At 57.2% G+C, this 57671-nt stretch carries 44 protein-coding genes (1 of these 44 running past the window's edge); 13 read left to right on the forward strand and 31 right to left on the reverse strand.

Annotation, left to right across the window (positions count from 1 at the left end; translation table 11 throughout):
• Positions 1-565: 565 nt before the first annotated feature.
• Together O9K64_RS14190 and mobB are read left to right on the forward strand one after the other, a co-directional pair.
• Entirely contained in the window at positions 566-805 is a 240-nt protein-coding gene (locus O9K64_RS14190) for a hypothetical protein (protein ID WP_275098739.1), read from the forward strand.
• A gap of 269 nt (positions 806-1074) precedes the next feature.
• Entirely contained in the window at positions 1075-1620 is a 546-nt protein-coding gene (gene mobB, locus O9K64_RS14195) for a molybdopterin-guanine dinucleotide biosynthesis protein B (protein ID WP_275098740.1), read from the forward strand.
• Positions 1621-1890: 270 nt separating this feature from the next.
• Here mobB and oxc read toward each other — a convergent pair whose 3' ends face one another.
• Positions 1891-3600: an oxalyl-CoA decarboxylase gene (gene oxc, locus O9K64_RS14200; protein ID WP_275098741.1), complete on the reverse strand. Its 1710-nt coding sequence runs from the start codon at positions 3598-3600 to the stop codon at positions 1891-1893.
• Between the two features lie 320 nt (positions 3601-3920).
• Between oxc and O9K64_RS23800 the strand changes: the two genes are divergently transcribed.
• On the forward strand, positions 3921-4154 hold the full coding sequence (locus O9K64_RS23800) for a DUF1722 domain-containing protein (RefSeq protein ID WP_420493173.1): 234 nt from the start codon (positions 3921-3923) through the stop codon (positions 4152-4154).
• Between the two features lie 94 nt (positions 4155-4248).
• Here O9K64_RS23800 and O9K64_RS14205 read toward each other — a convergent pair whose 3' ends face one another.
• The 17 genes from O9K64_RS14205 to O9K64_RS14285 all read right to left on the reverse strand — a co-directional run bounded on the left by O9K64_RS14205 (position 4249) and on the right by O9K64_RS14285 (position 27879).
• Positions 4249-5898: a methyl-accepting chemotaxis protein gene (locus O9K64_RS14205; protein WP_275098742.1), complete on the reverse strand. Its 1650-nt coding sequence runs from the start codon at positions 5896-5898 to the stop codon at positions 4249-4251.
• 165 nt (positions 5899-6063) lie between these two features.
• Positions 6064-6474 (reverse strand): GlcG/HbpS family heme-binding protein, encoded by a 411-nt coding sequence (locus O9K64_RS14210; protein ID WP_275098743.1) that lies wholly within the window; start codon positions 6472-6474, stop codon positions 6064-6066.
• Between the two features lie 440 nt (positions 6475-6914).
• A complete protein-coding gene (locus O9K64_RS14215) occupies positions 6915-7268 on the reverse strand; it encodes a 4a-hydroxytetrahydrobiopterin dehydratase (protein WP_275098744.1) in 354 nt (117 codons plus the stop codon).
• Positions 7269-7326: 58 nt separating this feature from the next.
• Entirely contained in the window at positions 7327-10188 is a 2862-nt protein-coding gene (gene ppc, locus O9K64_RS14220; RefSeq protein ID WP_275098807.1) for a phosphoenolpyruvate carboxylase, read from the reverse strand.
• A 263-nt stretch (positions 10189-10451) separates the two neighbouring features.
• On the reverse strand, positions 10452-11459 hold the full coding sequence (locus tag O9K64_RS14225; RefSeq protein WP_275098745.1) for a 2-dehydropantoate 2-reductase: 1008 nt from the start codon (positions 11457-11459) through the stop codon (positions 10452-10454).
• A 627-nt stretch (positions 11460-12086) separates the two neighbouring features.
• A complete protein-coding gene (locus tag O9K64_RS14230; protein WP_275098746.1) occupies positions 12087-12956 on the reverse strand; it encodes a universal stress protein in 870 nt (289 codons plus the stop codon).
• Between the two features lie 106 nt (positions 12957-13062).
• Positions 13063-14301, reverse strand: coding sequence for a formyl-CoA transferase (gene frc, locus O9K64_RS14235; protein WP_275098747.1), 1239 nt, complete (start codon positions 14299-14301; stop codon positions 13063-13065).
• A gap of 69 nt (positions 14302-14370) precedes the next feature.
• Entirely contained in the window at positions 14371-15066 is a 696-nt protein-coding gene (locus O9K64_RS14240) for a GntR family transcriptional regulator (RefSeq protein WP_275098748.1), read from the reverse strand.
• 98 nt (positions 15067-15164) lie between these two features.
• Positions 15165-16712 (reverse strand): tripartite tricarboxylate transporter permease, encoded by a 1548-nt coding sequence (locus tag O9K64_RS14245; RefSeq protein WP_275098749.1) that lies wholly within the window; start codon positions 16710-16712, stop codon positions 15165-15167.
• A 99-nt stretch (positions 16713-16811) separates the two neighbouring features.
• Positions 16812-17309 (reverse strand): tripartite tricarboxylate transporter TctB family protein, encoded by a 498-nt coding sequence (locus O9K64_RS14250; RefSeq protein ID WP_275098750.1) that lies wholly within the window; start codon positions 17307-17309, stop codon positions 16812-16814.
• Between the two features lie 221 nt (positions 17310-17530).
• Positions 17531-18520 carry a Bug family tripartite tricarboxylate transporter substrate binding protein gene (locus O9K64_RS14255; RefSeq protein ID WP_275098751.1) on the reverse strand — a complete coding sequence of 330 codons (990 nt, stop codon included), beginning with the start codon at positions 18518-18520 and terminating at the stop codon, positions 17531-17533.
• Positions 18521-19084: 564 nt separating this feature from the next.
• Entirely contained in the window at positions 19085-20068 is a 984-nt protein-coding gene (locus tag O9K64_RS14260) for an NAD(P)H-quinone oxidoreductase (RefSeq protein ID WP_275098752.1), read from the reverse strand.
• Positions 20069-20176: 108 nt separating this feature from the next.
• The gene (fdhF, locus tag O9K64_RS14265) at positions 20177-22927 is read right to left on the reverse strand and encodes a formate dehydrogenase subunit alpha (protein ID WP_275098753.1); all 2751 of its coding nucleotides are present in this window, start codon (positions 22925-22927) and stop codon (positions 20177-20179) included.
• A complete protein-coding gene (locus O9K64_RS14270) occupies positions 22924-24627 on the reverse strand; it encodes an NADH-ubiquinone oxidoreductase-F iron-sulfur binding region domain-containing protein (protein WP_275098754.1) in 1704 nt (567 codons plus the stop codon). Before O9K64_RS14270 ends, fdhF begins: the two co-directional genes overlap by 4 nt.
• Before the next feature lie 77 nt (positions 24628-24704).
• On the reverse strand, positions 24705-25586 hold the full coding sequence (gene sucD, locus O9K64_RS14275) for a succinate--CoA ligase subunit alpha (protein ID WP_275098755.1): 882 nt from the start codon (positions 25584-25586) through the stop codon (positions 24705-24707).
• Positions 25586-26755: an ADP-forming succinate--CoA ligase subunit beta gene (sucC, locus tag O9K64_RS14280; RefSeq protein ID WP_275098756.1), complete on the reverse strand. Its 1170-nt coding sequence runs from the start codon at positions 26753-26755 to the stop codon at positions 25586-25588. Before sucC ends, sucD begins: the two co-directional genes overlap by 1 nt.
• Positions 26756-27036: 281 nt before the next feature.
• The gene (locus O9K64_RS14285) at positions 27037-27879 is read right to left on the reverse strand and encodes an IclR family transcriptional regulator domain-containing protein (protein ID WP_275098757.1); all 843 of its coding nucleotides are present in this window, start codon (positions 27877-27879) and stop codon (positions 27037-27039) included.
• Positions 27880-28257: 378 nt separating this feature from the next.
• Between O9K64_RS14285 and O9K64_RS14290 the strand changes: the two genes are divergently transcribed.
• Together O9K64_RS14290 and O9K64_RS14295 are read left to right on the forward strand one after the other, a co-directional pair.
• Positions 28258-29523, forward strand: coding sequence for a glycerate kinase type-2 family protein (locus O9K64_RS14290; RefSeq protein ID WP_275098758.1), 1266 nt, complete (start codon positions 28258-28260; stop codon positions 29521-29523).
• Between the two features lie 48 nt (positions 29524-29571).
• Positions 29572-31374 carry a hypothetical protein gene (locus O9K64_RS14295; protein ID WP_275098759.1) on the forward strand — a complete coding sequence of 601 codons (1803 nt, stop codon included), beginning with the start codon at positions 29572-29574 and terminating at the stop codon, positions 31372-31374.
• Positions 31375-31474: 100 nt separating this feature from the next.
• On the opposite strand, the gene O9K64_RS14300 is transcribed toward O9K64_RS14295, so the two are convergent.
• From O9K64_RS14300 to O9K64_RS14315, 4 genes are all read right to left on the reverse strand, one after another.
• Complete coding sequence (locus tag O9K64_RS14300) at positions 31475-32455, reverse strand: dimethyl sulfoxide reductase anchor subunit family protein (protein ID WP_275098760.1); 981 nt, start codon at positions 32453-32455, stop codon at positions 31475-31477.
• Positions 32456-32603: 148 nt separating this feature from the next.
• Positions 32604-33329, reverse strand: a complete 726-nt coding sequence (locus tag O9K64_RS14305) for a 4Fe-4S dicluster domain-containing protein (protein WP_275098761.1) — start codon at positions 33327-33329, stop codon at positions 32604-32606.
• On the reverse strand, positions 33326-36253 hold the full coding sequence (soeA, locus tag O9K64_RS14310; protein ID WP_275098762.1) for a sulfite dehydrogenase subunit SoeA: 2928 nt from the start codon (positions 36251-36253) through the stop codon (positions 33326-33328). Before soeA ends, O9K64_RS14305 begins: the two co-directional genes overlap by 4 nt.
• A 651-nt stretch (positions 36254-36904) precedes the next feature.
• Complete coding sequence (locus O9K64_RS14315) at positions 36905-37348, reverse strand: inorganic diphosphatase (protein WP_335342299.1); 444 nt, start codon at positions 37346-37348, stop codon at positions 36905-36907.
• Positions 37349-37588: 240 nt separating this feature from the next.
• Here O9K64_RS14315 and O9K64_RS14320 point away from each other — a divergent pair, with 240 nt between their 5' ends.
• The 4 genes from O9K64_RS14320 (at position 37589) to O9K64_RS14335 (ending at position 41112) form a co-directional block, all read left to right on the forward strand.
• The gene (locus O9K64_RS14320) at positions 37589-39355 is read left to right on the forward strand and encodes a bifunctional diguanylate cyclase/phosphodiesterase (RefSeq protein WP_275098763.1); all 1767 of its coding nucleotides are present in this window, start codon (positions 37589-37591) and stop codon (positions 39353-39355) included.
• A 427-nt stretch (positions 39356-39782) separates the two neighbouring features.
• Positions 39783-40094 carry a hypothetical protein gene (locus O9K64_RS14325; RefSeq protein WP_275098764.1) on the forward strand — a complete coding sequence of 104 codons (312 nt, stop codon included), beginning with the start codon at positions 39783-39785 and terminating at the stop codon, positions 40092-40094.
• Positions 40095-40303: 209 nt separating this feature from the next.
• Positions 40304-40750, forward strand: a complete 447-nt coding sequence (locus O9K64_RS14330; protein ID WP_275098765.1) for a hypothetical protein — start codon at positions 40304-40306, stop codon at positions 40748-40750.
• A gap of 167 nt (positions 40751-40917) precedes the next feature.
• The gene (locus tag O9K64_RS14335; RefSeq protein ID WP_275098766.1) at positions 40918-41112 is read left to right on the forward strand and encodes a hypothetical protein; all 195 of its coding nucleotides are present in this window, start codon (positions 40918-40920) and stop codon (positions 41110-41112) included.
• A gap of 129 nt (positions 41113-41241) precedes the next feature.
• Here the strand turns inward: O9K64_RS14335 and aprA are convergent, their stop codons facing one another.
• The 5 genes from aprA to O9K64_RS14360 form a co-directional block, all read right to left on the reverse strand.
• Positions 41242-43086: an adenylyl-sulfate reductase subunit alpha gene (aprA, locus tag O9K64_RS14340; RefSeq protein WP_275098767.1), complete on the reverse strand. Its 1845-nt coding sequence runs from the start codon at positions 43084-43086 to the stop codon at positions 41242-41244.
• A gap of 4 nt (positions 43087-43090) precedes the next feature.
• Positions 43091-43546, reverse strand: coding sequence for an adenylyl-sulfate reductase subunit beta (gene aprB, locus O9K64_RS14345; protein ID WP_275098768.1), 456 nt, complete (start codon positions 43544-43546; stop codon positions 43091-43093).
• Positions 43547-43550: 4 nt separating this feature from the next.
• Positions 43551-44309, reverse strand: a complete 759-nt coding sequence (locus O9K64_RS14350) for an adenylyl-sulfate reductase (RefSeq protein WP_275098769.1) — start codon at positions 44307-44309, stop codon at positions 43551-43553.
• 364 nt (positions 44310-44673) lie between these two features.
• Complete coding sequence (gene dbpA / locus O9K64_RS14355; protein WP_275098770.1) at positions 44674-46062, reverse strand: ATP-dependent RNA helicase DbpA; 1389 nt, start codon at positions 46060-46062, stop codon at positions 44674-44676.
• 369 nt (positions 46063-46431) lie between these two features.
• On the reverse strand, positions 46432-48327 hold the full coding sequence (locus tag O9K64_RS14360) for an ATP-binding cassette domain-containing protein (protein ID WP_275098771.1): 1896 nt from the start codon (positions 48325-48327) through the stop codon (positions 46432-46434).
• A gap of 460 nt (positions 48328-48787) precedes the next feature.
• Here O9K64_RS14360 and O9K64_RS14365 point away from each other — a divergent pair, with 460 nt between their 5' ends.
• From O9K64_RS14365 to O9K64_RS14380, 4 genes are all read left to right on the forward strand, one after another.
• Positions 48788-50137 (forward strand): TrpB-like pyridoxal phosphate-dependent enzyme, encoded by a 1350-nt coding sequence (locus tag O9K64_RS14365; protein ID WP_275098772.1) that lies wholly within the window; start codon positions 48788-48790, stop codon positions 50135-50137.
• Positions 50138-50405: 268 nt separating this feature from the next.
• Positions 50406-51110 (forward strand): Crp/Fnr family transcriptional regulator, encoded by a 705-nt coding sequence (locus tag O9K64_RS14370; protein ID WP_275098773.1) that lies wholly within the window; start codon positions 50406-50408, stop codon positions 51108-51110.
• Positions 51111-51222: 112 nt separating this feature from the next.
• On the forward strand, positions 51223-51657 hold the full coding sequence (locus O9K64_RS14375; protein ID WP_275098774.1) for a DUF6858 family protein: 435 nt from the start codon (positions 51223-51225) through the stop codon (positions 51655-51657).
• A gap of 391 nt (positions 51658-52048) precedes the next feature.
• The gene (locus tag O9K64_RS14380; protein WP_275098775.1) at positions 52049-53395 is read left to right on the forward strand and encodes a patatin-like phospholipase family protein; all 1347 of its coding nucleotides are present in this window, start codon (positions 52049-52051) and stop codon (positions 53393-53395) included.
• 161 nt (positions 53396-53556) lie between these two features.
• On the opposite strand, the gene ispG is transcribed toward O9K64_RS14380, so the two are convergent.
• The 4 genes from ispG to O9K64_RS14400 all read right to left on the reverse strand — a co-directional run.
• Positions 53557-54777, reverse strand: coding sequence for a flavodoxin-dependent (E)-4-hydroxy-3-methylbut-2-enyl-diphosphate synthase (gene ispG, locus O9K64_RS14385; protein ID WP_275098776.1), 1221 nt, complete (start codon positions 54775-54777; stop codon positions 53557-53559).
• A 4-nt stretch (positions 54778-54781) separates the two neighbouring features.
• Positions 54782-55042 carry a PilZ domain-containing protein gene (locus O9K64_RS14390; protein ID WP_260294889.1) on the reverse strand — a complete coding sequence of 87 codons (261 nt, stop codon included), beginning with the start codon at positions 55040-55042 and terminating at the stop codon, positions 54782-54784.
• A 13-nt stretch (positions 55043-55055) separates the two neighbouring features.
• On the reverse strand, positions 55056-56276 hold the full coding sequence (locus O9K64_RS14395; protein ID WP_275098777.1) for an argininosuccinate synthase: 1221 nt from the start codon (positions 56274-56276) through the stop codon (positions 55056-55058).
• 101 nt (positions 56277-56377) lie between these two features.
• On the reverse strand, positions 56378-57671 hold the 3' portion of the coding sequence (locus O9K64_RS14400; protein WP_275098778.1) for an ATP-binding protein. The gene runs 344 nt beyond the window's last position; only the last 1294 of its 1638 coding nucleotides appear in the window; its start codon lies off the right edge, out of view; its stop codon occupies positions 56378-56380.

Below are 57671 nucleotides of genomic sequence, written 5' to 3' on the forward strand. Positions count from 1 at the left end.
CAGCTCCGCGAAACCCGATGCCTGGTGGCTCGATTTTGCCGAAAACATTGCTTAGGAGGGGGCGGAGGATATCGTGACCTACGCAATGTATTTGGTCACTGCACGGATCTGGGGGTTGGCAATCCGACTGGTGGCTACCGGCCCAATCCGTTGGTTGGCAGGCCACGGGGTTGATCGCAGCAGAGACTTGATCGGAACACTCACTGCGGCGTTCAATGAGGCCGGTCCCTCGTTAATCGCCCTACCGATCGACTATCGGGAAAATGGTGAATTAACCCGTCTGCCTACCCCATCCTTATAAAAACATTTAATCAGGCAACTCAATAACTTGTGCGGCGCACAATTGTATTAGTACCGGCTTTTTTTACATCAAAATGGACTCGTAGAAACGTTACTTTCGCACACATCCACTTGATATTTATCGTTTTTATTAATCCGCTCCGATATATTAATTATACAGTATTTGGTACTTTACATACCTAATAATACATATTATACTCCGCAACATATGGTTTTTCCGCACTGCAACATTTTTTAACTACCCATACTTTATGAGGGCTTTACCATGAACTTGAACGACTCAATCACAAAATCTGAAACCTCGGACAGCAGCTGCATAATCCTTGGTGTTTTCCAGGCCTTGGTCGGTGTCCTGCTGGTGATCGCATCCATTTACGGGTTTTCTGTTCTGCAGAGCTATGTTGTCTTGATTCCTGCCTTGATGGGCTCAGCCCTGCTGGTTAACGGTGTGCGTGCATTTGCCTTCAAATGCGTCGTTTACAAAATGCTCACCAGCGAACGGTAAGAAGCGTGCTCAAACCGCGGTCCACGCACCCCGCGTGGACCGCGACTGCCTGATCCAGCCCCGGGCAATCCGTCACTCGCCACTCTGACCCCACCAACCAGCACCTCCTGAAGAAATCGCGCTGGCCAGCAAACATCAGCCCGCTGCCAGCCATTCCCTGCCGCCCTTGAAAGCGCCGGATTATGGCGACCGTCTATTTGTATGTGGTATTATGTATACACCAATCGTCGATCCAACAAGCGGGCAGCGCGGCACCCTTGGAGACAGGTATGAATGATTTCCCACTCCCGATCATAGGCTTTTGCGCCTACAGCGGGATAGGCAAAACCACACTGCTCACCAAGCTTATCTCTCTTTTAACAACAGAGGGGATAAGAGTCGGTGTCGTCAAGCACGCCCATCATGACTTTGATACTGATCATCCGGGCAAAGACAGCTTCGAACTGCGCCACGCCGGGGGCAGCCAGATGCTGGTTGCGTCACGCCGGCGTACCGCTCTGATTGTGGAGCATAAGAATCCACTGCGGGAACCCAGGTTGGCGGATGTGCTAACAAACCTCAGACTGGAGGATCTGGACCTGGTACTGGTCGAGGGATTCAAACAGGAGGCGATCCCAAAGATTGAACTACACAGAAGCGGCATGAACCGGCCACTTATTTTCCCCAGCGATACGAACGTCGTCGCCATCGCCTGCGATTACGAGATCGACCCGGGCAATCATCCAGTGGCAACCCTGGACATCAACAACATCCAGCAAATCTGCCTTTTTATTCGACAATACATGCCGAACAAGCGGGTTGCCGCCATTCGTTGAACGACCAAGCCTGCATTAGCGGTTGATTGAGGCAAAAATACCCCTTGAACAGGTGCTCAAGGGGTATTTCATATAGGCTGCAGCCAACTATTAACTCTGCAATCACACAGATCATCCTGATCGATTTCGCTTTTGCAATAATACACAAACAGGGAATTGGCTTTTATTTCAAAAGCGCATGCCGGCCGACTGCCGGCGGCGGCACGTCCCTGTACCGCTACTAACCAACGATAATACTTGCCAGGTCGCTAGTGCCTGGCTGCCGGCTTGTTACTTCTTGCCAATCTGACTGACCACGTTCAGGTTGCCGATACGGCCAGATTCAACACCAGCGGCCGGATCGATAACGGCGTCAATGAGGGTCGGCTTGCCAGACTTGATCGAGGCCTCGAGTGCCGCAGCCAACTCTTCAGGCGTGGTAACACGTACGCCTTTACCCCCGAAAGATTCCATCATCTTATCGTAACGAGTAGCCGGGTTGAACAGCATGCAGGAAACCTGGTGTGCCGGGCTGTTCTCATCCCCCCGGTAGATACCGCCGTTATTCATGATGATAACGGTTACTGGCAGGTCATAACGGGTAATAGTCTCAAGCTCCATACCAGCGAAACCGAATGCGCTGTCGCCTTCAACTGCCACGACCGGCTTATCGGTAACAGAAGCCGCGGCAACGCAGGCCCCCATACCCATACCCATAATACCCCAGGTACCGGAATCCAAACGACGACGCGGCAGGTACTGATCGACAATCATGCGGCAGTTATCGAGTGCATTGGCACCTTCATTAACCAAGGTGATGTCAGGGTAGTTCTTCAGCACGTCACGAATGGCACCGAGGGAATTCGCGTAGTTCATTGCCGGGGTAGCCGTATTGATCCTGGCATTCAGCTTGGATTTGCTGGCGGCCACCTTTTCAGCAAGCGCGCCAGTCCAATCAGTGCTGGTAGCCATGCCTTTCAGACCCGCGCGTAACGCTGACACGCAAGATTCGATATCACCTACCAGGGGTGCATCGATCTTGACGTTGCTGTCCATTTCGTTAGCTTGGATGTCGATTTGAACGAATTTCTTAGCCCCACCCCAGGTTTTACCCTTACCATGAGAGAGCAACCAGTTCAGACGGGCGCCCACCAACACGACAACGTCAGACTCCTTGAGGGCAAGGGAACGAGCGGCAGCCGCACACTGTGGATGGGTATCGGGCACCAGGCCCTTGGCCATTGACATCGGGGTGAAGGGAATGCCGGTCTCTTCGATCAGCGCCTTGATCTGCTCATCGCACTGCGCGTAGGCAGCCCCCTTGCCAAGCAGAATCAGTGGTTTTTTAGCACCTTTGATCAGCTCAACAGCACGCGCGACCGCATCCGGAGCCGGCAATTGTGCCGGGGACATATCAACCGGTGCAAACAAGGAGTTCCCACCTTCTACGGCATCCACTGTTTGGCCCAACAGCCTGGCAGGAATATCAAGGTATACTCCACCTGGACGACCGGAAAGGGCCGCGCGCATTGCGCGTGCCACACCAACACCAATGTCTTCAACACGATTAATGCGGTAGGAAGCCTTGGCGTATGGACGGGCCATATTCAGCTGATCCATCTCTTCGTAATCGCCTTGTTGCAGGTCGACGATTTCGCGTTCGCTGGAACCACTGATAAGAATCATCGGGAAGCAGTTGGTGGTGGCATTCGCCAGTGCGTTCAGCCCGTTCAAAAACCCCGGAGCGGATACCGTCAGGCAGACACCAGGTTTTTTCGTCAAATATCCGGCGAATGACGCGGCATAACCTGCGTTCACCTCGTTTCGAAAACTGTAGAAACGGTTACCGCGTGCTTGCCACAGGCGACCAAGCTCGGTAACAGGGATACCAAGAAGCCCGTATATGGTGTCGATACCGTTCATCTCTAAGGCTTCCATAATAAGGTGGAAACCGTCTGTCAGTTCAGTGCTTTCAGGTAGTATTGCTGTTTCGTTACTCATTAGGAATTACGCCTTCATTCTTTAGTTAATAATGAACGTCTCTTTCAACGCCCCCTCGGCTCAAGCCATGAACCACTGGTCATTCCCAAGGCCATTAATTCCTAAGGCCATCTAGCGTGGTTTCTGGAATATTGTATACCAGATACTTACTGTTGGCCAGTATCACACCCAAAAAGTCATCACAAAAAACGCGCTTGTAACCGGCCGGCCCGCGCACTGATTGAGGCCTGGAAACCCGCTCTGCCATTACCTGACCAATAAGACCAGCAGTTGGGCCGCTTCAAAGCCGGACATCACCGATCGTCCAGCCGGAAAAACGCATCGGCCGTAACGACAAGCGGAAGCTCAGCGACAGCATCGGGGCCTATCAGCGGAGCGAGACACCCCTGGTGGTACTGATAGCGCTCCTGCGCCACTACTTCAGGCTGCATCACAATCCGCACATGGAGAAGCCGGTCTACCTAAGGCCGCATCCGCAGAAGCTGGGCTGCGCAATGCCCTGTAGCGACGATCACATCGACACGGCGCATGATGAGTGGCGGAGCAGTGCTTGACTGCCGAACTTGAGCATATGTGGCACTTTGCAGTCGTGATAGGCGGGGCAAGGCCCCACCACAAACCGCTTACTGATCTAAAATAGCATTCGGGCTAGACCCGAAACTTCCCGACCAGGCTCTGCTGCTGGGCGGCTAGCTGACTGAGCTCCTCGCTGGCCATGGCGGTCTGCTGTGCCCCGTCGGCGGTCTGCGTGGCCATCTCGCTGATGCTGACCACACTGCGGCTGACCTCCTCGGTCACGGCCCGCTGCTCTTCGGCGGCACTGGCGATTTGGGCCGTGGTATCGGAGATGCGCGACACCTCCTCCACGATGGCGTCTAGAATCCGGCTGGTTGCCTCCGCCTCCTCCACCGTCGAGCGGGCCTCTTCGCGGCCGGTCTCCACCGATCGCGCGGCGAGCGCGGCGGCGTCCTGCAGACGCTCGATCATCTCGCGGATCTCCTTGGTCGATTTCTGCGTGCGGCTGGCCAGCGTGCGCACCTCGTCCGCCACCACCGCGAAGCCGCGGCCATGCTCGCCGGCGCGGGCCGCTTCGATGGCGGCATTCAGTGCCAGCAGGTTGGTCTGCTCCGCCACCCCCTGGATGACGTCCACGATCTGGCCAATCTCCTGGCTGTCGACTACCAGCCGGTGTATCGCCTCGGCTGCGCTCTCGACCTCCTGCGCCAGTTGGCCGATGTGCCTGGTGGTCGCCATCACCTGTGTACGCCCTTTGCTCACCTGTTCGTCCGATTCACGGGCGGCGCTGGCGGTATGGGTAGCGTTTTGCGCCACCTCGACGGCGGTGGCGGACATCTGGTTCAGTGCGGTGGCCACCTGAGCGGTTTCCGATCTCTGGGTCTGCACGCTCTGGCTGGTCTGGGTTGTGATCACCGACAGCTCCTCCGCGGCCGCCGCCAGCCGGACAGTGACATCCGAAACCTGTCGAATGATCTCCTGCAGCTTGTCGATGAAGCGGTTGAAGAGCCCGCTCAGCTGGCCGAACTCATCCCGGCCGTGCACCTCCAGGCGACGTGTCAGATCGCCCTCCCCTTCGGCAAACTCCGACAGGCTGGCCATGACCAGCCGCAGTGGCCGGGAGATCTGCATGGGGAACCACACGCCGAATACCAAACACAGCGCCAGACCCAGCCCGGACGAGACCAGCAGGGTGGCTCTCGCCTCGCCCCCCATCTCCTCGGCGGAGATGACGGCCGCACGGGAGGCCGCCTCGGCGAGTTCGGTCAGCTGGTCGATGCGGCTGCGTGCCTGCTGGAATTTGTCGCCGAGTTCGGTATAGCGCTTGATGGCCAGGATGCGGGTAGCTTCGCTCGCATCCGCGGCGCGCTCATCGAGCACCGCCTGGGTCGCCTTGTCCCACTCGCCAATCAGCTGTTCGAACTGAACCTTCAGCTCACGCATCTGCGCGGTCATGGGCATGGACTGGGAAAACTTGCCGATCCGCTCGAGCGCCTGGGAGACATTCTCGTCGCGATCCTTGAGGATCCGCGCATAGTTGTCCGAACCGGGCTCGATGGCCAGAGTTTCCCACTGGGCGGTGACGGCCTGATAGAGATCACGGTCAGCCTGCAACAAATAGTCCAGGGCGGGCATGTAGGACTCGCCCAGCAGCACGGTCTGATTGCCCAAATGACGGATGCCGATCCAGCCGGCGACCGCCACACCCAACAGTATCAGTGAGATAGCGAGAATGACGGCGCGAAGTTTCGTTTTGATGGAGATGTCGTGTAGGGAATTCATTTATCTGATCACTCAATAGACGATAAAAATCCGTATTCCATATACCTTTTCAAGCGGATATTGGTCTACTACATTCAGGGCCGAGCGGGGTTGATCATTGCACTACCGAAACAACAGTAATCTGCCCATGCGGGCGATACATACTGCCAGCATGGGCCAAGAAGACTAAACCGTACCAATTTCCAGGGCGGCGATCCCGGCGCGTGCCACTCTGGCATCTTCGCCCGCCTTGACTCCCGAGACACCCACCGCCCCCACTACCTGGCCATCAATGATAATTGGCACACCCCCCTCCAGCGGAACCACCGGCATGGCCAGTGCCGCATAGCGACCGTTATTCACCATATCCTCAAAGACCTTACTTGCTTTACCGGTCAACACGCAGGTGCGGGCCTTTTCCGGAGCCACCTGCGCGCTCATTAGTGGAGCATCATCCATGCGCTGCAGCCACAGGGCGTAGCCGCCTGCATCACACACAGCAATACTCACGGCCCACCCATGGGAAATCGCTTCAGCTTCAGCGGCCGCTGCAATTTTTTTCGCGTCCGCCAACATCAGTGCTTTGGTATCTCTCATTTTGTCTATCCTCGTAATTTTAGATAAGTCGGCGGTCCAGGAGACCTCTGGTCCATTCAGAGGCTCTCGATGTCATGGACATACCTCCCACCATCAACCACACTGATTGGCCGGTGACGGGGAAACAAAAAATCGCTATCGGATTTTCGTGTTCTACTACTGCCCAGGATGGCAGTAATCGTCGCTTCTCCAGGTGTGGCGTAATTCGTTCAGATCGGTTACAGCAGCTTGCAGCTGAATGACGTTGAAATATCTGCCTTGATAAGCCCCCCAGACAAACAGGCTAATCATCAATCTGGCACTGTTTAAAAAAGCGAATCCTTCCCCTCCTGGGAGACAGCCCGGTGTATCGGGATTGAATCATCGCGCCTTGAATGCCGGCACCTGCATACCGCAGACAGGAATTAATCGGCTGTTATATCTCTCACACCCGCCCTGGATCAGGTAGACGGCTCCCATAAAGTATCGACATGGGAAGCACAGATAAAATCGTTAACCGACAAACCGTTAAGGGAATGCGTTGTATAACGGATCATGCAGCGGTTATAACTCACCTCGAAATAGGGATGATGATCCTCCTTGTGTACCAGTTCAGCGACCTGATCAACAAACTTCATGGTCTCGTAAAAATCCCGGAACCTGAAGTTACGTGACAGGCTGCGGTTATCTACACTGATCGCCCAATCCGGATGTAGCTGCTCACACAACGACTCCGCATCTTCATGGGTCAGCGGGGACTCATCACCCTCAAACACGGTACAGCCCGCGGTTTTCAAATCGATTGCTTTGACCATTTCTCCTCCTTCTTTATGGTAAATAATTCACTGCAGGGGCACTGAGCGAAAACAGAAACTACCCGGTATTTCGCCGTCCTACAGCCAGGGCATTGATCGAGCGCAGCAACGGATCCAGCCAGCGGCTCCAGCGCGTATCCTCTGTGGATCTGCCAGCCTCCAGATCAAGCCGATAACGGCGTAACAGATTAACCTGAATATAGTTGATTGGCATAAGGTACGCTTCCCGTCTTTCCATCGACCCGGCAAGCACCGGAAACTCCTGAAGACAGGATTGTATCTGGGCAATAGCGAGCACCTGCTCTTCTGTCGTGTCGCGTTCAAGCTTGATCTGGCGATGAATCTGCGACGCCCTTTCGGCATCCTTACACAGCGCCGCATATTGTGCGGCGATTGTCAGATTGGATTTGGCCAGCACCGTCTGACAACCGGTAAGCAGTACCCGAAAATAGGGCCACTCCCGGTACATGCGCTGCAACAGAACAAGCTCGGCAGGATGGCGCTTGCGCCAATCCGACAACGCGCTACCGACACCGTACCAGGCAGGAAGGTTGTAACGTGATTGCGCCCAACCGAACACCCAAGGGATGGCGCGTACCGAGGCCTTTGAACGATCGGCCTGCTTTCGGTGCGAAGGACGCGAACCGATATTCAGCATGCCGATTTCATTTACCGGGGTTACTTCATAAAAGAAATCGATAAAACCCGGACTTTGTTCAGTAAGAACCCGAAAAGCACTGTCACCAAGTGTGCTGATCTCCTCCATGGCTTCGACGAATTCGGTCGGCTCCTGCTGCTCGACCCTGGGCAAACACAGGGATCGCTGACTGGCTTTCATTAAGCCGGTAATACCCATGGTGGTCTCATACACCGCAGTTTCAACATTGCCGTACTTGAACGAAAGCACTTCGCCCTGTTCAGTGAATCGAATCTGACCCTGAACCGTCGCCGGTGGTTGCGCAAGAATGGCATTATGGGTAGGGCCGCCACCACGACTGACGGTACCGCCACGCCCATGAAAAAAGCGCATCTTTATGCCAGCAGATTCCGCTAACTGAACCAGCTTTTTTTGCGCTTGGTACAGTCGCCATGAGGAGCTGATGATTCCGCCGTCTTTACAGGAGTCCGAGTAACCCAGCATCACCTCCTGTACATCACCTGACTCCTGCAAAAGCTCCCGGTAAATAGCACTGGCAAACAACTGTTCCATCACCCGGGTCGAACAATCCAGATCAGTTATGGTTTCAAACAGGGGAGAAACGCTCAGCGAACAGTACCAGCCACCATCGCCTTTACATCCGACAAGGCCGGCTAAAGAAGCCAGGAAGAGCACCTCCAGCACATCGCTGGCAGATTGCGTCATTGAAATGACATAGTTACCAAAAGCGCCTGAGCTGATCTCCTGGCGCATTTCGCCAATAAGATAGAAAACCTCCACCACCGTCCGGGTTGAATCTTCCAGGCTCTGTTCGCGTAATGGAAAAGGACCTTCATTGGCCAGTAGCCGGTACAGGATGTCTTGCCGCTGCGCTTCATCCAGTGCCGGGTAATCCTCGGCAATACTAGACTTGGACAGAATATCCGCCACTGCCGACTCGTGCTTGTACGACTCCTGGCGCAGATCAATTGATGCCAGATAAAAGCCAAAGGTCTCCACCAGGCGAATCAGATCTTTCAGGTTATCATTGGCAATACTGACATCACCATGTGAGCACAGGGATTCCCGGATAATTTTCAGGTCAGCAAGAAACTCCGCCTCGTTGACATAGGCATCGCCAACAGTACCTCCCAGGTAACCGGCCAGCCGCTCTTCAACATTTTTAAGATTGCACTCAAGACGGTAGCGCATGACTGCCAGCTTGCGCCGGTAAGGTTCATAGGCAAACTCGTTGGGCTCTCGTCGAAAGGCTCGCCGTATAATCAGCCGATCGCGTTCCATGCTGTCCCAATACTCATCAGAAGGCTGTATCAGGGCACTGGAGTGAATAAGGACATATCCCAGACGTTTGATATGCCGCAGATACTCGCGCAGCACCTCGCGATGCTGCATGCGTAATGCCTGGCGGGTGATGTCCGGTGTAACATTCGGATTACCGTCCCTGTCACCGCCAATCCAGCTTCCATAGCGGATAAAGCTTGGGACCGTTACCCGGTGCAACCCGTCCTGATCATCGTAGACCCGCTTTACCGCGCGCTCAAGATTGCGATAAATATCCGGTACTGCGGTAAAGATCGACTCTCTGAAGTAATAGAGTCCGTTTTTTACCTCGGCGATCACTGTGGGACGGTCGAGGCGCACCTCATCGGCCTTCCACAGGATCTGTACCCGGGAACGCAGACGATCAATAATCTCTTTACGTTGATAATCACCAAGAAGTGGGTCATCCAGTCGGGAGCTGTCGATGAATACACCACGTAGCGCCTGAAGTACCGTACGGCGTTTGGCCTCGGTAGGATGCGCAGTAAACACCGGAACAAAGCGCAGATCATTCAGCAGTACCTGAAGCTCGTTTACACCCGTCCCGTTATCGTGCCACTCGCGTAGCGTATCATCAAAAGAGCCATTCCACAGCGGTTTGCCCGCGCTCACCTGGACACGGCGCTCCAGGTGGTTGAACCCCTCCTCAACGAGATTAATCAGACTGAAGTAGAGATTGAAGGCACGGATTACATGGGTCAGGATTTCGCTGTCGAGGTTATCGATAATTTCCATCAGGTGGCGGCGCTTTTCAGCATCATCATCTTGGTGGATTTCAACAAATCCTTTACGCAGCCTTTCAACCGCCAGGTAGACACGGCTATCTTCCTGCTCTTGCAAGACCTCGCCAACCAGTGCGCCCAACACTCTGACCCGCGAGCGCAGGTCATTGCCGCCTGTATCATCCACCAGTCCCCTGGGCGAATCGTCTGCACATGTCATATACATCATCATCGACCAACTGTTCATAGATTTTACAGGGTGAGCCGGTTGCAGCGACGGGGTTATACTTGTCGTGTCGATAGATTATCGGCAGATCATGCTCACCCTATGCTGGATGGTACAGATTCATAGGTGCGATGGAACAAGCTTTCGTACAGCTCACAATTATTCCGTGCCCGATCCCAAGTCCGGCCCTGCGCAAAACAGCTCGCGCCCGTTTACCAACAGATACATCGACAACCTTACCATCAAGAGATGGACGTCTAGGCGAGCTTTTCTCCGCGGATTCGAATCTGTTCGTCTTGAATGGTTTTGTTCAACAGGCTGGCACAGGCATACAGGGCCTTTAGCGTCGGCGTTGGAGTTTCGGTCATTTCACCCAATTCAACCACCACACCCAGCATGCCATCGATCTCCATCGGACGCCCCGCCTCAACGTCCTGCAGCATTGAGGTCTTATGCTTGCCAACTTTTTCGGCACCTTCAATGCGCTTTTGCAGTGGGACGCGGAAACCGGCACCCAGCTTCTCACCAATAGTCTGTGCCTCACCCATCATGTTCGCAGCCAACTCACGGGTCAGGGGATATTGGCAGATATCCTCCAGTGTGGCGTGGGTCATCGAGCTGATAGGGTTGAAGGTGAGATTACCCCACAGCTTGAGCCATATTTCGGAGCGAATATCTGGCAGTACGGGCGATTTAAACCCCGCATCAACCAATGCGTTGGCGATTGTTGTAACCCGCTCAGTTTCGGTTCCGTCGATTTCGCCAACCGGGAACCGCACACCTTCGATGTGTCGTATGACACCCGGCTCAGCGATCTCTGCAGCGGGATAAGCGATGCAACCTACGATTCTGTCAGGATCTATAGACTTGGCAATGGCGCCATCCGGATCGACCGTATTCACAATTTGCCCTTCGTATTTTCCGCCTAGTTTCTGAAAATACCACCAGGGGATACCATTTTGTAACGTCACCAAGGTAGTATCGGGTCCCAACATGGCGGAAAGATCATCGGCAATGGGAGCGATCTGATGGGCCTTGAGTGCAAGAAAAACAACATCCTGCTCCGGTATTTCCGCCAGATTATCAGTAGCATGAACACCCTTGGCCAGGTATCTTTCTCCCTCCATGATCAGCCTAAGACCACTCTCCCGAATCGCTTTCAGATGTGGGCCACGCGCGATAAATGATACGTCATGACCCGCCTGGGCCAATCGAACGCCGATCATTCCACCAATGGCACCTGCGCCAACAATACATATCTTCATTTTGAATCCTTAGTGCTGTTATTTTTGTAAACTTTCAGGCTGCTTGTACCTTGAGAGATTCCCGGTGTCATCACCCCATACCTGGCTGGGCACTTGGTGACCATCCGCTCTCACTCGACCTGAAAATCTAACCAATAAAATCGAGACTCCAGGGGAAGTTATTGTATACGGTATATTGTATACAATTATTATGATGCCATTGTTGCGAGCGAACAATTTAGAAAACTGATGGTATTCATAAGATTTCCTTATTAGTGACCCGGGTTTTGGACCACTTGCACGATATCTCCTATCCTCATATACCGCTTTCAACCCAGGCTATTTAACCTGCCGCGTTCTACTGGCCTAGGCTACGATGGTCACGCCAGGGGCGCTGGAGGACAAACAGTGTCTACTGTAATCTGGCGTGCAAACATCCGTTTTTTTCAGCCGCCGCTTAAATGCTCGAAAAAGGATTTTCGTCGCAGCATGGCCACATCGATCGCTGGAAATCCAAACGGTAAAGCCTGGGAAGGGCCCCGACCCAGGCAATAATATACGCCCCACTACGGGGGCGTATAATCCTGTATATCTGCACCACAAAGAGCATCAAGTGGCAGCTGTGGCTGAGCGCACATCGGTACTTGACTAGTGCACCATGAAAGTTGGGATTGTCGACTCGCTGAGTAGATGACGCGTGACCCCGCCAAAGAGAAGTTGACGTGCCCGTGAATGACTGAAGCCACCAATTATAAGAATATTGGCGCTGGCCTCCTTGCAGACATTGAGCAGTGAATCAGCGACGTTTTTTCCCTTACCATCAAGCAGGCTAACCTGGGCATTGATGCCATGCCATGCCAGATAATCCAGAACATCACGGGAACGTACCTCACGTTTTTTGGATACCGCCAGAGTGACCGAATCCATCTGCGGTAACCACGGCATCGCCAGTGACAATGCACGCGCCGACTCCTGACTCTCATTCCACCCGATAACCACGTGCTTGGCCGGTGTCTTCGGACAGTTAGGTGGAATGATCAGCAACGGACGTCCCGTACCCAGCATGATGGCTTCAAGCGTCTCACCTGCCGGCGAACGTCTGAGTGTAGCCTTGTGCTGTGCAGGGCGTGCGACAATAATCACATCGCTCAGGCGTCCCCGGCGAACCAGCACATCGGCCACCTCACCAGCTTCCTCTATCCACTCCGCCGAGGCACCACCATCTAGCCGTGGTTCGCTGGAGAGCACCACGCCATGGCTTTGGCAGAACGCTTCAAATTTTTCCTTGGCCGCATCCGCATGTTCCCGAGCATCTTTTTTGGCCTGTCCAGAAACGGTTGCACGCAGACTGGCCGGCATTCGATCTGACATGTGTGAAATGGCTTCAAGTGAGGAGTGCACCACATGTACCGCTTCAATATGAGCACCAAAGCGAATTGCTACCAGCAGCGCAAAATCCAGGGTCTCGATGCTTTCCGGACTTCCGTCAACCGGCACTAAAACAGTTCTAATGGCCATTTGTATACTCCTCAACGGTGCAGCTGCCTGCACCAGGCTAATTGATTATAAATAACTTTCTGTTACTGGACCTGATGCCAGTCCTGGTTATTTTGTCGACGCGGGATTAAATAGCCCCATGCTCCCGGGCATCTCTTATCTCATCTCCCGACAGCCCGACGACTTCACGGAGCACTTCATCCGTATGCTCACCAAGCAGCGGCGAGCGAGTTACTTCAACCGGTGAATCAGAGAGTTTGATCGGATTGCCAATCGTTTTGTACTTACCGCGTGTCGGATGATCAAGCTCGACTATCGTCCCCGTCTCACGCAGGGCCGGCTCATCAGCCAGTTCTTTCATCGTGAGGATTGGGCCACAGGGAACATTCTCCGGGGTCAGAATATTCATCACTTCAAACTTGGTTTTGGTCATGGTCCACTCTTCCACCATGGCAAAGCACTCATCAAGCCTGGGCAGACGCGCCTGCGGCGTAGCCCAATCCGGATGATCGATCAACTCCGCACGTCCGATGGCTCTCATCAATGGAGCCCAGCCTGGGGGCTGGATAATCACATAGATATAATCATTTGGACCACCGGGAGCACAACGTACGGCCCAACCGGGCTGGCCGCCTCCGGAGGCATTGCCGCCTCGTGGCACCTCCTCACCGAACTTGCCGTTGGGATATTGCGGGTACTCTTTAAGCGGGCCGTGGTCGAGACGCTGTTGGTCACGCAGTTTGACACGACATAAATTCAATACGGCGTCCTGCATGGCACAACTGACTCGCTGCCCACGACCCGAATGCTCCCTTTGGTAAAGGGCAGTCACAATACCCAGTGCCAAATGCAAACCGGTTCCTGAATCGCCGATCTGTGCACCAGTCACCATTGGTGGTCCATTTTCAAAACCTGTGGTTGAGGCTGATCCCCCAGTGCACTGGGCGACGTTCTCGTACACCTTGAGATCCTGATAAGGGCCCGGCCCGAAACCTTTGACTCCCGCATAGATAATACGCGGATTGATTTCGTGAATTCGTTCCCAGGTGAAACCCATGCGGTCGAGCGCTCCCGGGGCGAAGTTTTCCACCATCACATCACACTCCTTTATAAGACGGGTCAATATCTCCTTACCCGTTTCATTTTTCGTGTTCAGCGTCAGGCTCCTCTTATTGTGGTTAAGCATCGTAAAATAGAGGCTGTCCACATCGGGAATGTCACGCAACTGACCTCGAGTAGCATCGCCAACACCAGGCCGTTCTACCTTAATTACATCCGCACCAAACCATGCAAGTAATTGAGTACAGGTGGGTCCAGACTGGACATGCGTCATATCAAGAACGCGAACCCCTTCCAATGCTTTCATACGAATCTCCCAAACTTTACTACCACTATAAAACTATTCATTGATGCTCAAACACAGACCGCCCGAGGCCTATACAGCACCGTTAATAACATTCATTTCAATCTCTTCGGCCAACTTCAGCGTATGCTCGCGGATTAACTTTTCAGCCAAATCTGCATCGCGCGTCTCCAATGCCTCAATAATCGACATATGATCGACTATTGACCGCTCCGCGCGCTCTTTCTCCTTGATCGCCTTGGACCTTATTGACCGCATGTGCATGAATAAGCCTTCGGCGGTCTGACTTAACAGATCGCAACCCGCCAAACCCATTACGCTATGATGAAAGTGAATATTTGTCTCAGAGTACTCGTCTATATTGGCCTTCATTGCATCGGTCCCTTCCTTGAAGGTCACAAACATTTTACGCAGCTGCGCAATCTGCTCATCGCTTGCCCTTGTCGTTGCAATCCTGGCCGCCATGCTTTCCAACGCCGCCCATACACAGATAATTTCCAATATCTGTTTCTTGGTCTTTCGGACGACGAATGCGCCACGCCGGGGAATGATTTCAACAAGCCCATCCTGCTCAAGTCGGGTGATTGCCTCGCGCACCGGCGTCCGACTCACCCCCAACTCTTCTGCCAATCGACGCTCTTCCAGTCTGAGCGAACTCTCATCGCTGTAGACATCCATTAAGGTGATGGCTTCTTTTAAGGCCTCGTAAACCTTATCCTTCAAGACGACATTGGTGCTCACTGGTCGCAGTTTTACGGGATGTGCCATTTCGCTGTTACTCCGACTACCCTACTGTCCTTCGGCTGGGTTATGGCCTGGACGACAGTGTTCCAGGCTCACAACCCTATTTACTTCCAATACCCAGATCAACTACCGGCACTATTGTCACCCAGCTTGCCCGCGTTACCCTGATTTACACCCTTGATTCGGGCTTTGATCGCCTGGAACACAGGCAGCAGGAACAGTAAGGCTGCGATCAGCATGGTGACACCGGCAATCGGGCGCTCGAAGAACACCATCGGTGAGCCGTGCGATATCATCAGGGACTGGCGCAGGGAAGACTCGGCCAGCGGCCCAAGGACAATTGCCAGAACCATCGGGGCCATCGGGTAGTCCAGCTTGCGCATCAGGTAACCAACCACACCGAATAAGAGCATCAGCCATACATCATGCATATCCTGTGTTGGCGCGTACCCACCCACCACACAAAGCACGAAGATAACCGGCGCCAGGACAGTAAAGCGGAGTTTCAGCACCCAGATAAAGAGAGGCAGGAAGGCGACGTTCAGAATAACCGCGAACAGGTTGGCCACATAAAGACTGGCGATCAAGCCCCAGACAAAGTCGGACTGCTCAACAAACAGACGCGGTCCCGGCTCCAGCCCCCAGATCACCATACCACCGAGCAAGATAGCGGTAGTGGGCGAACCCGGGATACCCAGCGTGAGCATCGGCAGCATTGAACCGGTACTTGCCGCATTGTTCGCCGCCTCCGGCGCAGCAACACCATCAATATTGCCCTTACCGTAACTGCCCGGGTTCTTTGACAGTGTCTTGGCCATACCGTAGGCCATGATTGATCCCGGTGTTGCACCGGCCGCAGGTAACAGGCCAACAAAGTAACCGATGAAGGAGCCCATAAACATGGTCTTGATGCTCTTCTTCAATTCACCTAGGGTTGCAATAATACGTTGGACATTAACGGTGGCGGATGCAACAGCCACGGTGCCTTTGCTGGTCTCGATGGTCCACAGGATCTCTCCGATACCGTAGATTCCGATCGCAAGAACCAGGAAGTTAATACCGTGGAAGAAGCCGGAAATATCGCCAAAGATCAGCCGCGGTTCACCACTCATCACATCCAGGCCGACCGCACTGAGCACCAGACCAATAAAGATGGAGAAGAAGGTCTTCGGAATATCATCGCCACCCAAACCGATGAACGTTCCAAACGCCAGCATCATCAGGGCAAACTCCTCCGGCGAACCAAACGCCAGAGCGACCTTGGCAAGCGGAGGGGCGAATAGGGTAAACAGAACAATAGAGATGGTACCACCGGCGAAGGAGGCGACAGCCGCCGCCACCAAGGCCTTATCGGCATTACCCTGGACAGCCATGGGTCGACCATCAAAGGTCGTGGCTACCGCAGTGGAGGCACCGGGGATACCCAACATGATGGAACTTACGGCACCGCCATACATGGCCCCGTAATAGATCGCTGCGAGAAAGATAATGGCTGACGTTGGCGGAACAATAAATGTTACAGGAAGAAGGATGGCCACACCATTGACCGAGCCAAGACCCGGCATCGCCCCGATGAATAGACCTACAGCACACCCGACGATGACCAGGAAGAGATTCATCGGTTCAAATGCGACGGAGAAACCGCCTAATAGAAGCTGGAGAATTTCCATGCTACATACCTCATCAAAACACTCTAAGCAAGTTTTTGCTTAAATGGTTATCAAATCGCTGACTTACGAATAATCGTATTCCAGACCCCGGACCGCGATTTACAGAAACAGCTCAAACAGCGGATAAAACAAGGGTTCCAGATAACCCTTCGGCAGCGTGATGTGCAATAGAATCTCGAAAAAGAAGAAAGTGACAACGGGTGTGATCAGTGCCAGGGAAATACTCTCTGTCCAACTATGGCGCCCAAGGGTGCGCATGTACCAGATAAAAAATAACGGTACCGCACCATATACACCAACCAAGTGGATCGCACCGATCATAAGTGTCAGAGAACCGACTACCATACCAATCAGGACGGCCGTCTGATGATCCATGTAAGGCTCCTCCGACTGTGATGGCGGGCTTGTCCTTCTAACCCATCTCACGAGAATCCAGACACAACAAATCAACATGCCTGTGGACAGCCAGAATGGAAACATTCCTCCGCCAGGTCCGATGCCTTTTTGCCAGCCAATAGGTAGTTCCGCGCTCTTCCACATCAGATAGGCGGAAAAAACCCCCAACACCAAGGCCATGATAAACTCCGCTTTGCGCATGACGTTTTTACCTCTCTACACTATCTCATGTAGTCTTCGTGTGAATAAAAAATAGGGTTTGAAACTTGCACAGCAGCACCTAGAAACCACCAGCCTTCAGGCAGGCCCGGACAGCAAACGAAGCATGACGCCTCAGATCCTTGTTCGTCCATAACGCACTGGTTAATAAGTGGTGGTGCACCATGAATGCGCAACTGATGCACGCACCACTTTAGGCGATTTTATTGCTTGATTTCGCCAATCTTGCTCAACAACACTTTGTGATTGTTGTTTTCACGGGTCCAATAATCCTGAAGGTTCGTGCCGGTCATGAACTCACCCTGCAGGCTCTTATCCTTCATGTACTTCTGCCACTCTTCGCTGTTGTACACCTTAGTGAACACTTCACGATAGAAATCCGCGGCTTCATCACTCATACCTGGAGCACCCACAACACTACGCTGCATGTAATACTCGAAAGGCTGGCCCAGCTCGGTCAAGGTAGGGGCCTCTTTGAACAGGGGCAGACGCGCACCGGTGAATGCGGCGATTGGCTTGCTATCGCCAGCCAGGTAGAAGCCCATCTGCTCGGAAGGATTATTCACTGTAGAATCGGCATGCCCGCCGACCAACTCTTTGGCAACACGACCACCGCCTTTGTACGGAACGTACCTGATATTCAGATCATAGGTACGATTCAGATAAGACGTCAGAAGCTCATCCTCGCCACCCCTACCGGTACCAGCCATAATCCAGTCATTGCCTTTGGCCTTCGCTGCCTTTACAAAATCATCGAGCGTGTTTATACCGCTATTCTTGCCAACCCAAAGCAGGAAGGTATCTTCTGCCATGCGCGCAATCGGCGTGAAGTCGAGCGGCTGCACCTTCAGGGCGGGCTGACGCAGAGGCGTGGTATAGAAGCTATTGAGCGTAACCATAACAATATGGTCATCGCCCTTCTTGCTCTTCAGATGCATCAGCGCTTCCGCACCTGAACCACCGGCCTTGTTTACAGGAATGAAGGGTTTTGGCGAGAACTTATGTTTCTGGATAACGGTCTGCATCAGGCGCGCCATCTTATCGGCACCGCCACCGGGACCGGCCATGATGACAAATTCTACGGGTTTTTTCGGGGTCCAGCCTTCTGCAACGACGGATTGTGAGACGCCGGCTAGCGCAGCAAGCGATAGAGTTAGCGCCGGCAGGAATGCCATTTTACGTGATATTTTCATGAGATTTCCTCCTTCGAGCCATTCAGCCAGCATTTATATTTTGCCTTGTACCGATAGCTGTGGATGTCACGTCCAGGCACGAAGACCACCAGCGCCTGAAAGTATTTGGTATACCGTATACTGGATACCTGATCTTAGAATAATCCGCCTCCCGGCAAAAGTAAACATCGAAATCGATGTTTTTTGGAAGTCTTTTCCACAAAACATTTTAGGTTGTTTTGACAGGGTCGCGCTGGAAGCAGCCAAACCGACCTCGAACCGGCTCAGACAGGCACCACGTATAAGGCGTACCGTCTGTCGCACCCGACTAAATGCAGTGCGATTTTAGGCTCCTGGGAGAAGCGAGCACTGGCATTCACTGCAAAGCCGGCCATTTAATCGCCCCATGCAGCGGAGCCGTTACTGGTATTGTTATTGACCTTCAAACCACCTTAGATCGTTTATGAAAAATCTCTTCACAAAGAATCAGAAAAGCACACTTTTTGGAGCATTGGATCACTTAAGGCAGTTAGTGTGCTTGTTACGCGATGTGGCTGTTACCCCGAAAAACCCACCTCGAAAGCGTTAAGCAACCGCCAAAACCAGTTTACCAAAGTGCGAACTGGCCTCCATCGCCCGGTGGGCCTGTGCCGCTTCCGATAGCGGGTAAACTTCATGAACCAGGGGGACAATGGAACGATCGGCAAGAAAGGGAATCACCGCCTTGGAGAAGGCAGCGACAATCTCACTCTTCTCCTCGACCGGACGCGAGCGCAACACCGACCCGATCAGCTGCTGACGCTTGACCATCAACAGGGCCAGATTGATCTCGGCCTTGATGCCACCCGTCACACCGATACTGACCAGACGACCACAAAGCGCCAGTGATTTCATATTGGATGCCAAATAGGGAGCGCCGATATGATCCAGGATCACATCAACGCCGCGCTTATGGGTAAAGGCCTTCACCTCTTCTGCGAAATCCTGCTCCCGGTAATTGATCACCAGATCTGCACCCAGCGCCTTTACGCGCTCTATCTTTTGCGGTGAAGCGGTTACCAGCGTACGCGCTTGTGGAACCAGATTCGCGCACAAATGCAGCGCTGCAGTATTTACACCGCCGCCACCACCGTGGATCAGCGCGCTGCCGCCATTCACCAAACCACCAATCATGAACAGGTTAAGATAGGCGGTAATGTAGGTTTCACAGACACAGGCTGCTTCTTCAAAACGCATCGACTCTGGCACCGGCATGACATGCCCGGTGTAGGCCAAGGCATATTCGGCATAGCCCCCCCCGGCTACCAGGGACATGACGCGATCACCGACCCGCCACGGGCTTTCGCTGTCGGCAATTTCTTCGATGGTGCCGGCGACTTCCAATCCGAGAATCGGGGATTCACCCGGCGGGGCAGGATACTTGCCCTCGCGCTGAACCAGATCGGGGCGATTGACTGAAGTGGCAGCCACCTTGATCAGGACCTGTCCGGATTGTGGTGTTGGCCGCTCCACTTCAGCAAACGATAAAACTTCCGGCCCACCAAACTCATCAATCAATATCGCCTTCATCAACACCTGCCTCCATTTAGCTGTTCAGCATTGGTCCACCAGTCGATAGCTGATCCAATCGCAACCTCACGTAAGGTCTCAGCAGATAGTTGCGATACCCGCCAGCCCCTACCACTCCACCTCTACACGTGCGGCGCAATACTTGAATTCCGGAATTTTGGCAAAGGGATCCAGGGCCGCATTGGTCAATACATTGGCGGGTGCCTCGGCATAACAGAAGGGGATGAAGATCAGTCCTTCTGTGACCGTGTGATCAGAGCGAGCCGTCAGTTCAATGGCCCCGCGCCGGGTAGAGATCTTCACTTTTGACCCAGGCTCGATGTTCAGTCGGCGCATATCTTGTGGTGACAGGCAGGCAACGGCTTCCGGCTCGATAGCATCCAGTACAGCGGCCCGGCGGGTCATAGACCCGGTATGCCAATGCTCGAGCTGACGCCCGGTGGTCAACACAAACGGATACGCCTCGTCTGGCGTCTCATCCGGTGGGATAATCTCAGCGGACACCAGCTTGCCGCGACCACTGCCTGTTGGGAAAACGTCTCGAAAGACAATATCATTACCCGGGACATCCGGACCATCGCACGGGTAAGTGACGGACTCTTCGCTATTCACACGATCCCAGGTGATGTTATTCAGCGAAGGCATTACTGAGGCCATCTCGGTAAACACCTCTCTCGGGTGTGAGTAGTTCCAGTCACAACCGATACGCTTGGCCAGTTCTTGAACAATCCACCAATCCTGTCGCGCATCGCCGGGAGGGGCAAGCGCCTGTCGTCCCATCTGCACCTGGCGATTGGTATTGGTTACCGTGCCATCTTTTTCCGGCCACGCCGAGGCGGGTAGAATGACATCCGCATGGAATGCGGTTTCCGTCAGGAAGATATCCTGTACCACCAGATGCTCCAGTTTGGCCAGTGCCGCGCGCGCGTGATCTGCATCGGGATCCGACATGGCCGGGTTTTCACCCATGATGTACATACCCTTGATCTCGTCGTTATGGATGGCACCCATGATCTCCACCACCGTCAGCCCGGGCTTGGATTTCAGCGGCACGCCCCAGGCCTCCTCAAACTGCGTCCGAATGGATGCCACATCGACCGGTTGGTAATCGGGAAATACCATGGGGATCAACCCGGCATCAGATGCCCCCTGCACATTGTTCTGTCCACGCAATGGGTGCAGACCGGTACCTGGGCGACCAATCTGGCCGGTAATCAACGCAAGGGCAATCAGGCAGCGTACATTGTCCGTGCCGTGCACATGCTGGGAGATTCCCATACCCCAGAAGATGATCGATGAACCGGCCGTGGCATAGGTGCGAGCGACCGTGCGCAAGGTATCGGCATCGATGCCACAGATCGGCGCCATCGCCTCGGGTGTGAACGCCTCTACATGACGCCGCAGGCCATCAAACCCTTCGGTACGCTCCGCTACAAACGCTTCGTCATAGAGCTTTTCGCTGATGATGACGTTGAGCATGGCGTTGAACATCGCCACGTCGGTACCCGGATTGAATTGCAGCGAATACCTGGCATGACGGGCCAGCGGGGTTTTGCGCGGGTCGATCAGGATCAGGGTCTTGTTCTTGGCCGCCTGCTTGAAATAGGTTGCCGCAACCGGATGGTTGGCGGTCGGGTTACTGCCGATAAGCATCACCACATCGGCATCCTTAACCGCGCCAAATGGTGCACTAACGGCACCCGAGCCAACGGCCTCCAGCAGGGCCACCACCGATGAGGCGTGACATAGCCGGGTACAGTGATCGACATTATTGGTATCAAATCCGCTCCGCACCAACTTCTGGAACAGGTAGGCCTCTTCATTGGAACATTTGGCCGAGCCAAACCCCGCCAATGCATCGCCCCCATCACGGTCACGGATTGTCCTCAATCCGCTGGCCGCAAAATCAAGTGCCTCTTCCCAATCCACTTCACGGAAGTACTCCAGAGGATTCCCGGCATCCAGGTCCAGCTGGCCACCCTTGGGGGCGCTCTCCTTGCGAATCAGTGGCCTGGTAAGTCGGTGGGGATGATGGATATAGTCGAAACCAAAGCGCCCCTTGACACACAGGCGATTCTCATTGGATGGGCCATTGCGTCCCTGTACAGCGACGATTTCATTGTCACGGACCTGATAGGTCAATTGACAACCGACCCCGCAGTAGGGACATACGCTGTCAACTTCAGTCAGTTTACCGGTTTTGCCGATACCCCGCTCATCGACCAGCGCAGACTCCATAAGCGCGCCGGTAGGACAGGCCTGGACACACTCGCCGCAGGCAACACAGGTGCTGTCACCCATCGGGTCATCCTGGTCAAAAACCACCTTTGACGCAAACCCGCGATAGGCCATACCGATAACATCATTGACCTGCACTTCGCGACAAGCACGCACGCACAGATTGCAGTTGATACAGGCATCCAAAGCCACATGCATGGCCGAATGGCTGGTATCTGCAACCGGCTGCGTGGTGCGACACGGGAAACGGCTGTCAGTGACGCCGAGCTGATCTGCCCAGTGCCAGAACCTGGAGTCCGGATCATGAGCCAAGGCACGTTTCGGCTGATCGGCCAGTAACAGCTCGATCACACCCCGCTGCGCATTGCGCGCCCGTTCATTATCGGTGTGAACCACCATGCCTTCAGTGGGCTTGCGCTGACAGGAGGCCGCCAGCACTCGCTCACCCTCTACCTCTACTGTACAGGCGCGACAATTACCGTCTGCACGATAGCCGGGATCAGGCTTGTAGCAAAGATGGGGAACCGTAGTACCGCAACGATTGGCCACCTGCCAGATGGTTTCATCGGCCTGCGCTTCGACCTCGCGGCCATCCAGGGTAAAGCGGATAGTTTCGCTCATGAAAAATCCTCACGGAAGTATTTGAGCAACGAATTCACCGGATTGCCGGCCGCCTGACCCAAGCCGCAGATAGAGGCATCCCCCATGAGCCGACTCAGTTCGGTGAGCAATTCCGTGTCCAGCTCGGGTTTTTGCATCAGCTTGACGGCCTTCTCCGTGCCGACACGGCATGGTGTGCACTGGCCACAGCTTTCGTCCTCGAAAAACTCCATCAGGTTAAGCGCGACATCACGCATGTTATCGTGATCTGAAAAGACCACCACCGCCGCCGACCCGATGAAACAGCCGTACTCTTCCAGGGTACCGAAATCCAACGGGACATCGCCCATGCTGGCGGGAAGAATACCACCCGAGGCACCGCCTGGCAGATAGGCCTTGAACCCATGGCCGTCGAGCATGCCACCACAGTACTCATCAATCAGCTCGCGGATGGTGATACCCGCCGGCGCCAACTTGACACCCGGCTCCTTGACCCGCCCCGAGACAGAGTAGCTGCGCCATCCCTTGCGGCCGTGACGTCCTGCGCTGGAGAACCACTCAGCGCCCTTCTCCAGAATATCGCGCACCCAATAGAGGGTCTCAACGTTATGCTCCAGAGTCGGACGCCCAAACAGTCCCACCTCGGCCACGTACGGCGGACGATTGCGGGGCAGACCCCGTTTACCCTCGATGGACTCGATCATGGCCGACTCTTCGCCACAGATATAGGCGCCGGCACCACGCCGGATCTCGATTTCACGACCATCAAGCAATCCGGCGGCCTTGGCCTTGTCCAGCTCCTGCTGCAGAATCTTACGTATCGCGGGATACTCATCACGTACGTAGATATAGACCTTTTTGGCCTCAACCACCCAGGCAGCAATCAGCATGCCTTCAATAAAACGGTGGGGATAGCGCTCCAGGTAATAGCGATCCTTAAAGGTTCCAGGCTCACCCTCGTCGCAATTGACCGCCATCAACCGGGGACCGGGGTAGCTGTTGACGATGCGCCATTTGCGGCCGGCAGGGAATCCGGCACCGCCCATACCCCTCAGTTCCGAGTTGTCCAGGGCATCGATGACGCTCTCTGCATTACGGCTACCATCCAGACACTCCTGCAGTTTTGCGTATCCTCCCGCTTTGACATAGGCCTCGTAACCTTCATACTCCGGCAGATCGGGATGGGTATTACCGCGCCGGATGGCGTCCAGCACGATCTGAATCGTGGCGTTACCCACATGGCTATGCCCCACCTCGGCCACTGGCGCGGAGTCGCACCGTCCCATACAGGGCGCGCGAATTACCCGCACACCATGACCCGCCTCACGCTCCAGCACCGTCTGCAGCTCGCCGCTTCCGGCCATCTTGCAGGAGATACTGTCACACACTCGAACGGTAATCGCCGGTGGCGCCTCCTGGCCCGCCTTGACTACATCAAAGTGTGCATAGAAAGTCGCAACCTCGAATACTTCGGTCTGCGCAATGCCCATCTCATAGGCCAGAGCAGACAGATTAGCCTCGGAAAGACAACCGGCATGATCCTGAATCAGATGCAAGTGCTCGATAAGTAGATCGCGTTGCCGGGAACGGTCGCCAAGCAACTGGCGCACCTCCGCCAAGGCGGCCGGATCAACTTGCCGTCCTTTGCGGGTGCCTGAAGTCTTTTTCCGTCCCGCCCCGGGGTGATCGTGTTTTGCTACAACCTGCGTGGAGTGCGCCATTGTTTACGCCTCTGGCTGAAATGATGATTCAGGCTGGTGATGATCCGTGTACCCATTCAATACCAGCCCCCAATTCGTCAAATTGTTCCCTGCAACGCCTGCTTCAGCGTGGTGCCCAGACTTGCCGGTGAATCCGCAATGTGAATACCTGCACTCCGCATCGCTGCAATTTTGTCTTCTGCACCGCCCTTGCCGCCTGCAATGATGGCGCCTGCATGCCCCATCCGCCGGCCGGGTGGGGCGGTCAATCCGGCAATAAAACCGGCAACCGATTTTTTCACCTTGGATTGCTTGAGGAAGTCGGCCGCCTCTTCTTCAGCGGTCCCACCGATCTCGCCGATCATGATAATCGACTCGGTGGCCGGATCAGCCAAAAACAGATCCAGGCAGTCAATAAAGTTGGTTCCATTGAGCGGGTCACCGCCGATGCCAATACAGGTGGTCTGTCCCAAGCCTGCAGCGGTGGTCTGGGCAACTGCTTCGTAGGTCAATGTGCCCGAGCGCGAGACAATGCCCACGCTGCCCGGCTTGTGAATGTGCCCCGGCATAATGCCAATTTTGCATTCTCCCGGGGTGATTATTCCCGGGCAATTTGGTCCGATCAGTCGAGATGGGGAGTCCCGCAACACCCGCTTGACAGCAACCATATCAACCACCGGAATACCCTCGGTGATGCAGACAATCAGCTCTACCTCCGCATCGATCGCTTCGAGAATGGCATCGGCTGCAAATGCTGGCGGAACATAGATTACAGATGCGGTTGCACCGGTCTGCTCAACGGCATCAGCAACCGTATCAAAGACCGGCAGATCGAGGTGGCGACTTCCTCCTTTACCCGGCGTAACCCCGCCCACCATCTGGGTACCATAAGCAATCGCCTGTTCGCTGTGAAAGGTTGCCTGGGAACCGGTGAATCCCTGACAGATGACCTTTGTGTTCCTATCAATCAGAACCGACATTACGCAACCTCACGAACAGCCGCCACAATCTTGGCGGCGGCATCACCCAGATCATCGGCTGACACAATATTCAACCCGGATCGATTAAGAATCTCTTTACCCATTGCCACATTGGTCCCTTCCAATCTAACAACCAGCGGAACATGCAGGTCAACCTCATTGGCTGCGGACACAATGCCTTTGGCAATCACATCACAACGCATGATGCCGCCAAAAATATTGACCAGGATTCCCTTAACATTCTTGTCCGAGAGAATGAGTTTGAATGCCGCGGTCACACGCTCGGCAGTAGCACCACCACCGACATCCAGGAAGTTGGCGGGATCAGCCCCGTATAGCTTGATAATATCCATGGTGGCCATCGCCAGACCGGCGCCATTGACCATACAGCCGATTGAACCATCCAGCTTGATGTAGTTGAGTTCATGCTTACTGGCCTCGAGTTCGGCCGGGTCCTCCTCATCTTCATCACGCAGTGCTTCAATATTTTGATGCCTGAACAGACCGTTATCGTCAAAGTTCATCTTGGCATCCAGCGCAATTAATTCACCGTTACCTTTAACAACCAGGGGATTAATCTCGATCAGGCTGGCATCAAGGTCTAGAAAAGCACGGTAGAGGGATGAGAAAAATTGGGTGGCTGAACGGACTTGCGCTCCCTCCAGGCCCAGCCCGAAGGCCAGTTTGCGGGCATGGTAAGGGCGCAGACCAATAGCCGAGTCGATTGCCACCTTGAGTATTTTCTCCGGGGTTTTCCCGGCAACCTCTTCAATGTCCATACCACCTTCAGTGGACGCCATCAGGGTAACAGAACTGGTAGCACGGTCGATAAGCAGGCTGAGGTAGAGCTCGCGTACGATGTCACACCCCTCCTCCACATAGACGCGTTTGACCCTCTTTCCTTCAGGCCCGGTCTGGTGCGTCACCAGATTCATGCCGATCATCCGTTCGGCTGCTGACTTTACATCCTGCACGGACTTGACAACCTTGACGCCGCCGCCCTTGCCGCGGCCACCTGCGTGAATCTGAGCTTTGACCACCCAAACCGGCCCGGGCAACTGCTGTGCGGCAACTTCCGCTTCGGCCGCAGAAAAAGCCACCTCTCCCCGAGGAACAGCCACGCCATATTTTGCCAGTAACTGCTTGGCCTGATACTCATGAATATTCATTCATCCTCCGCCGAACCGTGCGTCAGCCGATCTATTAGAATAGTTGGTATACAATATACCTAATATTCGAGCACATGCAACAGATCTAAGCCAGATCAAACAAATTCAGCTCAATAGCAAACGACTACCTGGAATATGGCCAGAATAGGACACTCTGGATAACTAACCACGCCGAGCAGATTCAACCTGGCAGCCTGGGAGAATAATTAAGGATATCAGACGGATATTAAACATGGGGCGTGTGACATGCGACCGCATACAACCATCACCGGGAGGTTCACTTAATAAGTGGGCCGATGCCCCCCAATACAGCGGGTAATCTCATCCGCACTGCGCACTACGTCCAGACCCAACTGGGCAATGCGCTCGTCCGGAATCCTGGCCTTGGGACCTGACAGTGAGATAGCGGCCAGGGCTTTGCCCTGTTCGTCATGAATCGTGGAGGCTACGCAACGCAATCCAATGGCATGCTCCTCATCATCGATGGCGTAGCCCTGCGCCCGCACCTTGAGCAGATCCGCATGCAACGCTTCGGGCGTGGACAGGGTATTTTCCGTTACCCGGGGCAGTCCGTGCTGATGCAGTATCTCGGAGACTTCAGAATCGGTCATTGTGGCTAGAAAAGCTTTGCCGACGCCCGAAGCATGCAGAGGAGCATGACTCCCCAGCCTTACGACCATACGCATTACTTCCCGGCTTTCCACCTGGGCGATGAAAACAGCCCGGCCACTGTCCACCAGGGCCAGGTTGACCGTCTCACCGGTCAGCTCCATCAAATCGTGCATTACCGGCCTTGCTTGAGCGAGATATTCGCGGTGATGCAAGAACGCATTGCCAATCGAAAATGCCCCAACGCCGATATACCACTTTCCCAAAACAGGGTCACTGCGGACAAATAGATGCTGCTGAAAGGTCATCAGCAAACGGTGTGTCGTTGAAGGGGCCAGCCCGACCTGTTGTGCCAAATTCGTCAACCCAACACCATCTTCCGATTCAGCCAACCGCTCCAGGAGGGTTAGACCACGGACCAGGGATTGGATTTGCCCACCGTTTTGGTTTTGGATTGTTTTCCGCCCGGCAGGCCGGCCTCTTTTGCGTACTTCCTGATTTTGCCCTTCAGCCATGCGTTTACTCCGTGTTGATGTACCCTGATATGACACCGGGTAGCAATATAAACATGCTGAAAACTATTTTCATTGGCATGCGTACAATAGTAGAGATGGATAGGCGCCTGCTGCAGAGAGCGTTACAGGCAATTTTATAGTCACAGTACCACAACGACGAATAAATGGAAGTAATCCATATTTTTCATGCAGTTAAAAGATAATACCCGCTTAATATCGCAAAGCCAAATAATACCCAGGCGTTTAACTATCTATTTTTCCCTGTAATGGAAAATGATTCCATTATAGTTGACCAAAATCCCGAGGCATGATTTACTTCAAGATAAAATGGCGTGAGATTCATCCCGCCAAGAATCACTATCTGAGTACCATTCGCCAATGCCAGTAGATCCCAGAAAATTTCTCCAGCAGCTATTCGAAGCCGCCATCGCATCGGCACAGCCCGCTGTTGCGCTACCACCGACCCTACCCTCCCCACCAGTCGGCCGGACTTTCGTCATCGGTGCCGGCAAGGCCTCAGCCGCAATGGCCCGTGTGGTTGAGCAGCACTGGCAAGGACCGCTCAGCGGTGTCGTGGTAACACGTTACGGGTATGCCGTACCTTGCGAACAGATCGAGATTCTTGAAGCCGCCCACCCAGTCCCGGATGCAGCCGGCGCACAGGCCGCCGAAAAGATACTGGATTTTGTACAAGACGCCACCGAGGACGACCTGGTGATCTGCCTGATTTCCGGTGGTGGATCCTCGCTGCTGCCGATGCCACTGCCCGGGCTTACTCTTGAAGATAAGCAGGAAATCAATCGGGCACTGTTAAAGAGTGGCGCCAACATTGGCGAAATGAACTGTGTACGCCGCCACCTCTCGGCTATCAAGGGGGGTCGTCTGGCCGCTGCATGTTACCCGGCGCAAGTCGTGAACCTGCTGATTTCCGATGTCCCGGGAGATGATCCAGGCGACATTGCATCCGGGCCAACGGTGGCTGACCCCACCACATGCGCCGATGCGCTGGACATTATCAAGCGCTATGCCATCAATGTGCCCCCTAAAGTCATTCAACTACTGGAAAGTGGCGAGGGGGAGTCGGTGAAGCCAGGCGCACCCAACCTTCCCGCCATTGACACTCGCATGGTCGCCACACCACAGATGGCGCTGCAGGCTGCAGCCGAGGTCGCGCGGGCCGCTGGTATCACTCCCGTTATACTGGGCGACAGCATCGAAGGTGAAGCCCGAGATGTAGGCAAAGTGATGGCTGGAATCACGCATGAAATCGCCACCCGGGGTGAACTGATAAAACCTCCCTGCGTACTGCTTTCAGGTGGAGAGACCACGGTGACGGTGCGCGGCAATGGCCGGGGCGGGCGTAACGTCGAGTTCCTGCTCTCCCTCGGCATTGCACTGAAGGGACTTGCCGGCGTGCATGCCGTGTCAGGCGACACCGATGGTGTCGATGGGCTGGAAGAGATCGCTGGCGCCTATATCGCCCCCGACACCCTTGAACGGGCCTGGTCAATCGGGTTAAAACCACAAGATAGCTTGATGAACAATGACGGGCACAGCTTCTTCGAGGCGATGGGTGATTCGATTGTCACCGGCCCAACCCTGACGAATGTTAATGACTTCCGCGCGATCCTGATTGAAAAGTGAAAACAGGCTACATATCGCAGCCACAGAGTGATGGAGCACGTTGAATACATGTCAACATTAGCAAGCCAAGCGACGGGTGACAGCATCACGGACAGCCGCATCGAATATGACGCATGGAATCCCGGCATAAGCTCTCAATTACCCCGCGAGGTGCTGGTATTTTCAACCATTCTGCGGCCGGAAAACGTATTCCAGACTTTTTCAGAGATCGAGGAACTGAGTCACTTCACCGGCCTGTTGATGGAGGAGATAGCCACCCTACGCCCAGAGCGGCTGGTGGTTCATGAGTTACTGATTCGCCTCTCCGCAAATTACCAGATTTCTGATGGGGAACAGTATGAGGACCTCGGTGTAAATTTCCGCAGAATGGCGCAAACGCTGCTGGATAAATACCTGCAACCCAAGATGCAGGATGCCGTTGACTGCTATGACGCTCTGCAACAGCGTGTGTACGAAAAGGTCGATCAAGAGCTGGAGGCCACACTTTTCAAGAAACCGGTTGCTGTTATTGAAGAAAAAGGGTGGTGGAAGCGACTTACCAGGCGCCGGGAGAAAAAATCCTCCATCAAGGCCCCTGAAATTCTGGAAGCAGAGACCCTGGAGCAGTGGCGACAGCGCGCATCCCAGGCCACCGATGACAACGCCCTGGAGCGCGCTATCTATCACCGCCTGCACCATGTATGTGGCGCCATCTTGTGCAAACATGGTCGGGTTCGCGGTGAAAAGGAGCTGCTCGCCAGGTTGGTCACCCAACAGGTATGTAATAGCCATGGAAGCAACCTGATTGGCTCTTTAATCTCCCCGTTCATCGATGCCGGCGCACTCGCAGAGGGCTACTCCCGGCTTCCGACCCAACCGCAGCCGGTGGTGATGAATATCAAGGGCGCTGCGGCTTCGGGCAAAAGCACACTGCGGCCGCTACAACAACAGCTGACACATAGTCTTGGACTAAGCTGGGGGGATTTCGCCCTTATCAGCCCAGATATTTGGCGTAAATTCTTACTCGACTATGAATCACTGGATGAGTTCTACAAATATGCAGCCACCTGCACCGGTCATGAGTTGCAGATTGTCGATCAGAAACTCGACGCCTACATCAGTGAAAAAGCAAAGCGCCATGCGGTACCGCATCTGTTGATTGACCGGTTCCGGTTCGACAGTTTTGCCAAAGAATCCCGTGAAGCGGGGAGTAACCTGCTGACCCGGTTTGGCGCAAAAATTTACATGTTTTACATGATCACCCCACCCCACGCCACCGTTGAACGCGCCTGGTCACGGGGCATCAAGGTAGGCCGCTATAAAGCGGTCGATGATCTTCTTTATCACAATATAGAGGCATTCACCGGGATGCCAGAGCTATTCTTCACCTGGGCGCTTGACCAAGTCAAAGACGTACATTACGAGTTCCTCGATAACAGCGTAAAGCTGGGTGAGCGTCCCCGAACAGTAGCGTTTGGCATGAATGGATCATTAAATATCCTCGACATTAACTGCCTGATGGATATTGATCGGTATCGAAAAATCAATATAAACGCCACCTCGGCCGATACTGTTTATCCACCAGCCAGCGCCATGGCACCCGAGGAAAACACTGACTTTATCAGAGATTGCATCAAGCGTTTAAGCGAGATTAACCTGGTTGATGCTGGTAGTGGAGAGATCATTGCACAGATTGAGCAGAGTCAATTGGTCGGATTAAACCCCAAGGCACTAGAAGGTGCGATTCCCGACCGCGATACCAGAACGGCACTACTGCAACTTTTCCCCTCATCACAGAATGCACAAACCATCAGCGCGCCTGCAACGGTCGATGTGGCGTTACAGCATACCCTTGGAGAATGGGGCCGTTAGCACCTTTCCATTACCGCCCGAACGCAGATCAGAGCATGAAACCCCAAACTCCAGTCTGTTTGATGGCTGGGTAATCAGGGACCGCTATAGCAGGAACCGTTCAGGCCATCGACTGGTAATAGATATTCTGCGGATGCCTGGCCTCGGCAAAGAAGTACCAGCGCTCGGCAATCAGTCCTAGATACTGCAGGGCAAAGGCAGCAATCGGCAGCGAGGGGGATTGCAGTCCGTATCCGGCGGCGATCAGCGCCACCGGAATCGGGAACACCGCCAGCAGGAAAAACCAGCGGATCAGCCGCAGCGCCCCAGGGGTGCGGCCGTGAAAAAACTCCCGGGTATTGAAGGCGCCACCCATGAAGCCCTGGCTCAGCTGCTTCATTTGGGGATGGCGCACGCCGATGGCCGTGCGCAGACCGTACTTGTCGCGCAGGGCGCGGTTTCTGACCAGCGAGGCGCCCCGCGAACCGGCACCCAGCAGGGTGAACACCACCGCCCAGGTGCCGAACAGCGATACCAGGTCGACACCGATATAGGCGGAGAAGGCGGCGGCGAACATAAAGCCGGAGGCGAGCCCCAGCAGCGTATAGTTGAGGACCGTCAGCGGGGTGTACCACTCCTGGAGGAATTTCAGGCTGGCGTAGATCATGGCGGTGCAGACGAACAGGGCGAAGGCGGCAATACTGGCCAACAGACCGATGATCAGAGACAGATCCACCGGCAGGGTCCCCGCCACCAGGAACAGCGGAGCGGTCCAGCCGAGGTAGTGCACGACGCCATAGAGGAACACCAGCAGCATGAACAGCGGCAGCACGATCACCTCGCGCGACAGCCAGGAGGTACGCCACTGGGTAACCGCGCGCCAGGCACGCTCCGGCCGTCCCAGGTGGAACACCGAGGCGACCAGGCCGAGCAGCAGGAACAGTAACGACAGGAGACTGCCCACGGCGTAGAAGCCCTGGCTCGCCTGGACCGGTATCAGGTTGCCCAGGGCGTACACCTGGCCGGTAAACAGCGCCAGGAACAGTCCCTGACCGATACCGATCAGGGTGGTGAGAAAAATTACCGAAAATGCCGGGTGCATCGTTTTATCCTATTTCCTAAATTGCACTTCAATCGACCCGCAATCCATAGGTTGGGGTGAGCCTGCGAACCCCAACATGGCGTTGAGCGGAGCCGTTGTCCGTTGGGGTTCGCTCCACTCACCCCAACCTACGCATGACACAGCAACCCTACCAGGCCACATCGTCCAGGGTGTCGCCCTGCTCGATCGGCATCTCCACCTCTTCCTTGCGTAGCGGGTTGTCCGCGCGGATCAGCTCATCCTCGTGGATCTGCATCAGGCTGCGGCGCCGCGGCAGGTAATGGTTGGCCGGTTGGGTGCCCCACTCCGGCTGCAGCTGGTAACCACCCTGTTCGCGGATCGCCACCGAGGCGGCGGAGTCGGGATCGTGGATATCGCCGAAGATCCGCGCCGAGGTGGGACAGGCCAGCACACAGGCCGGTTTTCGTTCCGACTCCGGCAGGCTCTGGTCGGTGACCCGGTCCACGCACAGGGTGCACTTTTTCATCACCTTGTTCTGGGCATCGATCTCCCGGGCACCGTAGGGGCAGGCCCAGGCGCAGTATTTGCAGCCGATGCACTTGTCGTAATCCACCAGCACGATGCCATTGTCCGCGCGCTTGTAGCTGGCCCCGGTGGGGCAGACCGGCACGCAGGGCGGGTCCTCGCAGTGCAGGCAGGATTTGGGGAAATGGATGGTCTCGGTATGCGGGAAACAGCCCACCTCGTAGGTCTGCACCCGGTTGAAGAAGACCCCGCTCGGATCCGCGCCGTAGGGATTTTCATCCGGCAACGGCCCGGCCCAGCCGGAGCTGTTCCACTCCTTGCAGCTGGTGACGCAGGCGTGGCAGCCGACGCAGACATTGAGATCGATGACCAGTGCCAGCTGGCTCATACCTTGCTCCCCTTCTTCCTGCCCGGTTTTTTGCCCAACTGGCCGGCGAAAAACGCCAGCCAGCGGCCGCCCTGCACCTTCTGTCCGGGCAGCGGTTTCATGGCGCTGAACTGGGGCGATGTCTGGGCGGGCTCGTCCGCAGCCGCCTTGTAGATCTTCACCCGTACATCGAACCAGGCCGCCTGGCCGGTGACCGGATCGGAATTGGAGAGGTGTTCGCCCGATTCACAGGGCGGCAGCTCCTCCGGGATCAGGTGGTTCAACAAAAACCCCTTCTGTGACTCGTTGGCCTGGGGCGACAGCCCCCAGGAACCCGCCGCCTTGCCGATGGCATTCCAGGTCCAGACCGTACCCGGCTCCACCGCCTCCGAGTAACGGCACATACAGCGCACCTTGCCGGTGGGTGACTCGACCCAGATCCAGTCGCCGTCGTCGATACCCTTGGCATTCGCCAGGGCCGGATTGACGAACAGGTAGTTGTGGGTGTGGATCTGCCGCAGCCAGGCGTTTTGCGAGTCCCAGGAGTGGTACATGGCCATCGGCCGCTGGGTCAGGGCGTTGAGCGGATACTCCTGGGTATCCACCAGCCTTGAGAGCAGCGGCTCGCTGTAGAACGGCAACGGATCGAAGTGCATCTCGACCCGTTTGCGCAGCCGCTCCGGCGGCTGGCGCCCCTTCCCCTTACCCTGGGCGGCGAGCCGGAACTTCTGCAACACCTCGGAGTAGAGATGAATGGTGATCGGCTCGGCGTAGCGGATCATGCCGTGGTTGCGCGCCCAATGCAGGTAGCCCTTGTTCCAGTTGCGCATGTACTGGTAGGACTTGGGCAGCTTGTAGTGGTAGTAGCAGTCGTTCTTCTGGTACATCTCCCACTGCCGCGGGTTGGGCTCGCCCTTCAGAAACTTCTCACCGCCCTTGCCGCGCCAGCCGGCCAGGAAGCCGATGCCGGAGCCGGGCGAGGTCTCGTAGTTGGTGATGAAGTCCGGGTAGTCGCGGTATTTGCGCTCCCCCTTCTCATTGATGAAGGCGGGCAACTTGAGGCGGCTGCCCAGCTCCACCAGCACCTCCTGGAACGGCTTGCACTGACCGGTGGGCGGCACCACCGGGATGCGCACCGAATCCACCGGCCCCTCGAACTCGGAGATCGGCCGATCGAGCATGGAGAGGGCGTCATAACGCTCCAGATAGGTGGTATCCGGCAGCACCAGATCGGCGAAGGCCACGGTCTCCGACTGGAAGGCATCGCAGACGATCAGGAACGGGATCTTGTACTCACCGCTCTCCTCGTCCTTGTCGGTGAGCATGTGGCGCACCTGCTCGGTGTTCATGGAGGAGTTCCAGGCCATGTTGGCCATGAACAGCAGCATGGTGTCGATCGGATAGGGGTCGCCGCGCCAGGCATTGGTGATGGCGTTGTGCATCAAGCCATGCACCGACAGCGGATACTCCCAGGAGAATGCCTTGTCCAGGCGCACCGCCTCGCCCTGCTCGTCGACGAACAGATCCTCCGGTTTCGCCGGCCAGCCCAGGGGCATGCCGTCCAGCGGGGTATTGGGCTTGACCGCGTCGGGCGAGTTGGGGGGCTTGGGACAGGGCGGAATCGGCCGCGGGAACGGCGCCTTGTGGCGGAATCCGCCGGGCCGGTCGATGGTGCCGAGCAGGGTCATCAGGATGCTCAGGGCGCGGATCGACTGGAAGCCGTTGGAGTGGGCGGCGATCCCGCGCATGGCGTGAAAGGCCACCGGATTACCGGTGATCGATTCGTGCTCGTTCTCCCAGCTGTCGGTCCACTGGATCGGCAGTTCGATCTTCTGATCCCGTGCGGTGACGCCCATCTCGTGGGCCAGGCGGCGGATGGTGGCGGCCGGGATGCCGGTAATCCCCTCGGCCCACTCCGGGGTGTACTCCTCCAGCCGATCCTTCAACAGCTGGAAGGCCGGTTTCACCTTGGTGCCATCTTCCAGCCGGAACGACCCCAGCAGCCGGGGCTCGGTACCGGGGGTGTGGGTGGAGATCTCCTTGTCCAGATCACGGTCCCACCAGAGCTTGTTCTCGGGATCGAAACAGCCCTCCTCCACGTGCATCTCGAAACGGGAGAAGAGACCGTGATCATCGCGCCGGGGATCGTCCACCACCAGCTCGGCGGCATTCGAGTACTGGATCAGGAACTCGCGGTCGAACAGCCCCTGGTTGATCAGTTCGTGATTGATCGCCAGGATCAGTGCGCCGTCGGTGCCCGGCTTGATCGGCACCCACTCGTCGGCGATGGCCGAATAGCCGGAGCGGATCGGGTTGATGGAGATGAAGCGGCCGCCGCGGCGTTTGAACCTGGAGATGTGGATCTTCAGCGGATTGGAGTCGTGATCCTCGGCGGTGCCGATCATCACGAACAGCTTGGCGCGCTCCAGGTCCGGCCCGCCGAACTCCCAGAACGAACCGCCGATGGTATAGATCATCCCGGCCGCCATGTTGACCGAACAGAAGCCGCCGTGGGCGGCATAGTTGGGGGTGCCGAACTGCTTGGCGAACAGCCCGGTCAGGGCCTGCATCTGGTCCCGGCCGGTGAACAGGGCGAACTTCTTCGGGTCCTCGGCGCGGATCCGCGCCAGCCGTTCGGTGATCATCTCGAACGCCTGTTCCCAGGAGATCTCCTCGAACTCCGAGCTGCCCCGCTCCGCGTCCTGCCGACGCAGCAGGGGTTTGGTAATGCGCGCCGGCGAGTACTGCTTCATGATGCCGGAGGAGCCCTTGGCACAGATCACCCCCTGGTTATGGGGATGCTTGGGATTGCCCTCGATGTGGCGGATCTCGCCATCGCGCAGCGTCACCCGGATACCGCAACGGCAGGCGCACATGTAGCAGGTGGTGGTCTTGACCTCCACACGGCCCAGGTCGTTGTCGGATTGGGTGGTTGGATCTTGCATGGGCATTCCCGAATTCAAGGTATGATAAAAATCATTAATTAATCTTATTCTAATATTCGCTTTGTTGCGCTGCAACTGCAGGGTTGTTTATGGAGACATGGAGTGAGTGAATGGCCCAAAAGGGTTTACCCTACCTTATAATTCATGGGTTTATGGAACTAATCAGCGGACACGGAACAGGGATTTAGCATAGCGGGCGGAGTCAAATGGCACTTACTTAAGCCAAGAACCACCGTCATCCCGGCGCAGGCCGGGATCCATATCCACCAATGGTGGTCGCTTCTCTGGATTATTCGCTTCGCTCACCCTTCGGGCCGACTTTCAGTCGTTCAACGCGCTTCGCGCTTTTGTCCGGCCTGCGCCGGAATGACGATCCACTTACTTTCACGGGAATAGACTGCCTAATTAAGTGCCATTCAGGTCAGTGTCAAATTTGATCAAGGAAATGGGACATTTTATACGCCACTGTCCATCAAATTTGACTCCGACCCCATCACGCATTGTAGGGGCAGGCCCCTGTGCCTGCCCGATACCCGGGGCCCCGGAAACATCGGGCAACCACAGGGGGTTGCCCCTACGCTAACGTTGATGCTTGTAGTACCCGGCAGATTGGTCACGCATCCCCTGCAGACGTGGTTGTGCGCCACAGGACTAATAAGGCACCTGGGGACCACGCCAATCTGGTCCGATCGGCCTCGCACGGGCAATGGCAGCATCGGCGGAACCCCAGCCCTCACAACGGGTAGCCCCCTTACGACCCCGCCAGAAGTTGAGCCACCCCTTGCACAGGGCGTAGAAGTGGAAAAAACGCAGCGCCATACGACGCTGGCCGGATCGCAGCGGCTCGCGGCTGCAGATCAGCTTGTCGTCATACATGAAGCGCTCCGAAAGCCCGATCGCCCCCCAGGCCCGCACCCGGGTGTGTGTTCCAAGGGGCAGGCGGGGACCCAACACCACCGCGTCCAACAGATCGCCCTCACCGCCGATGTAGCCGGGAACACTACCGTAGTTGAAGGGGCACGGCAGTGGTGAGACGAAATCAATATGCCCGCTGCTCCCACGCTTGAGAAAGCTGCCACGGGGGATCTCTATCACTACCTCCACCTCGGGCGGGTCCGCGGAAGGGTTCGCGTGTCGATTTTCAAGTGTTTGCATACTTTAGAGGATAGCGGATATCCCCTGGCCGACAGGCCTGCCCTCAAGGCAGGCGACGCTGAAGTGGCCTCAACCGGTCCGTGCCGGTTGGTAGTCGTCTGGACTACTGCTTTAGATCAAGTACAAATCAGATCCGCTGAACTACCCTGACCTTGAGACGGAACCTATTCAGGAGTATTCATGCAGGCCTTGCAAGGGGGTTACAACTATCTGCTGGTAGCCCTTTCCGTCATGGTAGCGATTGCATCCTCCTTTGTAGCCCTGACCAGCGTCACCCGGATCTATGCAACCACAAACCGCAAATGGGACGTCATCTGGATCGCGGCCTTTGGGCTCAGTCTGGGGTCCGGCATCTGGGGTATGCATTTCATCGGCATGCTGGCATTCCATCTGCCGATCCCGGTTCACTATGACACCAGCCTGACACTGCTCTCCCTGATCCTGGCGGTAATCGTCTGTTCCCTGGCTGTCATTCCCATCCATTCAGGACAGGCGATCAATCCGGCAAAAGCGGTTCAGCTGGGCGCCATCGTGGGCTCCGGTATCGCCGGCATGCACTACACGGGCATGGCCGCCATGGTGCTGAATGCGCGCATGCAGCACGCCCTGCCCGTCGTCGTGCTGTCGGTGGTCATCGCCGTGGTAGTCTCGTCCATCGCCCTGTTGCTGATCAACCACTTCCGTGGTTCACCGACGTTCCACCAGTTGCGGCTGAAAATCATCGCCGCCATCATCATGGGCTTTGCGGTGGCATCGATGCACTACACCGCCATGCTGGGGGTGGATTTCTATCCGGCCGGCGTTGACACAACCTTTACAGATTACCTCGATACCGGCCTGCTGGCGGCCATGGTGATCGTCATTGTCTCGCTGATCCAGGGCGGCGTATTTACCACTACCCTGCTCGATGAATCCCATGAACTGACGATCAAGCGGGCCGAAACGGCCTCCGCACTCTATGACGTGCTGGCGGTTGCCCATGGCGGCAGGCCGCTACGGGAAATCCTGGACAGATCGCTCAACATCATTCTCAACGTCCGGTGGCTGGCGGTGGAATCCAAGGGGAGCATTTTCCTGACCGATCGGTCCGAGAACAGCCTGGTGATGACCGCTTCACATAATCTGGGCGCCGCGCTATTGGCCAAATGTGACCGGGTTGATTTCGGCACCTGTCTGTGCGGCATGGCCGCACAGCAACGGCAGATCGTATACAAATCTGAACTGGACCATGACCATGCAACGCAGCTATCCGGCATGCAGCCACACGGCCACTACTGCATTCCAATACTGGACAAGCAGTGGACCCTGGGCGTCATCAATCTCTATGTCAAACATGGCCACCAACAGTCCCCCGTCGAGGTGCAGTTCCTCGAATCCGTATCGAACGCACTCGCCAGCGTGATCAAACAGAAACAGGTGGAGCAGGCGCTTGAGCAGATGTCCTATGAGGATCCATTGACCGGCATAGCCAACCGCAGGAAGTTCAAAGACACCATCGACCGGGCGGTAAAACTCGGCACACGTGGTGGCGACGGGTTCGGCTTGCTGCTGATTGATCTGGACTGGTTCAAACCGGTCAATGACCGGTACGGCCATGAGGTGGGCGACCGCCTGCTGATCGCCGTCTGCCGGAGAATCCAAAAATGCCTGAGGGAGACGGATCTGCTGGCGCGGATGGGGGGTGACGAGTTTGCCGTATTGCTGGATTTCATCAGCGGCCGGGAGGCCATTCGGCAGATTGCCGACAGGATCATGAGTGCGCTGCTCGAGCCCTTCCCTATCGACCAGCATGCAATTGAAATTGGCGCCAGCATCGGTGCCTGCATCTTTCCGGCACATGGCAACACACCCGACGAACTACTCAAGCAGGCCGATGTGGCGCTCTACCAGGCCAAGGAGCGGAGATCGGAAGTTCGCTTCGCCCAGGAGGCAGCCAATACCCGCTAACCGACCGGCCACCCTGGCTAGGAGCCTAAGTGGCGCGGCTATTTCATTTAGGTATTTCGGATGAGCTTGCCCACCCGAAGGCCAACTGGCATCGGCGCATAGCAGCCGTTGGCTTGGATATGTATGAAAGTCAGTGATCGACATGAAGCAGACGCTCATCTTGTGGCTGTTCAACCAGGTTGGCGGCTGATAAACTCAGGAATATTAAGGAATAAACTTCTATGGGCGGGATGTCTTACTCCAAAAGTATCCTAGATACAGAACATGGATAGGTAAATGTGTCGGAATCATAAAAATATTCTACAGCTGTATATTGCGCAGGAGTTGTTTAGATAATGCGTAACGCATCTAGAACGAACGCTACGCTCGTTCTGTTGCTAACGTTAGCCGCAAGAAATGCTCATTCCAAGTCAGGGGAATATGAAAAATGGCGGATAGCTCAAACAAACAACTAGAACAGGTTTTCTTGGTTCAGGAAATTCTTCCTGATACGACAGAATTTTTTGAGGAGGAACCTCAAGAGATCGAAGCTGCCATCGGCGATGCCGACATAGTTCTAGATACAAATGTATTGCTAATCCCCTTTGGCGCTGGCGCCGCCAGCCTGATAGAGATCGTTAAGGTCTATTCCGAGATCAAGGGACGGAAAAGGCTCTACGTTCTAGCACAAGTAGCAGGGGAGTTTGTTAAGAATCGACCATCTAAGCTTGCTCAGCGTCTGGCAAGTTCACCCAAATAAATTGTTATTGCCTTCGTGATTATATTTTTTGTAATCGATTAATCAAATCAGGATGGTTTATGTTTAAAATTATTTTTTCCACTATTACTGCAACTATCATAATTATCACTTTCGTCGCTTCGATGTTTATAAATAGTATATTGGGAATATTCGGGCTAGTCTCTACCTCGCTTGACTCGTTGAATAGCCTACAAGAGTCAAAAGAAATAATGGAAAAGATGAAAAAGCGCCATAAAGATAAAAAGCTAAACTTGCCGAAAAAATTTGTAAAACGTTCTAGTAAAAAAATTGCATCTTCAGCAGTTACTGCAGCAACCATTGGAACCGCCGGGGTTGTAATTACAGTGGCAGGCCTCGAAGTTTATGATTACTGTGAGGACAGAAAAGAGTTACATGAAGATGAAAATATATTATTTAAAACAAACTCCGAGTTTGATTATACGCAGTGTCTTGCCGATGCAAAAAATGATTCGAATGAAATAATTATTTCTGTAAAAAAAGCTGTTCCAGAAATGGTTGATTCCGCATGGGAAGATACTAAAGACATTAGTAATGAAATGTGGGCGTTTACTAAAAAGATTAGTACTGAAACATGGAGTTCGGCAACTAGTGCTGGCGGAAAACTGTGGCAATCACTTACAGACTGGGTTAACTAAGACAGATAATTTTCAATTTTTATAAAAGCTCTAACAATAACTGGCTGATACAGGGCATGGGCATCGCGGCGATACCGACGGGGTTGTACGCTTGGCGTTGGTCGAAGCACGGATACTGTAGAAGAAACGGAAATCGGTTGCAAATTCGACGAACAGTGAGGGAACCAATGAACCTAGATGATCTGAAGCGTTTATCGAAGCATGTAAGTGAGAAGAGCGAAAACCTGGGGAAGCAAGCACAGGAGGCCGTCACTCGCGTTAGAAAGCGCGGCGTGAAAGAAACGCTAAATGATGCCGTAGAGGCCGTCACCGACAGTGCGAGCGAACTCACAAACAATGCTGAAAACAGACATCCGATTTGAATCATGTCTGAGCTTATCTGCCACAAAGGCCCTGCTATCCGTGACATGAATCTTGTCGACCTGCATTGACCGTAAATCCCCGCCCTCCGATCGAGGCACCCGGAATCCCACCTGGGCGGATTATGGGAATCAGTCCACGATGTGGTGTACCGGCAGCTTGCTCATGTCCCATTCGCCGCTCTTCGGGTCATACCGGGAGGCGGTGAAGACATGCCATTCGACGTCATCCAGCTTGGGATAGTCGGCGCGGTAGTAGTAACCCGGCCAGCGGGTTTCCTGGCGATACAGGGTGTGCCGGGTCACCGACTCCGAGGTCCAGACCCGGTGATTGAGTTCCCACGCCCGCTGCAGCTGGTGGAGGTCCTCGGCACCGAGCTTTTGCAGGTCCTCCTTCAGCATGGACAGAAGCTCCAGGCCGCGCCTGAGCATCGGCTCGTTGGCTGTATAAAAGGTACTGATACCGCCGGCGTACTCATCCATGATCTTTTCCAGCCGCTGCAGGCCCTGCAGCGGGGAGATGTAGCTGGGCGATACGCTGCCGGCAACGATCTCGTTGCGGCCCACGGTGTAGTTTTCCAGTGGCATGAAGATGGTCTCTTCGAGCCGCTTGATCTCGGCCTCATCCACCTCGGGCCGCTCCCCACTCCGCTCCGTGACATACCTGACGGCCGACTTGCCGGCTATCCGGCCCTCGGTAAAGGAGCCGGAGGAGAACTTGTGCGCGGAACCGCCGATCGTATCCCCGGCCCCGAACAGCCCGTCAATGCTCATCATCCGGTTGTATCCCCACTGGTAGTCCGCCGGGGCGCAGTCCTCCGGGCCGCTGGCCCAGGCACCGGAACAGGTGGCGTGGGAGCCCATGATGTAGGGTTCGGAGGTGATCAGTTCGGACGGTTTTTCCTTCGGGTCGATGTTCTGGGAGGCCCAGACCACCGCCTGGCCGATGGTCATATCGAGAAAATCCTCCCAGCCGATCTCCTCCTTCTCCCGGCTGTCGAGCGATGCCTGGGTCTGCATGTAGATGGGCCCCCGGCCCGCCTTGATTTCCTCCAGCATGGCGTGATTGCGCAGGCAGGTCGGTACCGGCTGCTGCTCGGCATACTTGCCGACCAGCGCCTTGATCTCCTCGAACCGGGCCTCCTCGTAGCGCTCGCCGTAGGCGTTGGTGGCATAGGCCTTGAGCAGCAGGAACCAGGCCCCCACCGGACCGTAACCGTCCTTGAAACGGGCGAGCACGATCTTGTTCTCCATCTGGGTCATTTTCACCCCGACCGGTATCAGCAGGCCGTAGGCCGAAGCACTGCTCCACGGGGCATACCAGGTCCGGCCCACGCCCTCGCCGATAGAGCGCGCCTTGTAGATGTGGGAGGCGCCGCCGGCGGCCACGATGACCGCCTTCGCCCGGAACACATAATAGTTGCCGTCCCGGACACTGAAACCGACCGCGCCGGCCACCCGGTCGGGGCGCGTCTTGTCCAGCAGCAGATGGGTCACCATGATCCGGTTGTACACCTCGCTGGCGGACTTCCGGGCGGCCTCGGCGATGATCGGTTTGTAGCTCTCGCCATGGATCATGATCTGCCAGCGCCCCTCCCGCAGGTAGCGGCCGGTCTCCTGGTTCTTCATGATCGGCAATCCCCACTCCTCGAACTTGTGCACCGTGGCGTCGACGTGCCGGGCGATGTCGAACACCAGGTCCTCGCGCACCAGCCCCATCAGGTCATTTCGCGCATAGCGCACATGGTCCTCCGGCCGGTTTTCATCCCAGCGCATACCCATGTAACAGTTGATCGCCGACAGGCCGTGGGCGACGGCGCCGCTGCGCTCGATATTGGCCTTTTCAACCAGCACGATCTTCAGGTTCCGCCCCCAATAGCGGGATTCATAGGTGGCGCCGCAGCCACCAAAACCGCCGCCGATGATGAGGATGTCCGAATCCACAAAGCGGGTTTTCCGGGATGAGAATAGCGCCATGGCATTACACCTTGTTGTTGCGGGAGAGGGGTAGCGTGGGCAGCGCATCGACCTCGAGCGCTTCGGGCTCGTGCGCGAGCAGCGCCGTGCCGAGGCCGGCTGCGTCCGGCACCGTGTAATCGGCGGGCGGCTTGATGGAGCCCCAGGGGGTGGTGCGAATCGGGAATCGAAACTCCTTCACCCGCCCATCGCGGTATTTTATCTTCCAGGAGATCATGCCCTTCTCCTCCTCCCGGAGCACCCGGACGCTGTGTCCCAGCGGTGCAAAGTCGGCATAGCCACGGACGTCGATCGCGTGCTGAGGACAGGCCTTGACGCAGGAGTAGCACTCCCAGCAGAAATTGGGCTCGATGTTGTAGGCCCGGCGGTAGGTGCGGTCGATGTGCATGATGTCGGACGGGCAGATGTCCACGCACTCGCCGCAGCCGTCACATCGCGTCATGTAGACAAAGGTGGGCATCCGATCAGCTCCCGAGTTTGCGAACGTTGGCGGGCGTCGGCAGGTTGGATGAACCATTGGCCTCCGCCACCCGTTTCTGCAAGGCCGCCGCCGGCTTGTAAAACATATGGGCAAACTTGGACCAGGGCACAGAACCAAACAGCAGCGTAGTGAACAGTATGTAGATACCGAAAACGACCTGGGTCGCGGTCAGATTGCCCGTTGCCTGCACGATCTCCCAGATGAGCGCGAAGCTGACGCTCGCCAACAGAGTAACGATGAACAGGTCGGCACGCACCAGACGGAAGGGCGAATGGCCCTCTTTGGCGACATCCACCCGGAGGAAGAAGAAAAACCAGTAACCACCGGTGAGCACCATCAGCGCGCCGATATTCCACAGCAGCGGCAGGATCGCCGGCGCCGGCGTGGCGGGTGTCGGATAGCCGAACACCATCACGATGGTGGTGATGAGATAGGACAGGAAACCGTAGAACATCAGCAGGTGGGAGATGCGTCGCCTCGGATTACAGAATTCGCCGGAGGTTACCACCTCCTTGAGGAAGGTCCTGGCGGCCAGGGCGGCGTGATCCAGGCCGCTGAGCGGCCGCTCGGCTTCGCACCTCGATCGCTTCCACTGGCGTATGAAAAATTCGGCGCTGCGTTTGTGCAGCATGTCGACCAGGGTGCCAATGGCAACCGCCAGGATCATCAGAACGAGGTAAACCTGCATGACCAGCGGGGAGAGAAAAACCGTCAGGTCGGCGAACGGATTGCTGGTGAACATGTGGATCACCCTCCCTGTGGGTCTGCTCTTAATTGAACCGGGCTATGGCCGCTTCAATGGCCAGCCGTTGACCCGGAGGTCCGCATAAGACCGGTCAACCTACAGACATGCATCGATCGGTGCACTCCGCCACCCGGTCCACCCGGTAAGGTCGACATTCAGGCGTGGATCATGAAGGGGCGATTGGGCTGGCCCCGGAAGCTGAACGAGCCCCGGGCAGGAGAATGTCCAGCGATAAAAAGTCCCCGGGAACCGCCCGGGACCCCGCGGAGTACGGCGTACAAAAAAGCATAGACGTCCTTTTCCGACAAATCTACTTGCCGTTTGGTGGGGTGGGCATAAAAAACCTGCCCACCCTGCATAACTAGCCACCCATCAACCGAACACGAAACGAACGCCCCTTCAGTTTTCCCTCGGCCAGTTTTTTCAATGCCGGCTTCAACGCCTCGCGGCTCACCGCGACATAGGTCCGGTTATCCGCCACATTGATCTTTCCGACCTGTTTTCCCGCAATGCCCTGCTCCCCGGTCAAGGCGCCCAGTATGTCGCCGGGACGCAGTTTCTGTTTCTTGCCGCCATCGATCTGCAGCGTCGCCATGGCGGGTTGCATGGCCGGCCGATCCAATAACGCTACCGGCGGCAGTGGTTCGCTATCCAGGATCGGATCGATGCCGGCCTCCAACAGGGCTACCCGATGACTCTCCTTGTCATCGTACAGGGAGCAGGCGAGCCCCTTGCCGCCGGCCCGACCGGTGCGGCCGATCCGGTGCAGGTGGATCTCGGCATCATGGGCGATGTGATAGTTGATCACCGCATCCAGGGCATCGATATCCAGCCCCCGTGCCGCCACGTCGGTGGCGACCAGGATGGCGGCGCTTCGGTTGGCAAAGCGCACCAGGGTCTCATCCCGATCCCGCTGCTCAAGGTCCCCATGCAGGGCCAGCGCGCTAAACCCGGCGGCCACTAACCGGTCCGCCACCTCCTGGGTCTCTTTCTTGGTATTGCAGAACACCAGGGTCGATTCGGGACGAAAGTGTGACAGCAGCAGACGCAGTGCGGTCAGACGCTGTTGATTGTCAGCCACCTTGTAGAAGTGCTGTTCAATGCTGGCATTGTCATGGCTGGAGGCCACCTGGATCATGACCGGCTCGGTCATGATGCGCCGGGCGATGGCCTGAATCCGATCGGGGAAGGTGGCGCTGAACAGCAGCGTCTGCCGCTGCCCGGGCGTCTGATCGACAATGCGTTCCAGCGCCTCCTGAAAGCCCATGTCCAGCATGCGGTCCGCCTCATCCAGGATGAGCGTATGCACGGCATCCAGCCGCAGCGTCCCCCTGCCGAGGTGGTCCTCGATGCGGCCCGGGGTACCCACAATGATGTGGGCGCCGTGTTCCAGCGAACCCGCCTGCGGTCCGAACGGCATACCGCCACACAGGGCCAGCACCTTGATGTTGTGGATGCCCCGCCCCAGCCGGCGAATCTCCTGGGCCACCTGATCCGCCAGCTCCCGGGTGGGACAGAGCACCAGCGACTGGATGCGAAAACGTTTCACATCGAGTTTCTGCAGCAGCCCCAGCGCAAACGCGGCGGTTTTTCCCGAGCCGGTCTTGCCCTGGGCGATCACATCCTTGCCCGCCAGAATGGGCGGCAGACTCCGCGCCTGTATCGGCGTCATCGCGGCATAACCCAGGGTCGCCAGGTTATCCAGCAGATCGGTGTGCAGGTCCAGGGATGAAAAGGGGGTGGGATTCAAGATGGTTGTCCTTTAGTGTTTTACTCGTAGATTCCTATAGGCGTCGGAGTCGAATGGCACTTACTTAAGCTTAAAACTCCCGTCATCCCGGCGCAGGCCGGGATGACGGTGATTCTTGACTTAAGTAAGTGCCATTCGGGTCGGAGTCAACTTTGATGGACATTGTCGTATGAAATGCCCCGTTTCCATGATCAAATTTGACTCCGACCCCTGTCCCGTTGCCGGTCTCACGTGATGGCTGGATCAATATCGGCCAACAAGGCAGGCCAATCACTTACAGACTGGGTGAGTAGATACCAATTCAGAATATAACTCTAGCCATGGCCTGGTAATGGGGCAGGTTTTTTCCGCCCATCCTGCCACGCCCCCTCAGGACTCCAGCTCCTCCCAGCGCCCATAGGCCTCGTCCAGTGCCGCCTCGGTCTCCTGCAGCTGTTGCTGCACCTTCGCCTTATCCTCCCGCGGTCTTTTATAGAAGGCGGGATCGGCCACGGTCATCTGCAACCGTGCCAGTTCACCCTCCAGCTGTTCGATCCGTTTCGGCAGTTCATCCAGCTCGCGCTGATCCTTGTAACTCAGTTTTTTCGGCTTATCGGACGCCGCGACCGGGGCACGTTTGGCCGCTTCGGTCTTGGCGGGTGACGATTTCGCAGCCGGCTCGAGCAACGGCGCCTTGCGCTGACTGAGCCAGTCGTCATAGCCACCCACGTACTCGTTGATCCGCCCCTCCCCCTCGAACACCAGGGTGCTGGTCACCACGTTGTTGAGGAACACCCGGTCATGGCTTACCAGCAGCAGGGTGCCCTGGTAGTCCAGCAGCAGCTCCTCCAGCAGCTCCAGGGTCTCCACATCCAGGTCGTTGGTCGGTTCGTCCATCACCAGCACATTGGCGCTCTTGCTGAACAGCCGCGCCAGCAACAGCCGGTTGCGCTCGCCGCCGGAGAGCGCCTTGACCGGCTGCCGGACCCGGTCCGGGGTGAACAGGAAGTCCTGCAGGTAACTGATCACATGTTTGCTCTGGCCGTTGATCTCCACCTTGTCGCTGCCGTCGGCCACGTTGTCCTGCACCGACTTCTCGTCATCCAGCTGGGCGCGCAGCTGATCGAAATAGGCCACCTCCAGCTTGGTGCCGTGCTTGACCGTACCGCTGTCCGGCTGCAGCTTGCCGAGCAGCAGGTTGAGCAGGGTGGTCTTGCCGGCCCCGTTGGGACCGATGACGCCGATTCGATCCCCGCGCATGATGGTGGTGGAGAAGTCGCGCACGATCGGATTTCCGTCCCAGGCGTAGCTGATGCCTTCCACTTCAACCACCAGCTTGCCGGAGCGTTCCGCCTGTTGCAGCGCCATGCTGACATTGCCGGCGCGCTCACGGCGCTGCCTGCGTTCGGCGCGCAGCGCCTGCAGTGCCCGCACCCGGCCCTCGTTACGGGTGCGCCGCGCCTTGATCCCCTGGCGGATCCACACCTCCTCCTGGGCCAGCTTCTTGTCGAAGCGGGCGTTGGCCTTCTCCTCGGCATTCAGCAGTTCCGCCTTGCGGCGCATGAAGTTGTCATAATCCCCCGGCCAGTCGGTAAGCTGGCCCCGGTCCAGTTCGATAATGCGGGTCGCCAGCTTGCGCAGGAACATGCGGTCGTGGGTGACGAACAGCAGGGTGCCCTCATAGTTGAGCAGGAACTCCTCCAGCCAGTCGATGGAGGCGATATCCAGATGGTTGGTCGGCTCGTCCAGCAGCAGCAGGTCCGGCGCCTGCACCAGCGCCCGGGCCAGCAGCACCCGGCGCTTCAGCCCGCCGGAGAGCGCCGCGAAGGCGAGATCGGGATCCAGGGAAAGCTTGGAAAGCACCGTCTCGACCCGCTGCTCCGACTGCCAGCCATCCACCGCCTCCAGCTCGTGCTGTACCCGGGAGAGCTGATCCAGCAGTCGCTCACTGCTCTCGGTAGCCAGCTGATGGCTGATCTGGTGAAAGCGGCGCACCAGATCTCCCAGTTCGCCCAAGCCGGTGGCCACCACATCGAACACCGACCCCACCAGCCCCGCGGGCACCTCCTGGGTCAGGCGGGTGATCACCGCCCCCTGCTGGATCGCGAACTCGCCGTCATCCGCCTGCAGTTCACCGGCGATCAGCTTCATCAGGGTCGATTTGCCGGCACCGTTGCGGCCCAACAGGCAGATGCGCTCGCCCCGCTCGATCGCCAGGTTCAGTCCGTCCAGCAGGGCCGGGCCGCCGAAGCCCAGATGTATATTGCGCAGATTGATCAGCGCCATTGCTCACCCGTCACACCATTATTCAAAGGGAGGGCGATTGTACCTCAGCCGGCTGATGCAGGATAACGCCATATTGTCGCCCGGCGTCCATAACCCGGAATATTTGCCGCTAACCCTGCGGGACTGGCAAACGAAATCATCAGCCGCATTTGCGTCTATTCCATCCTCAGGTCCGTAAACGGTGCATGGCATCCTCGGCTCCGTAAACGGTACATCCCTGTACCACTTCTCCTGCACCACTCCTCGCGTTCATTCCATCCTTAGGGCTCGCGGCTAGAAAAACCGTGACCGGCAGCGCCCGGGGTAACCGGGGAATACGCACAATTTGATTACAACGGAAACCATCAGCGGCTAAACCGGTGGCACAGGAGGCGCCTGATATGTGAAGATTGCGGCAGCGACCCGCCAGGGCCATCCGATCACGACCCGCCGATCCAAACGACTTGGGAGAAGCCTTGAGATGAAGACCAAGATTCTACTAAAAGAATCAGAGATGCCCACCCACTGGTATAACGTGGTTGCCGACATGCCCAATCCGCCGACCCCGCCGCTGGGCCCGGACGGCAATCCGGTGGGACCCGATGCGCTGGCTGCCATCTTCCCCGAGGAGATCATCAAGCAGGAGGTGAGCGGCGAGCGCTGGATCAAGATCCCCGAGGAGGTGCGCGAGGTGCTGCGCCTGTGGCGCCCCTCCCCGCTGTACCGGGCCCACCGGCTGGAGAAGCTGCTGAATACCCCGGCCAAGATCTTCTACAAGAATGAGTCGGTCAGCCCGGCCGGCTCGCACAAGCCGAATACCGCCGTGGCCCAGGCCTTCTACAACCAGCAGGCCGGGATCAAGAAGCTGACCACCGAGACCGGCGCCGGGCAGTGGGGCTGCTCCCTGGCCCTGGCCGGGCAGATGTTCGGCCTCGAGGTCGAGGTATTCATGGTCAAGATCAGCTACGGACAGAAGCCCTACCGCCGCACCATGATGCGCACCTGGGGCGCCCAGGTGCACGCCAGTCCCACCGACCTGACCGAGTCCGGGCGCTCCATTCTGGCCAGGGACCCGGACAGCGAGGGTTCCCTGGGCATCGCCATCTCCGAGGCGGTGGAGATCGCGGCCAGCCGGGCCGATACCAACTACGCCCTCGGCTCGGTGTTGAACCACGTGCTGCTGCACCAGACGATTATCGGTGAAGAGGCGAAAAAGCAGCTGGCCATGGTGGGTGAATATCCCGACATGATCTTTGCCCCCTGTGGCGGCGGTTCCAACTTCGGCGGCATCGCCTTCCCGTTTTTCGCCGACAAGGCGGCCGGCAAGCAGGTGGAACTCATCGCGGTGGAACCCACCTCCTGCCCGACCCTGACCAAGGGCACCTACGCCTACGACTTCGGTGACGCCATCGGGCTGACGCCGCTGATGAAGATGTACACCCTGGGCCACGACTTCATGCCGCCCGGCATCCACGCCGGCGGCCTGCGCTATCACGGCGACTCGGCGCTGATCAGCCAGCTCTACAACGAGGGGCTGCTGGGGGCGCTGGCGGTACCACAGATCGAGACCTTCGAGGCGGGCGTGCTGTTTGCCAAGAGCGAGGGTATCGTACCGGCGCCGGAGTCGACCCATGCCATCGCCGCGACGATTCGCGAGGCGCGGCGCTGTGCCGAGACCGGCGAGCCCAAGACCCTGCTGTTCAACCTCTCCGGCCACGGGCACTTCGACATGACCTCCTACGACCGCTTCTTTGCCGGTGAACTGGAGGACTACGCGTATCCGGAGGCGGCGATCAAGGAGTCGCTCAAGCACCTGCCGCAGGTGGGCTAGGGAAACCGCGGCACAGGGTCGGGGTCGAACAAACCGCCGGGGCCAGGGCCAAGTCCGTCGCCCTGGTTCTGTTTGACCCCGATCCCGATCCCGGCGCCGGCGCGGTTCACGGGCAACGGGCGATCGGCTAACGACCACCCTGCACGCCCCGGCAATCGAAGCAGTCTGGCTAAATGGACGGATAGGGTGTAGATTCAAATATTAGCTTATATTGATACTGGATTGTCTCGATTGCCCATATTCACCTGTACAAGTCACAGAAATACCCATGAGAAATCTCTCCGATAAAGAAGCCTGGGAAGGCGTTGCCGACTGCATCAGCTGCACGCTGCGTAATTCCGTGCTGTTTGCCGGACTCGAAGAGGGAGACTTCGACAAGATTCATCAACCGATCGACCTCTACACCCTGCCCGCCGGCTCAGTCCTCTATCGCACCGGCGACAAGGGCGATCGGCTCTACACCATCCGTAGCGGCGTGCTCAAGCTGATCCAGTACCTGCCCGATGGGACGCAACGCATTGTCCGGTTGATTCGTTCCACCGACGTCACCGGACTGGAGGCCCTGCTGGGCCAGCCCTACCAGCATGACGCGGTGGTGCTGCAACCGACCCAGGCGTGCAGCCTGCCGGTCAGCGTGGTGCAGGCCCTCTCCAACACCAATCCCAAGCTGCACCAGGAGTTGTTGAACCGCTGGCAACGCGCCCTGGAGGAGGCGGATGCCTGGCTCACCGAGCTCTCCACCGGCTCCGCCAAGCAGCGGGTCGCGCGACTGCTGCTGCGGCTGGTGCGCAATCAGGAGTCCAGCGAATGCGAACTGTTCCCCCGGGAGGACATGGGGGCGATGCTCGGTATCACCACCGAGACCACCAGCCGCACCATCGCCGAATTCAAGCGCCAGAGCCTGCTGATCGAGACCGAGCCGAACAAATATCTGCTGGATATCCGCAATCTGGGGTTTATTGCTGACAATTGACAAACAATTTCCTGACATTGATATATTTCAATGCGCTGCCGCGGTGGAATCCTTAGCCTCTCCCTGATCGACAGAGTTATGGAATTCACCCAGCATTCCCCAGGAGCCAGTCATGCAGCAATCCCTCACGCGCGAAGCGTTCTCCCTGTTCTCGCTGGAGATTGGCAAATCAGAGACCACCCTGAGCAGCGTGGATCAGATCCTCGATCACCTGAAAGGCTGTATCGAGGCGGACCCGGCCGCCGTCTTTATCGCCACCTTCGACCACTACGCCCATACCCGTGCCCTGCCGAACGGTCAGATCCACAGGGATATCCGTGCGGCCAGCAATATCATATTCTGCTTCGGCCTCACCCTGCCGACCCCCCAGGCGATGGCCCTGCGCCCGCGCTCTATCGGCGTGGTGGAACTGCCGGAGAGCTTCCACATCACCTTCATGGAGGCGCCGATGCCGGTCGCCAATACCGCCATGGAGAGCTGGGCGCGTTCGGTGCGGAACCGGGAGAACCACGGATCCACACAGATAAACACGGATTCAGAATCCTGATCCCCTATCTGTGTGAATCCGTGTCCATCCGTGGTTCCTTACCAGCCGGGTTGGGGTAACTAAACGGATGTTGAAATCCATACGTAACTACTCACCCGGCCTGCAGCGATTGGCCTGGCTTGTTGGCCGATCTTGATGGCGCCTCGAATCCGGCCCCTTTTTCAGATTCATGCCTGCCCTTGTTTGAGCGAAGCGAGTTTGGGCAGGCGCTGAAAATGGGGCCGGATTCGAGGATACAAGCCATCGTGTGAGGCCGGCAAGGCAGGCCAATCACCCCGTGGGTAGTTACAGCCATACTTAGAATTGCTGAACACACCCCGATCCACTTGACATCGGCTGCGGGCAATGGGGTAATCCGGCGCTAAGCCAGTCTGGACCCACTGTCGACCCGATGAACCGGAATTCAACGCTTTACGTTCTACTCCTCAGCCTGCTGCTGCTCGGCGGCTGCGCCAGCCAGGCCCGTTTTCCCGACAATCCGCCCCTGGCCGAGGCAAAACCCACGGTCAGCCCCATCACTCCGGACTCCACGGTGCTGCTGATGACCCTCTCCGGTGGCGGCAGCCGGGCATCCGCCTTCGCCTACGGGGTGATGGAGGCATTGCACCAGACCCCGCTCACCACCCGGCCCGACGCGCCCACCCTGCTGGACAAGGTGGACCTGATCTCGGCGGTCTCCGGCGGCAGCATCATCGCGGCCTATTACGGACTGCATGGCGAGCGGCTGTTCGAGCGCTTCCGTGATGACTTCCTGAAGCAGAATGTCAGGGACGAGATCCGCCAGCGCATGCTGTCACTGGAAAACCTCTCCCGGCTCTCCTCCACCACCTTCGGTTCCGGGGATATCCTGGACGAGTATTTCAGGGAGAAGCTGTTCGGCGAACGCCCGCTGAGCGAACTCTTCGATGACCAGGGTCCGGTGATCATCATCAACGCCACCGACCTGTTCAAGGGGAGCCGCTTCGGCTTCACCCCCGAGCTGTTCTCCCTGATCTGCTCCGACAGCGACCACTTCCCGGTGGCCCGGGCGGTGGCCGCCTCCAGCGCGGTGCCGCTGATCTTCACCCCGATCACCCTGACCAACCGGGCCGGCAGCTGCGGCGCGCCGGTCCCGGAGTGGGTACGGGTCGGGCTCACGGAAAAGGCGAAAAATCCCCGCCGTTACCGCCTGGCCAGGACCTGGAGCCGCTACCTGAACCGCCCGGAACACCCCTACGTGCACCTGTTGGATGGCGGTCTGGCCGACAACCTGGGACTGCGCGCCATGCTCGACCAGATCATTATCCATGACGGCCTGGACGATACCCTCAAACACGACATGTTGGCGCAGGCCCGGCGCATCGTCCTGATCGAGATCGACGCGGCGGCGCGGCTGCCGAGCGAGTGGGAGAAGCAGCCGGATCACCCGCCACAGACGGTGATTCTGGATGCGGCCAGCACCACCCCCCTGAGCAACTACAACTTCGAGACCAAGGCCTACCTGCACAGTCAGCTGGGGCCCTGGCTGCGCCAGAACGGCGCCGTGCGCCAGCCCGAACTCTACATCATCGAAATCAATCTGGACGACAGCGATGAACGGCTCGACGGCCAGCCCCTGTCGACCATTCCCACCGACTTCAACCTGCCGGAACAGGCGGCGGAACGGCTGATCGAGGCGGGTCACCAGTTGCTGCGCAACCACCCGGAATTCAGCCGCCTGCTGAAGGATCTCTATGCGGAGATGGCCGGGTTTCGCTAGCGGTTCCGAACGACGTACCCGCTGCAGGGGTCCAGTTCCGGAAAGCAATGGCAGCGGAGATGCGCCCAACCTGTAGGAGGCCCGCCCCCAGGCAGATTGAATGGGATACAGACGCAGGAGCGATCATCGCAGCGGGGGCGCCGCCCCTACTGGTTGACCGATCAACCGTAATGGCGCTCCACATAGCGTTCCACCAGCTGCTGGAACTCCTCGGCAATGCGCTCCCCCTTGAGGGTGACGGTCTTCTCCCCGTCCTCGTACACCGGCGCCACCGGCACCTCGCCGCTGCCGGGCAGGCTGATACCGATATTGGCATGCTTGCTCTCGCCGGGTCCGTTGACCACGCAGCCCATCACCGCCACCTTCATCTCCTCGACCCCGGGATATTGCCGGCGCCATTGCGGCATCTGCGCCCGCAGATAGTCCTGGATCTCCTGGGCCAGCTGCTGGAAGAAGACGCTGCTGGTGCGCCCGCAGCCGGGACAGGCGATCACCATCGGGGTGAACGAACGCAGCCCCATGGACTGCAGGATCTCCTGGGCCACCTGCACCTCCTGGGTGCGGGCGCCGCCGGGCTCCGGGGTCAGGGAGATGCGGATGGTGTCGCCGATGCCCTCCTGCAGCAACACCGCCAGGGCGGCGGTGGAGGCGACGATCCCCTTGGAGCCCATGCCCGCCTCGGTCAGTCCGAGATGCAAGGCATAGTCACAGCGGTCGGCGAGTTCGCGATAGACGCCGATCAGGTCCTGCACCCCACTCATCTTGCAGGAGAGGACGATACGATCGCGCCCCAGCCCCAGCTCCTCGGCGCGGCGGGCGTTGTCCAGGGCCGAGACCACCATGATCTCGCGGATCACCCGGTCGTTGTCCAGCGGCACGGCGGCGCGGGCGTTCTCGTCCATCATGCGCATCACCAGTTCCTGGTCCATGCTGCCCCAGTTGACGCCGATGCGAACCGCCTTGTCGTAGCGGCAGGCCAGCTCGATCATGGCGGCAAACTTCTCGTCCCGGTTGGCGCCGCGCCCCACATTGCCCGGGTTGATGCGGTATTTGTCCAGGGCCCGGGCGCACTCGGGATAGGTCCGCAGCAGCTTGTGGCCGTTGAAGTGGAAATCGCCCACCAGCGGTACATCGACCCCCAGCTTGTCCAGCCCGTCGCGGATCGAGGCGACGGCGCGGGCCGCCGCCTCGCTGTTCACCGTGATGCGCACCAGCTCGGAGCCGGCGCGGCGCAGTTCGGCCACCTGGCGGATGGTGGCCGCGATATCCGCCGTGTCGGTATTGGTCATCGACTGAATGACCACCGGGGCGGCGCCACCGACGGTGACACCGCCGATGCGAACACCCACGGTCGCGGCACGTTTGACTGTCAGCTCAGACATACACTTAAAGGAACCTGACGGCGATACCCCGGCCGGGCTCGGTCCTGACCACCACGGCGCGTTGTGGCAGCGGGTCTTCAATATCCATGGCCAGCACCTCGACTTGCGAATCCAGGGCCGGCAGCAACTCCTCCTTGATGATCAGAAACAGACCCCCGTGAGACAGATCCTTGGTATACACCTCACGCACCCGGCCTTCGGCATCGGTCAGCCTGACCTGGGAGCGCAGGGAGAAGCGGGAATACTCACGGTTGTCGATGGTCATGCCAATCGGGCCGTCAACGGCCGCGACGCCGCGCGGCGACGCGCAGTCTCAGGGCATTGAGTTTGATGAAGCCACCGGCATCCTTCTGGTCGTAGGCGCCGGCATCATCCTCAAAGGTGGCAATCGATTCATCGAACAGGCTGTGGGTCTCGGACTTGCGCCCCACCACCATGATGCCCCCTTTGTAGAGTTTGAGACGGACCACCCCGTTGACCACGCCCTGGGTCTGGTCGATGGCGGCCTGCAGCATCTCGCGCTCCGGGCTCCACCAGTAGCCGTTGTAGACCAGCTCGGCGTACTTGGGCATCAACTCATCCTTCAGATGGGCCGACTCACGGTCCAGGGTGAGGGACTCGATGGCACGGTGCGCCTTGAGCAGGATGGTGCCGCCCGGAGTCTCGTAGCAGCCGCGGGATTTCATGCCGACATAACGGTTCTCCACAATGTCGTCGCGGCCGATGCCGTTGGCGCCACCAATCCGGTTCAGCTCGCTCATCACCTTGGCGGGGCTCATGGCTACCCCGTCGATGGCCACCACGTCGCCCTTTTCGAAGCTCAGCTCGATATAGGTGGGCTGGTCCGGCGCCGCCTCCGGCGCCACGCTCCAGCGCCACATCTCCTCGGCGGGCTCGCACCAGGGGTCTTCCAGGTCATAACCCTCATAGGAGATGTGCAGCAGGTTGGCGTCCATGGAGTAGGGCGATTTGCCCTTGCGCTTCATCTCCACCGGAATGCCGTGCTCTTCGGCGTACTTCATCAGTTTCTCGCGGGAGAGCAGGTCCCACTCGCGCCACGGGGCAATGATCTTCACGTCCGGCATCAGCGCATAGGCGCCCAGTTCGAAGCGCACCTGGTCGTTGCCCTTGCCGGTGGCGCCGTGGGAGATGGCGTCGGCACCGGTCTCTTTGGCTATCTCGATCAGCCGCTTGGTGATCAGCGGCCGGGCGATGGAGGTCCCCAGCAGGTACTCGCCCTCGTAGATGGCGTTGGCGCGGAACATGGGGAAGACGAAATCGCGGGCGAACTCCTCGGTCAGGTCATCGATGTAGATCTCCTTCACCCCGGCCGCCTGGGCCTTGGCGCGGGCCGGCTCCACCTCTTCCCCCTGGCCGATATCGGCGGTAAAGGTCACCACTTCACAACCATACTCCTCCTGAAGCCATCTAAGGATGATCGAGGTGTCCAGACCACCCGAATATGCGAGTACGACCTTTTTAACGCCAGACGCTGACATGGGGAAACTCCGTTAATTGCTGCCGACCATACGGCAATACCGTCATGAAAGCTTGACATTATAACCCAGTCGGACCGCTTTTATACCAGCCCCGCAATTGCTCAACGCCCCTGGCGGCGCCAGCGGCGCACGATCGCCTCCACGTCGACCGTACCCGGACCGTCACGCCACATATTGAAGAAATCGATGTCATTACTGTTCGGCGCCGGGTTGGGTTGATGGAACTGGAAGCGGGTCGGCAGTGGCACTGCCTCGCCCAGCGCCATCGCCTCGCCGCGCCCCAGGGCGGCGAGGATATTCACCAGGTTGGCCTCCGCATCCGGTACCAGGTCACGGATATATTGCTGGTCATCCGGGTTGGTCACGCGCAGACAGATGAAGCTGCCGCACTGCGCCAGCACCGTCTCCGACAGCTCATGCGGCCGCTGACTCACCACGGCCAGCCCCACCCCGTACTTGCGTCCCTCCTTGGCGATACGCTCCATGGAGCGCCGGGTCCCCTCGAACTGGGTACCGGCCTCGCGCGGGATGTAATTATGCGCCTCCTCACAGACCAGCAGCAGGGGGAACTCGCGGGACTGGGGGTTCCAGTAGTTGAATTCGAAGGCGAGCCGGCCGATCTGCGCCGACACCGTGGGCCGCACATCGAACGGCACCGAACTGAAGTCGATCACCGTGATCTGCCGCTGCGGCTCCACCAGGCCGACGAACTCCTGCAGCAGGTCCACCAGGGAAGCGGAACTCTTGCGCCGTTTCGGCTTGAACAGGAAATCGTAGCGCACATCGTTGAAGCGGCTCTGCATCTTGATCAGGAACTCATCGAACTGACCGTACAGCGCCCCCTTCACCTTGCCGAAGTCCATCACCTGCTCATTGGCCCGCTTGAACTGATGGAACAGCTCCGCCAGGGAGAAGTAGACCGGCGAATCGATCGAGATATGGGCATCCTCCATATCGCTGTTGGCCTTGCGCCGCAGCGTCAGCAGCACCTCACGCAGAAACGCCATCTGGGTGGAGGCCTTGGCGTCGTCGCGGTCGATCAGCAGGTCCACCAGCTCGCCATAGGTCAGCAACCAGTAGGGTATCTCCAGATTGCGCGCATCGATATAGCGGTAACTCCCCTCCGCGAAGGCGGAGTGTTGGGTCTCGCCCTCGCTCCATACGTACTCGCCGTGCAGATCCAGCAGGATCACCTTGGCCTTCGGCATCACCTGCACGGTGCGCTGGAGCATGCTGGCCACCGCCCAGGACTTGCCGGAGCCGGACTGGCCGAGAATCGCCATGTGACGGCTAAACAGGGCCGTGGGATCCAGACACACCCCCATGGAGGTGAGGGTGGGCAGGTAGCCCAGTTCGAAACCGGTGGACTGAAACTTCCTGAACAGGATGGCGACC

This window comes from Sedimenticola hydrogenitrophicus (assembly GCF_029017505.1).
Taxonomy (GTDB): domain Bacteria; phylum Pseudomonadota; class Gammaproteobacteria; order Chromatiales; family Chromatiaceae; genus Sedimenticola; species Sedimenticola hydrogenitrophicus_A.

Coding starts and splice junctions, on each gene's coding strand:
- O9K64_RS14190 (WP_275098739.1), top strand. CDS start 566: ATGAACTTGAACGACTCAATCACAAAATCTGAAACCTCGGACAGCAGC.
- mobB (WP_275098740.1), top strand. CDS start 1,075: ATGAATGATTTCCCACTCCCGATCATAGGCTTTTGCGCCTACAGCGGG.
- oxc (WP_275098741.1), bottom strand. CDS start 3,600: ATGAGTAACGAAACAGCAATACTACCTGAAAGCACTGAACTGACAGAC.
- O9K64_RS14205 (WP_275098742.1), bottom strand. CDS start 5,898: ATGAATTCCCTACACGACATCTCCATCAAAACGAAACTTCGCGCCGTC.
- O9K64_RS14210 (WP_275098743.1), bottom strand. CDS start 6,474: ATGAGAGATACCAAAGCACTGATGTTGGCGGACGCGAAAAAAATTGCA.
- O9K64_RS14215 (WP_275098744.1), bottom strand. CDS start 7,268: ATGGTCAAAGCAATCGATTTGAAAACCGCGGGCTGTACCGTGTTTGAG.
- ppc (WP_275098807.1), bottom strand. CDS start 10,188: ATGACATGTGCAGACGATTCGCCCAGGGGACTGGTGGATGATACAGGC.
- O9K64_RS14225 (WP_275098745.1), bottom strand. CDS start 11,459: ATGAAGATATGTATTGTTGGCGCAGGTGCCATTGGTGGAATGATCGGC.
- O9K64_RS14230 (WP_275098746.1), bottom strand. CDS start 12,956: ATGGCCATTAGAACTGTTTTAGTGCCGGTTGACGGAAGTCCGGAAAGC.
- frc (WP_275098747.1), bottom strand. CDS start 14,301: ATGAAAGCATTGGAAGGGGTTCGCGTTCTTGATATGACGCATGTCCAG.
- O9K64_RS14240 (WP_275098748.1), bottom strand. CDS start 15,066: ATGGCACATCCCGTAAAACTGCGACCAGTGAGCACCAATGTCGTCTTG.
- O9K64_RS14245 (WP_275098749.1), bottom strand. CDS start 16,712: ATGGAAATTCTCCAGCTTCTATTAGGCGGTTTCTCCGTCGCATTTGAA.
- O9K64_RS14250 (WP_275098750.1), bottom strand. CDS start 17,309: ATGCGCAAAGCGGAGTTTATCATGGCCTTGGTGTTGGGGGTTTTTTCC.
- O9K64_RS14255 (WP_275098751.1), bottom strand. CDS start 18,520: ATGAAAATATCACGTAAAATGGCATTCCTGCCGGCGCTAACTCTATCG.
- O9K64_RS14260 (WP_275098752.1), bottom strand. CDS start 20,068: ATGAAGGCGATATTGATTGATGAGTTTGGTGGGCCGGAAGTTTTATCG.
- fdhF (WP_275098753.1), bottom strand. CDS start 22,927: ATGAGCGAAACTATCCGCTTTACCCTGGATGGCCGCGAGGTCGAAGCG.
- O9K64_RS14270 (WP_275098754.1), bottom strand. CDS start 24,627: ATGGCGCACTCCACGCAGGTTGTAGCAAAACACGATCACCCCGGGGCG.
- sucD (WP_275098755.1), bottom strand. CDS start 25,586: ATGTCGGTTCTGATTGATAGGAACACAAAGGTCATCTGTCAGGGATTC.
- sucC (WP_275098756.1), bottom strand. CDS start 26,755: ATGAATATTCATGAGTATCAGGCCAAGCAGTTACTGGCAAAATATGGC.
- O9K64_RS14285 (WP_275098757.1), bottom strand. CDS start 27,879: ATGGCTGAAGGGCAAAATCAGGAAGTACGCAAAAGAGGCCGGCCTGCC.
- O9K64_RS14290 (WP_275098758.1), top strand. CDS start 28,258: ATGCCAGTAGATCCCAGAAAATTTCTCCAGCAGCTATTCGAAGCCGCC.
- O9K64_RS14295 (WP_275098759.1), top strand. CDS start 29,572: ATGTCAACATTAGCAAGCCAAGCGACGGGTGACAGCATCACGGACAGC.
- O9K64_RS14300 (WP_275098760.1), bottom strand. CDS start 32,455: ATGCACCCGGCATTTTCGGTAATTTTTCTCACCACCCTGATCGGTATC.
- O9K64_RS14305 (WP_275098761.1), bottom strand. CDS start 33,329: ATGAGCCAGCTGGCACTGGTCATCGATCTCAATGTCTGCGTCGGCTGC.
- soeA (WP_275098762.1), bottom strand. CDS start 36,253: ATGCAAGATCCAACCACCCAATCCGACAACGACCTGGGCCGTGTGGAG.
- O9K64_RS14320 (WP_275098763.1), top strand. CDS start 37,589: ATGCAGGCCTTGCAAGGGGGTTACAACTATCTGCTGGTAGCCCTTTCC.
- O9K64_RS14325 (WP_275098764.1), top strand. CDS start 39,783: ATGGCGGATAGCTCAAACAAACAACTAGAACAGGTTTTCTTGGTTCAG.
- O9K64_RS14330 (WP_275098765.1), top strand. CDS start 40,304: ATGGAAAAGATGAAAAAGCGCCATAAAGATAAAAAGCTAAACTTGCCG.
- O9K64_RS14335 (WP_275098766.1), top strand. CDS start 40,918: ATGAACCTAGATGATCTGAAGCGTTTATCGAAGCATGTAAGTGAGAAG.
- aprA (WP_275098767.1), bottom strand. CDS start 43,086: ATGGCGCTATTCTCATCCCGGAAAACCCGCTTTGTGGATTCGGACATC.
- aprB (WP_275098768.1), bottom strand. CDS start 43,546: ATGCCCACCTTTGTCTACATGACGCGATGTGACGGCTGCGGCGAGTGC.
- O9K64_RS14350 (WP_275098769.1), bottom strand. CDS start 44,309: ATGTTCACCAGCAATCCGTTCGCCGACCTGACGGTTTTTCTCTCCCCG.
- O9K64_RS14360 (WP_275098771.1), bottom strand. CDS start 48,327: ATGGCGCTGATCAATCTGCGCAATATACATCTGGGCTTCGGCGGCCCG.
- O9K64_RS14365 (WP_275098772.1), top strand. CDS start 48,788: ATGAAGACCAAGATTCTACTAAAAGAATCAGAGATGCCCACCCACTGG.
- O9K64_RS14370 (WP_275098773.1), top strand. CDS start 50,406: ATGAGAAATCTCTCCGATAAAGAAGCCTGGGAAGGCGTTGCCGACTGC.
- O9K64_RS14375 (WP_275098774.1), top strand. CDS start 51,223: ATGCAGCAATCCCTCACGCGCGAAGCGTTCTCCCTGTTCTCGCTGGAG.
- O9K64_RS14380 (WP_275098775.1), top strand. CDS start 52,049: ATGAACCGGAATTCAACGCTTTACGTTCTACTCCTCAGCCTGCTGCTG.
- ispG (WP_275098776.1), bottom strand. CDS start 54,777: ATGTCTGAGCTGACAGTCAAACGTGCCGCGACCGTGGGTGTTCGCATC.
- O9K64_RS14390 (WP_260294889.1), bottom strand. CDS start 55,042: ATGACCATCGACAACCGTGAGTATTCCCGCTTCTCCCTGCGCTCCCAG.
- O9K64_RS14395 (WP_275098777.1), bottom strand. CDS start 56,276: ATGTCAGCGTCTGGCGTTAAAAAGGTCGTACTCGCATATTCGGGTGGT.